The organism is Sphingobacterium phlebotomi, assembly GCF_008180195.1.
GTDB classification, from domain to species: domain Bacteria; phylum Bacteroidota; class Bacteroidia; order Sphingobacteriales; family Sphingobacteriaceae; genus Sphingobacterium; species Sphingobacterium phlebotomi.
Genome location: NZ_VTAV01000010.1, coordinates 14,971 through 70,171 on the forward strand (window position 1 = coordinate 14,971; position 55,201 = coordinate 70,171).

The window sequence follows — 55,201 nt, forward strand, 5'->3', positions numbered from 1 at the left end:
CTGGTAGTTCAGCTGGTTAGAATACATGCCTGTCACGCATGGGGTCGCGGGTTCGAGTCCCGTCCAGACCGCTAAAAGGTGTCTTTGTGTTACAGAGACACCTTTTTTATTTTTATAAATAGTAAAAATTACTGCTTTCCGCGAATTCTGCTTAGTGTAACTTGTGATATACCGAGGTATGAAGCGATAAATCCCAATTTAATTTTATTAACGAGTTCGGGTGAACGATCCAACAGGTCTTGATAGCTTTCCCTTGCTGTCTTAAACAGTTTTGACATAAGCCGGTACTCAATTTTTAATGTTTCTGCTTCAGCCAGCTTTCTGCCCCAATTAGCTATACCTAGGGTATTGGAAAAGAGAGACTGCAATTGAGCTGCGTTAATTCGATACGCCGTGACAGGCTCGAGGGATTGTATAGTTTCATAACCAGGTTTGCCATGTACGTAGCTATTTAAAGATATAAGAGCATCCCCAGGAAAAGCAAAATCTAAAATGACCTCCCGATCCTCTTTATAATAAAATATACGGCAAGATCCTGTTTTTAAAAAATAGAGATAATGGGAATTTTTGCCTGTCTCTATAAGGTTATGGTGTTTGTTAAAAGAAACTTCTTCGAAAAGGATCAACAGGGCTTGTTGATCCTGCATACTTAGTGGTGTAACACGTTGAATGATCGTTAAGGCGTCCATTTCTTCAATTCTAATTGCTCGCCATCCCATACGGCATAGGTGCAAGCATGCATCCATTCGCCGAGATTAATGATGCGGGTGTTTTCGTGGAGTTTAATGTCGTAGGCGAGGTGACGATGCCCAAAGATGAAATAATCGAAATGCTCCTTTTGCAGGAGGTCTCTGGCATATTGAATGAGCCATTCACGGTCTTCTCCTAAGAAACGCTCTTCGTCCAAATTTGCCGCGCGGCTGTGGCGGGACCATCGTTGTGCGATGCCAATCCCGAGGTTAGGATGTAGTTTTGCAAAAAGCCACTGACAGACTTTGCTACGGAAAAAGGCTTTTAAGAATTTGTATTTTGCATCGCCGGGACCAAGCCCGTCACCATGATGTATATAAAATAGTTTACCGTTTAATTGGAGGATTAATTCATTGTCGACAATATGGGCATTTAGTTGCTCTTTTAAATAGCCGAACATCCACATATCGTGATTACCCTTAAAGAGCGTGATTTCCACACCGAGGTCCGCTAATTCTGCTAATTTCCCTAGAAAGCGGATAAAGCCTTTAGGGACTACGGTGCTATATTCAAACCAGAAATCAAAAATGTCGCCTACCAAAAAAAGTGCTTTTGCGTCGTACTTGATATGGTCTAACCAAGAGACGAGCTGTCGCTCCCGATCAAGAGAAGTTGCTTTGGGCGCAACACCCAAATGAAAATCTGAAGCAAAGTATATTTTATCTCTCATTGACATCGAGTCAAAACTAATCAATTTTTGTATAAAGTTATCGCTTTTAGATGTGCAGATAGGTCAATCTGTAGTTTAAAAGCACTATTTGCCCTGTTAACAGCAAGTACCACATATAAAATTTTGAAAATGTAGAAATATTATTGATACATTACCCCGTCATTCGAAACTATTCTCGATGCGGGAGAAATGCGGGGCAGAGGGACGCATCAAATTTTAAAGTGGTGAGGTTTTGCTTCTTTTTACGGGAAAAAGAAGATAAAAATCCTAACTTGCAATTACTTAAACAACAAAAAGGATTATGAATAAAAATTTAGGAATTATGCTGTTGGCAATGGGTTTTATGGCCTGTAACCAAGAGAATGTTATTGAATCAAAAGACGACACCGTGCTAAAACCTTATCCAAAAACAGAAAAGATAGATCAAAAAGACGATTATTTCGGAACAGCTGTCGAAGACCCGTATCGTTGGTTAGAAGATGACCTATCTGCTGAAACTAAACAATGGGTAACCGCTCAAAACGAAGTTACACAAGATTATCTAGGGCAGATTCCATTTCGTGAAGCTATCCATAAACGTTTGGAAAATTTATGGAACTATGAGAAAGAGGGAGCTCCGATTAAGGAGGGGGATTATATTTATTTCTATAAAAATGACGGGCTTCAGAACCAATATGTGCTTTGGCGTAAAAAAGGCGATGATGGAAAAGAGGAGATTTTCCTGGATCCTAATAAGTTTTCGGAGGATGGTACAAGCTCATTGGCTGCAATATCCTTTTCTAAGGACGGTTCGCTGGTCGCTTATCAGATTTCGGAAGGCGGGTCTGACTGGACGAAGGTTGTGGTTTTGAAAACAGAGGATAAATCTGTTGTGGGAGACACGCTGGTGGATGTTAAGTTCTCGGGATTAGCTTGGAGAGGTAACGAAGGTATCTACTATAGCAGTTATGATAAGCCCAAAGACGGTTCCGTATTGTCAGCCATGACAGATCAGCACAAGCTCTATTTCCATACACTCCATACACCGCAGACAGATGACGAACTGATCTTTGGCGGACCAACTACGCCGCGTCGTTATATTGGTGCCGGATTAACGGAAGACGAACGTTATTTAATCGTGTCGGCAGCGAATGCAACTTCAGGAAATGAGCTATATATTAAGGATCTTTCCTCTCCAGAGGCTGGATTCATAACCGTAGTCGGAGATATGGATAAAAACCATGAAATTATAGATAATGATGGCTCGAAATTGTTTATATATACGGAACTGGATGCTCCAAATGGGCGCGTCGCAACGGTTGATGTCGCCAATCCACAACCGGCAAACTGGCAAACGTTGATTGCTGAAACCGAACAGGCACTATCGCCTACAGTAGGCGGAGGTAAAATATTTGCCAATTATTTGAAAGATGCTTCGTCGCTTGTAAAACAATACGACCGAAACGGGAAGCTCGAACGGGAAATCGAACTGCCCGGTATTGGTTCTGCAGGAGGCTTCAGTGCCAAAATGGAAGATAAAGATTTATATTATTCTTTTACAAACTATGTGAATCCAGTCACCATCTATAGGTACGATATGGCATCCGGAAAATCAGAAATTTATAAAAAATCGACCATCAATTTCGATCCGTCAAAATATGAGTCAAAACAGGTGTTTTATCCCTCTAAAGATGGAACGAAGATACCGATGATTATCACCTATAAAAAGGGTATCCAGTTAGACGGTACAAATCCTACGATGCTGTATGGTTACGGCGGATTCAATATAAGCTTAACACCTTCTTTTTCTACCAGCAATATTATCTTGTTGGAACAAGGGGGCGTATATGCCGTAGCGAACCTCCGTGGAGGAGGAGAGTATGGTGAGCGGTGGCATCTTGCCGGTGTACAGATGAATAAGCAAAATGTGTTTGACGATTTTATCGCAGCGGCAGAATATCTGATCGATCAGAAATATACTGCTTCAGATAAATTGGCTATTGCAGGTGGTTCCAATGGTGGTCTATTGGTTGGGGCGAGTATGACACAGCGCCCGGAACTCTTCAAAGTAGCTTTTCCGGCGGTTGGTGTGTTGGATATGTTGCGCTATCATAAATTTACCGCGGGTGCGGGTTGGGCATTCGACTACGGTACTTCTGAAGATAACAGGGAAATGTTTGAATATCTGCATAGATATTCGCCTTATCATGCTTTGAAACCTGAAACGGCTTACCCAGCAACCATGGTGACAACGGCAGACCATGACGACCGTGTGGTTCCGGCTCATTCCTTTAAATTTGCTGCGCGCTTGCAGGAATACCATAAAGGTGATAACCCCGTTTTAATCCGTATCGATACAAAAGCTGGTCACGGCGCTGGAAAATCGACGGCGATGGTTATTGATGAGCAAACTGATAAATGGGCATTTATGTTCCAGAATATGGGAATTGGGTATAAAGAGATAAAATAAAAAAACGGGGGCGTTATCTAAACGCCCCCGTTTTTTATATCCCTAATTGGGTTTGCATATTTTTGGTCAAAGCCTTTTTATGCAATAGAATGGAAATTGTTTTGTATCGGACATATTCTTTAGTCGCATACATATATCCTTTGTAGTCGTTAGACTCTCCCCATGAGTTTTTTACGATATAGTATTCTTTGCCATTTTGGTCTTTGACTGTCCCCACGATGTGCATCCCGTGGTCGTCGGTAGTCGTGTAATTATCGAAAGCCTCCTGGCGTTCTGCTGGGGTAATTTTAGCTTCGGGTTTGGGACCGTTGAACATGGTTTCTATTTCTTCTGTATTCATCTGCTCTATTGGTTTTTCCGGAACATACGCCACGCCATTTTTCCAGCTGAAACTTTTTTCGGATACATCCGTCGCCCAGGCTACCGTATATCCATTTTGAAGCGCGTTGTCGATGATATCCGTTAGATCGTTTATCTGCACATTATAGAAGCTTTCGAAAGACCAATTGTCGGGAATCAGCAAAACAAATGGTTTATAATATGCATGTTCTTCAAACGAAGAAATACCGATATAATCGTCTGGATTGATGCCGATTACCTCATCTGCAAATGTCCGAGAGGTGTAAGTCTTTCCATTATATTGGAAAGATTCAGGCACTTTACCTAAATAGGCATCCATCGCTGCGGTAAAAGCAGTTACCCAAGTTTTACTTGGCTTTTTACTTTTTGCCACCGTTTCCGTGATGCCTTGGAGTATGGGGCTCATCTCTCCGAAATTATTGCGTTTTTGCCCTTCTTGTAGTCCGGTGTAGACTTCTTGTGGAACGGCACCGTATTTACGGAAGATCGTTAATACATCATGTAGCTGGCCACCATCTCCTTGTGCCTGATCCCCATGTAAACGGACGAAGTTTTTGGCTTTTTCGATATATGTATTCCGGGCTGTATAGATAGAAGAAATCTCTATCGGTTGTTTACCCATTCGGATCATTTCCGATTCCAGAAAAGAGTTGCCGGAATAGGACCAGCAGGTACCGGAAGAACCTTGATCTTTAATAGAAGTGTTTCCTAGATTGATTACTTCTGTGAATCGGAAGCCTTCTTTACTGTTGTCGCTGACATTGTTTTTTAACGCATGGATGAGATTATCCTGTGCGTTAACATGTACAGAAGCCGAAATTGTGAATAAGGCTGCTGCTAATAATAGTGATTTATTCCAGTTCATTGTTGTTAAGTAAAATTTTACGAAATTAAAATTTTATAATGAGCATGGAATAGTTTCACTGTAAAAATGATAATATACTCGTTTCAGCACGATTAAAGTAAGAAAAAAGAGAGACGTCTGTCTGGACGTCTCTCTTAGGGAATCTTAAACTTGTATTAAACTATGCTTATTATTTGAAAGCGAATACTTTTCCTAGTGTTTCGTTATTTGTAAAGGTGTTGTCTAAATCAATAAGTTTTCCGGTACCGATATCAATGACCATACCATGCACCGCTAGATTTTGACCATTTTTCCAAGCATTTTGTACAATGGAAGTTGTGCACAAATTAAAAACCTGTTCGCTTACATTGAGTTCGATAAGGCGGTTTACTTTTTCGTCATGATCTTGAATGCTGTCTATCTCGGCAGCATGCAGGCGATAAACATCTTTGATATGGCATAGCCAGTTGTCAATGACACCGAACTGCTTGCGGCTTAATGATGCGGCAACACCACCGCAACCATAATGTCCTGCGACGATAATATGTTTTACCTTCAAGACGTTTACAGCGTAATCGAGTACAGATAACATGCTCATATCAGAGTGCACACACATGTTTGCGATGTTACGGTGCACGAACACTTCGCCTGGTCTGGAACCTACTATTTCATTGGCAGGAACGCGGCTATCCGCACAACCAATCCACAGAATTTCCGGACTCTGTCCTTTTGCTAATTGCTCAAACCGTCCGGATGTGTCATTTTTAACAAACTCTACCCAAGATTTGTTACCTTCTAATATTTTCTGAAAACCTAATTCTAGTTCTTTATTTCCCATAATTGTTATTTCTTTCGATGATGTTAGTGGCTGAATTAAAATGATTAACAAATTATTTTAATGAAAATCCAACCAATTTAGTACATTATTATGAATATTGTTATAAATCTTTATTTTTTTATACTTCTACTTGCTTTTCTTTTTGTGGTATGGTTGGCACCCGATTTTTTTTGTATGTGATGGCGTCTAATTCGATATCGATACCTTTACTTATAGCATTCAATTGAAAATCTTTTAGAACTTCAATAACGTCTTTATCAATGAATTTGCTATATCTGCCATCAATTCGAATCGCTTGTACGCCTTTCGGTAAGCTGTAAAGTTTTTGTTGAATAGGTACCTTATTAAGAAACGATACCTCTTCCGCAAGCGTCATAGTAACCTTTTTTTCTCCATTCTCCTCATCAATTTCCATTTTAAAGGCATTTTGCATGTTTGCGCGAATGATGTAGAAAAGAGCAACTACGATTCCGATTCCTACACCCATCAACAGATCTGTAAACACAACGGCAGCTATAGTCGCAAAGAAAGGGATAAATTGATCTAATCCTTTGCGTAACATTTTTTTAAATAAACTGGGGTTGGCCAGTTTATAACCCGTGTGGAGGAGGATGGCAGCTAAACACGATAACGGAATCAAGTTGATGAGAGAAGGTATAGCCAAAAGTGCTACTAAAAGCCAGAGACCATGTAACATGGCAGATTGCCGTGTGCGGCCGCCGGCTTGCGCGTTTGCGGAAGAACGCACAATAACAGATGTTAAGGGGAGCCCGCCTAGAAACCCACTCGTCATATTACCAATACCCTGTGCGACCAACTCTCTATTGGTTGGTGTAACGCGTTTGAAAGGATCTATCTTGTCAACGGCCTCAATACTGAGTAACGTTTCCAGACTGGCAATGATAGCAATCGTGAAAGCAACTATCCAGACATCTTTATTCACGATTTGCGTGAAATCTGGAAAAATGAAGAGTTGTGTAAATTCTTGAAAAGAACCCACGATAGGGATCATAACGAAATGGTTTCCGTTGAGCTGCATACCGGAGCCTTGGAAAGCTGCTGCTAAACCAATGCCCAGAACAACAACCACCAGTGGTGCGGGTACTTTGTTAATGCCTTTGATTTTTGGCCAATAGATGAGAATGGCAAGGGATAGCAAGCAGATGATGGTTGCGCCCCAATTGATACCGGATAAGACCGTGTCTTTAAAAGCGGCGATACCACCACCACCATCAAGTTCAAAAGCATGTTCTTCTGTAAGGCCGAAAGCTAAGGGTAATTGTTTGAGTATAATGGTGATACCGATAGCAGCCAGCATGCCTAAGATGACAGCCGACGGAAAGTAATTCCCGATCATGCCAGCCTTAATGATACCCAGAATGAGCTGTACTACACCAGCGATGACGACCGCAAGTAGAAACGTTTCATACGCGCCTAATTGTTCAATAGCACCTAGGACGATAACCGTTAGACCAGCAGCGGGACCACTCACACTGAGTGGAGACTTGCTAATGGATGCCACGACTAATCCCCCAATAATGCCTGTTAATAATCCTGCAAACAATGGCGCACCAGATGCCATTGCGATACCCAAGCATAGTGGTAGTGCTACAAGAAACACCACAATACTAGCAGGGAAATCATATTTTAAGTCCCTTTTCGATAATTTGAGAAAAGCGGACAAACGAGTTCCTAACATAAAATTTAATTTTAATCCGTTATCTATCTAATAAATTTGAACCATTAAAACCTACACGAGCTGCTGCTCATGTTTTGATGAAAATCCTATTGAAGTTGTAATGACTTCAAAAAGAAAGGATGTAAGTGTAAGATAAGGGATTAACTGTTAGGAGGGGGAGTCGGAACGGATGGATGGAACGCCGTTATGAGTTTTTCGTCTTTTAGATAACGCGCCTGTTTACTCAAATTCTCAACAATCGGACAGAACGACAAATAATCACAGGTTGATGTGAAAAGCTTTCCGCTGACCTCATGTAAATCTTCCGAAGCGTTATTTCCTTTTGCTGTGTTTTCTATTTCCAATTGAAGAACAATCTGTAAAATAGAATCTTTGCATAAGACATTTACAAAGATAGGTGTAGCCGAAATCAGCATCTTTGTCATAAAGATGGCAAAACATAATTTCGCTGCAATTATCCGTGTTGTCTTCGTTATCACGCTCTTTTATTTTGTGCTTTTCAAAAATACGATTTTTTCTTTGGAAAATATGGGTAATGCAATCAATTAGTGTTAATTTTTTATTAATTATCCCTATCTTTCCCTATTTAATTGAAATTGTTACAAATATGTGGCATTTTTGTTTGTCTTTAATACGCAACTAATCGGTATGGCATCCAGTACAGAAGAATTTATTGAAAAAATCACGACTTCCTACAATCCTGAGGGAGAATATATCCAATTAGGCTCAGGCATATTAGGTAATGAGGTTGTTACAAATGCTAAGGTAAACTTGGCGCTTAAAATCATGAATCGTCATGGGCTCATTGCCGGTGCTACTGGTACAGGGAAAACCCGTACCTTACAATTGATTGCAGAGCAACTGTCTGATAAAGGGGTGCCTGTTTTTATGCTCGATGTTAAAGGTGATCTGTCTGGATTGGCGGAACCGGGAAAAACAAACGATGCATTGATAGAGCGTGGAGAGCTTGTTGGAATTCCGTTCGAACCGGCACATTTTCCATTAGAAATATTTTCTCTGAGTGGTAAGCTAGGAGCACCTATGCGTATTACCGCACAAGATTTTGGGCCCATCCTCTTAGCTAGGATATTAGATTTGAACGATACACAAACAGGTGTATTGTCCGCCATATTTAAGTATGCAGAAGACCAGCAATGGGAACTGATTGACTTAAATGATGTAAAGAAACTGCTTACTTACTTGACAGATGGCCCGGGAGCGGGAGAGATAAAGGAAGATTACGGCAAAATAAGCACGGCAACTTCCGGAACTATTTTACGAAAAATGGTAGCCGTAGAGCAACAGGGCATAGCCCATATCTTCGGAGAGAAAGAATTTGATATCCAGGATTTGTTCAATAGAGTAGATGGGCGTGGCGTGATTACATTATTGAATATTTCGGATATTCAAGACCAACCGTTGGTATTTTCTACTTTTCTGTTAAGTCTTTTAGCACAATTGTTCAAGAAATTACCTGAAGTAGGCGATTTGGATAAACCCAAGTTGGTTTTTTTCTTTGATGAAGCACATTTATTATTTAATGGTGCTTCAAAAGCTTTTCTCACACAAGTTGAACAGATTATACGTTTGATCCGTTCGAAAGGAATTGGTGTATTCTTCTGTACACAAGCGGCAACTGATATTCCAGCATCTGTCTTAGGGCAATTGGGTAATCGTGTGCAGCACGCACTGCGGGCTTTTACACCCAATGATGCGGATAATCTTCGTAAAACAGTAAAGACATATCCGTATTCTCCATTTTATGAAATCGACAAGGTGTTGACTTCGTTAGGCACGGGACAAGCGTTGATCACGGTACTCAATGAAAAAGGTATCCCTACAGAAGTAGTGGCTACGCATTTAGTTCCTGCAAGAGCGGTTATGGGGCCAAGCCAGTCCGAGACCTATACTCGGATTACAACAGATTCAGAATTTTATGGCAAATATCAAGAGCGGATAGAGCGGAGAAGTGCAGCGGAAATTGTAGACGAAAAGATGGCAGTCTTTGAGGCTAAACAGGAACAGGAGAAAGTAGAGAAAGAGACTGCGAAATCGACAGGCCGTAGTACGAGTAGACGAAGCTCCAGACAGACGCCGATGGAGGCTGCTAAAACACAGGCTTCACGTACATTAGCCCGGGAGGGGGCGAAGCTTTTAGGGAAATTGGCAAACGGTATTCTAAATGCCATGTTCAAAAAGAAATAGAATAAATAATATTTTTATCTTTGTCGCACTTGGATTTTTGTAATTGATTAATAATAAAATAGATAATGAGTAAACCAACATTGTTAATTCTAGCCGCAGGAATGGCGAGTAGATACGGATCGTTAAAACAGATTGATGGATTTGGTCCGAATGAAGAAACCATCATTGACTATTCTATATACGATGCTATTCGTGCCGGTTTTGGGAAAGTAGTATTTATTATTCGAGAAGAGTTTTTAGAGAAGATGCGTGAAGTTTTTGATGAAAAGCTGAAAGGTAAGATTGAGGTGGATTACGCTTTTCAAAGTTTTGACTTGACGAAATTTGGTGTGGACAGGGTAATCGAGCGTACAAAGCCTTGGGGAACTGCGCATGCTGTTATGAGTGCGAAAGAGCATATCAATGAACCTTTTTGTGTGATTAACGCGGATGATTTCTACGGCAAGGATGCCTTTGAGAAAATGGCTGCCTTTTTACGTGACGAGGTTACGGATGACAAGATGGCTTTAATGGGATTTAAGGTTGGTAATACGATGTCAGATTATGGGTATGTTTCTAGAGGTGTGTGTGATGTAGATGGAGAGGGGAATATGGCTTCGGTAACGGAGCGTACAAATATTTACTATGTAACAGATGATGCCGGTAATAAGAAGATTGTTTATGAAGAAGAAGGTGAACAGCATGATTTAGCCCCGGATACTAGAGTTTCGATGAATTTCTGGGGTTTTACTCCTCGGGTTTTTGAGGTGGCTCAAAGCATGTTTGCTAAATTTGTGGAAGAGAACGGTGATAATCCGAAATCGGAGTTTTTTATTCCATCTGTTCCAGATTATATGGTAAAAAATAACATGGCCAGCTTTCGGGTCATTCCAACATCTTCTAAATGGTTTGGTGTGACATACAAAGAAGATAAACCTATTGTACAGGAATCTATCTCGAATCTTGTTAAAGAAGGAGTCTATCCAGAAAAGTTGTTTTAGCATCTTGAGAAAGTTATTTTTGAAAAGGTTGATTGAAAAATCGACCTTTTTGTTTTGATATATGATATTTGTTAAGTGTATTGTAAAAGTTTTAGGTAAGGCAATTTTAGGTTTCATAGCCTTTGTGGTGCTTTATTTTCTTGTTGAAGCGATTTTATCCAGAATTCCTGGGTATAAAATCGCGAAACAAGACCAACCTAAAGACATCGCTATATATGTAATGTCCAATGGTGTACATACGGATATTGTTTTGCCCGTGGAGCATGGCGTTATAAAGTGGTTTTCCATTTTTCCTTTTGAAAACACACGGGGACAGAACCCCAATCAACATTATGTAGGAATAGGCTGGGGGGATAAAGGTTTTTATTTAAATACGCCCGAATGGAAGGATTTAAAATTATCCACTGCGCTGGTAGCTGCGCTAGGAATGGGAGAGACGGCTTTGCATGTTACCTATTATCATAGTGTACAAGAAAGCGATATGTGTTATAAAGTGATGATTGATAAGAATCAATACAATATCATTAAAGATTATATATTGGAAAGTCTGGACACGGATTCATCCGGTAACCCGATATATATTGAAACAACAGCGCAATACGGTGAGCACGATGCCTTTTATGAAGCAAAGGAAGCCTATAATCTGTTTTTCTCATGTAATACGTGGACAAACAAAATGCTCAAAAAAGCGAATCTACCCGCTGGTCTGTGGACGGTATTTGATAAAGGAATTCTGAGGCACTATGAAAATCTAAGGTAACAGCTGCATCATAAAAAAGCCCCGGCGGAATTTCCGTCGGGGCTTTTTACATATATTATTGATTAACAAAACAAAACTATTTCACTTCTTCAAACTCTACATCTTGCACGTCATCACCGCCTTGTTTATTGTTATCTTGTGCTTGACTAGCGTCACCTTGTGGTTGTTCTGCTCCACCTTGTTGTGAGGCAGCATACATTTCTTCCGAAGCTGCGTTCCAAGCATTTTGAAGTTCAGCAGAAGCTGTATCGATGTCGGCAAAGTTTTTCGCAGCATAAGCTGTCTTCAATTTTTCTAAACCGGTTTCAATAACACCTTTTTTATCTGCGGATAATTTGTCACCATATTCTTTCAACTGTTTCTCGGTTGAGAAGATTAAGGCATCAGCCGCATTTATTTTTTCTGCTTCTTCTTTAACTTTTTTATCTGCTTCCGCATTCGCTTCCGCTTCTTGCTTCATTTTTTGGATTTCCTCTTCAGATAATCCAGAGGAAGCTTCGATACGGATATTTTGCTCTTTACCTGTAGCCTTGTCTTTTGCCGATACTTTAATAATACCATTGGCATCAATATCAAATGTTACTTCGATTTGAGGCACACCACGAGGCGCTGGCGGAATATCCGTTAACTGGAAACGTCCAATCGTACGGTTTTGTGATGCCATCGGGCGCTCTCCTTGTAGAATGTGGATTTCTACAGATGGCTGATTATCCGATGCAGTAGAGAATACTTCTGATTTTTTTGTCGGGATAGTCGTATTTGCTTCAATTAACTTGGTCATCACGCCACCCATGGTTTCGATACCTAATGAAAGCGGTGTAACGTCTAGTAACAATACATCTTTTACTTCTCCCGTTAATACACCACCTTGGATAGCAGCTCCAAGCGCTACCACTTCGTCGGGGTTTACACCTTTTGACGGCTCTTTGCCAAAGAAGTTTTTGACGGCTTCTACGATAGCCGGAATACGAGTAGAACCTCCCACTAAAATGATTTCATCAATATCGGAAGTAGAATAGCCTGCATTTTTCAATGCCGATTTACAAGGATCTATTGTACGTTTAATCAAATCTGCGGCTAAAGATTCAAATTTAGCACGAGAAAGTGTGCGTACTAAGTGTTTAGGACCTGTTGCATCGGCAGTGATGTAAGGTAAGTTGATTTCTGTTGAGGTGGTGCTGGACAATTCGATTTTAGCTTTCTCAGCAGCTTCTTTTAAGCGTTGTAGCGCCATCGCATCCTTTTTAAGGTCGAAGCCATTGTTTTCATTTGCAAATTCTTCTGCCAACCAGTTGATGATAACATTATCAAAGTCATCACCACCTAAATGGGTATCACCATCTGTTGATTTTACTTCGAATACACCGTCTCCAAGTTCCAGTACAGAAACGTCATGTGTACCACCACCACAGTCAAACACGACAATTTTCATGTCTTTGTGGGCTTTGTCCAAACCGTATGCTAATGCTGCTGCGGTTGGCTCGTTGATGATACGTTTCACATTCAGCCCGGCGATTTCACCAGCTTCTTTTGTCGCTTGGCGCTGCGCATCGTTAAAATAAGCAGGCACCGTAATAACGGCTTCGGTTACTTCCTGTCCTAAAAAATCTTCTGCTGTTTTCTTCATTTTTTGAAGAATCATAGCCGAGATTTCCTGTGGTGTATATTTGCGGTCGCCGATTTCAACGCGCGGTGTATTGTTATCACCTTTCACGACCTTGTAAGGTACTTGCCCAGCTTCTTGGATAGATTCATCGTAGGACAAACCCATAAAGCGTTTGATAGAATAAACTGTTTTTTCAGGGTTGGTGATTGCTTGACGTTTTGCAGGGTCACCTACTTTGCGTTCGCCCCCATCAACAAAAGCAACAATAGAAGGGGTAGTACGTTTTCCTTCGTTGTTTGCAATAACTACCGGCTCGTTACCCTCCATCACGGCAACACATGAGTTTGTAGTACCTAAGTCGATTCCAATAATTTTTGACATATCTTGTTTTTTAATATTTACGAATTAGTAATTAACTTTTAATTTTAATGATATGCTATCTCTTTATCAACACCTGTGCCAAGGTTAAATTCGTCATAAAAATGTCTTTTATGTCGTTTTTCTCTCAAACTGTCCTGTCAAACTGTCATAATTTAGTGTTGAAAAATAGGCTTTAAGTGATAAACAATCGCCATAAGCCGATGGCTTACGGCTTATGGCATATACCTAAAATATTTTTTTACCCAGAATAAATTAGTAAATTCGTCTGGTAGACAAACATAGACATGACCTTTCAGGAATACTTAGATTATTTTGAACAGATTTTAGCTTCTCCCGAGGATTACGATCCCTACGGGGATGAGGAATATTTAAATTACACGAAATTAAACTGGTCAAGGATGAACCGGTGGCTGAAACGGTTTGAACCGAATGACATCACAAAAACCTTGATAGCGAGCATGACCGAACCTCAACACTGGATTGTAATTACGGAACCCTGGTGTGGTGACGCGGCCCATTCTCTGGCACAGCTTTATCAGATGGTAAAAAACAATCCCAACATCGATTTCGAAATACAGCTCCGTGATAAGGAACCGTTGCTTATTGAGGATTATCTTACTAACGGGAGCAAATCCATTCCTAAACTTATCATCCGGAACGACGTGGGGCATGATAAGGTTATATGGGGGCCTCGTCCACAGCCATTGCAGGATTTGTATACGCAGATGAAGAAGGAGGGGAAACCTTTTGCAGAAATTAATGAGGCTATGCAGAAATGGTATAATGAGGATAAGGGAGAGGAGTTGCAAAAAGAACTGCTTACCCAATTAAGCTGATTGTTTAGCAAAATGAACATAGAAGACATTCGAGAATACTGTATTGCTAAGCCCGCAGTAACAGAAGAATTGCCTTTCGGGCCGGATACTTTAGTTTTTAAAGTTGGAGGAAAGGTGTTCCTGTTAGTGGGCTTGGATCAAGTGGAATCTTTGAGCTTCAACGTGAAGTGCGATCCCGATATAGCTGTTGAATTACGTCTGAATTATCCTGAAACAGTTATACCTGGCTATCACATGAACAAAAAGCATTGGAATACCGTATATTGTAATCGGCAACTTCCGGACGAACGTTTGAGAATGTTTATCGATGACAGTTATGCATTGGTCTACAATTCTCTATCTAAAGCAGTAAGGGAAAGTATAGCATACTATTAATAAATCAAATTTTCCAATAGATTCCGCCGTTGTTGCTGTGGGTTGGAACCACCTCCGAAAAACCGATTATTGCCTAACGCATTAAAAAAATCATTCATTGTCATAGGCTTAGTTTTTTTATCTCGCCATTGACTGGGTACATTGTCTACCACAAAATCTACGTTACGTGCCCAGTAATTGATATGCATTTCCGGTATGGCGAGACCCAATATCATACCGGGAAGACCGTGTACCAGCGCGGGGCCTCCAGATATGGGGATTTGATCGGTATAAAAAGCGACTATATAAAGTGAATCGGGCGTAGCGCCGTTGACACGCCGACAATCATAGCCTGCTATATTTCGATATTCATCGGTAAAACGCCAGGTAATTTGCCGTAATGAGTCCTGCAGCAGGTATTTTTCATCTAACTCCAGTTCCAATTCAGTGGTGCCGTTATGAAGATTCTGATAATACACTTTATGTTCGCCCGGTCTTGTGGATTGTCGAACATTCGGCGCACCGCTTCTACGATTCGTATTTCTGGCGGCTCCTCTACCAGCGCCACTACGACGGGGGGATGCTGTCTTTTCAATCTGCTCTTCCGCTTCAGCCGGAACCATGAGTGTTTCGTCTTCATCAAACCGCAGCGTAAACATAGAGGAGGTTTTCTCAGGGACATCATCGATGTTGCCACCAAACCGCATCATCATGCCTCGGTTTCTTCCATCAGTACGGTTGGTCATTTCACGCATCCTTGCCCTTACATATACTTCTTTTTCAAAGCTGATAATGCCCCTGTGTGGGAAATAGGCGTGTTGTGCCGTTGATTCGGAGAAGTAAACGCTACATAGTATTATATAAACGAAAATCAGTTTTTTCATTTGAATAAGTTGTTTTTTTTAATCTCCACTTTTCTTTCCTAAATTTTTGTTAAAATCCCATTTCACACCAACCATAAAATATTGTGTAAGCATCTCCTGTTGTGACTCGGAGAAGCTGTTGTTATTGAAAGAACGGTTGGTATTGTTAAAGCTATTGAATACGTCAAAAGCTTTCACGCTGAGCAAAAGGGATTCGTCTTTCAGTAGTTTGCGTGTAAGTTCCAAATTCATATAGAATTGTTGGATAGGATCTGGGAAAACCTTTGATTTTCCGGTATAGCTATAAAACAGTACCTGCGTTAAGCTAAACTTAAACGGAAGGAAATATTTTAAATCGGCATTTGCCGAAGATCTAAACGCGGTATTATTGAGCTGTCGCTGAATAGTATTCACCTCATTGTTAATCCCAAAGCTTAGGTTGAGGTTGAAATCTACATTCTTTGACGTTTGCTTATTTGCATTGATCCCGGCACTGGCATTGGTGTTGTTGCTACGATTGAGGTCGCCGTTGATGTATCCATAGTTATTGCTGAACTGTGCGGACGTGAACGGCCCAAACTGAACGCCGCCGTTTAAAATGGGGCGGGTGTAATTAGCGTGAATACGCCCGTTCCAGTTGATATGATCTTGGATGTTAACAAATGTGGTGGTGGTTCTCCCTTCATCGTCGATAATGGACCGGTTGACAATGGCATTTTTGGTGAAACCACTATTCGCGTTGATGTTAAAAGAGGATGCTTTCAACAGACTAAACTTATTAAAATTGAAGTTTATATTATTATTTGTTTCTCGTTTCAAATCGGGGTTTCCAAGTTGCCGGTACAGTTCGTTAGTAGGGGGCTGTATAGGTTGTAGTTGTGAAAAGCTGGGTACATTCGTGTTGTTATGGTAACCTATTGTAAGATTCTTGTTGTTCGTGATTCTGTAGGACACATTTGCATTCAAGTTATTCTGCCAGAAGTTTCTGGAAAGTCCGATGTTCCGGTAACTGTCGGCTAACGCTTGATGTCTATGCGTTGTCCGATTAGATAGATTCACGTTAAGCTTATCACTATGGAAGTTTAAGTTAACGTCCATACCATTCGTACGCGCATTATTGGTTTCGTTTTTTGAATAGAGACTATCCAAGATACGGGTAGCGTCGGTATCATTATTATATGCATTGACGAGGGCATCTCGAGCAGAGGTGTTGAAGTTGTAACCCAATGTAAGGTTTAATTGTTTTGTTAACGGCTCACTGATATTTATAGATGCGCCCAGGTTATTGCTTTTGTTCTCCGATAAACGTGTTTGGTCAACAATCACCGTATCTTGAACAACACCGAACGTATCATATAAATTTGTTTGTTCATCTACTTGATTGGTGGATGTAGAATTGTCTACTTTTGTATTCAGATGGAGATTTAAACTCCGACCTTTTTTATTCAACCGCCGTCGATAATCTACCCGTAAATTAAGGTTTTCACTATCGCTTTCACTATTGTTCCGACCTTCAAACTCGTTTGCTTTTAAGTTTTCGTTTCGCAAGGTGCTATTGGACGAGCTGGAAGCAGCGGTTTGTTTTCCCTTACCGCCGTTTAGTTGTATATTTAAGTTGCTAAGGGAATCGATGCGGTAACGGATTTGCGAACGCAGGACATGGTTTCTACTGTCGTTTTCCGAGCTTCCTTCTCGGGTAGTTTCCTGTGTTTGATTGTCGTTCAGTACACGTTTGTTATAGCTGTTGGATTCGTTTGCCGTGCCGTTGTTGGTGAAATTATAGCTAGAGGTAAGATGCAGTTTTTTTTCAAAAAAATTATTTTCGTAGTTCACTCCGGCACTTTTATGCATCGGATGCCCGATGATTTGGTTGTTCATGCGGATCCGGCTGGCGTCACCACTATTTCCCATGTTATTCCAGTTCCCTGTGATAGCAAGGCGTTCCGACCGATTGAATTTTGCGGCGAATGCATTAAAGTCAAAAAGCTCTTTTGTGCCTGCACTGGCATTGGCATTTCCGAAGATGCCACGTCTCGCCTCTTCTTTTAATACAACGTTGACCGTTTGGTGTCGTACACCATCGTCTATACCCGTCAATTCAGCCTCTTCCGATTTTCGTTCATACACTTGAACCTTGTCCACAGCATCAGCTCTGACATTGCGAATGGCGATCTTTGGGTCGTAACCAAAAAATTCTTCGCCATCAATCAAAACTTTAGATACACTTTTCCCTTGTGCGGTGATGTCGCCAGAAGCCGATACGGTTAATCCGGGTAATCTGCGTAGGAGATCTTCGAGCTTGGCATTTTTTTCCGTTTCAAAGCTGCCTGCGTCATATTCTATCGTGTCACCTTTGATTTTAATGGGGATTTTCTGATTGATGACAACCTCTTCGAGTAGGTTAGATTGTGAGTTGATCCCGATGGTTTTCAGATCAATATTGTCGTTCTTTATTTCTAATGGCTGGCTATAAATTTCGAATTTTGGGTAAGTAACTAATAACAGGTATTCTCCTTTTTCTATTTTTTCCAAGCTGAATTTTCCACTCGCGTTAGCTCGTGTAAAATATCGCATAATGGAATCTGTATCCAAAAGGACTATAGAAGCATTTTCCAATGCTTTTTGGTCTGCCTCGTCGACAACTACGCCTTGTATGGATTGTGCAAACAGGTAATGACTGACAATACACAGAAAAATAAGTATACACCTTTTCATTAATTAAAGCTAGTAGACCAAAGAAAAGAAGAAAATAGGTAAAATCATGTTAAATTGATACTTGTAATAGCTTTGATACAAAAAGGATAAAAAAAAGCGTGGACTTTAAATCCACGCTTTTTTTATTAGTTGATATCATCTTAACTCAGCTGGGATACCCGAATGGTATTCGTTTTTCCTTTTTGGTGCAAAGGAGTTGAAGCGGTGTTAATGACAATCTGACCTGGAGATACTAGATTAAGTTCTTTAAGCAAGCCGTTCACATCTTGAATAGTGCCATCGGTGCTCTCAAATTTACTATATACGAAAACACGTACTCCCCATACTAAACTCAGCAAGTTTATCAATTTTTTATTACCTGTAAATACATAGATATCGGTATTCGGACGGTAGCTTGAAATTTCAAATGCGGTATATCCCGACGATGTCATAACCGCGATAGCCGATGCATTTGTGTTTTTAGCGAGATGTATAGAGGAGCTGCAAATGGCATCTGGTATTTTCGTTGTATTCGCGTGAATGCTGTCTTTATGGCTGTAATATGGATAAGACGTACGTTCCACCTGTGTAATTACTTTTGCCATTGTTTCGATAACAATTTCAGGAAACTCTCCGACAGATGTTTCGCCGCTCAACATCACCGCATCAGCACCATCTAATACCGAATTGGCAACATCATTTACCTCTGCACGTGTAGGGCGAGGTGTCGTGATCATACTTTCCAACATCTGCGTGGCAATGATAACCGGTTTCGAAAGATCACGACATTTTTGAACGATCATCTTTTGTAAACCAGGAACAACTTCCATAGGCATTTCCACACCGAGGTCACCGCGGGCAACCATAATCGCGTCTGTAGCTTCGATAATCGCATCAATATTATCAATAGCTTCCGGTTTCTCAATTTTAGCAATGACTAACGCATGGCTTCCTTTAGCTTTGATGATTTCCTTACATTGGTGGATATCTTCTGCCGAACGTACAAAAGACATAGCAATCCAGTCCGCTCCGTTGTCCAAAGCAAAGTGGAGGTTGTCCAAATCTTCTTCCGTAAGGGATGGGATGGAAACTTTTGTGTTGGGGAGATTGACACCTTTGCGGGAAGTCAATACACCACCATGTACCACTTGACACTTCACCGTATCTTTGTGGTTTGTGCTGATGACCCTCAATTGTAGCTTTCCATCGTCCAATAGGATAATTTCATTCTCTTTAACATCATTAGGAAAATTGTCGTAGGTGATATATATACGCTTTTCGTCGCCTATGAGTTCTTCGGTGGTAATCTCGACTTCTGCACCATTGACTAAGATGGCGCCACCTTCTTTCACTTTTCCGATACGGATTTTAGGGCCTTGAAGGTCCGCCAAAATTCCGACGTTAAAAGGGTATTCATTATTAATTTCTTGGATGGTTTTAATCACTTTGAGGTGGTCGTCTTGGCTGCCGTGGGAAAAATTAAGACGGCAAACATCCACGCCTTTTGCAATCATGTTGGTCAATATTGTCTTATCCGACGATGCCGGACCTAGTGTGGCAACAATTTTTGTCCTTTTTTGAATCTTGTTCATTTACAGTGTTTTATTTATGTATATTTTATCTTCTTAAGAAGTTAAACAGAATTGTGCAAAAATAGCAATCTGTTTAATAAGTTAGGTTTAAGAAAGTGTAAATTTTACACTTTGCATTATTTTAAAGTGCTAAAATATAAGATTTTCTTTGGATTTCAATGAAGCTGGGTCTAACTTTTTGGCTAGAATAACCTCGTTAATATCCTTTATTTCTTCTAGTAATGTATGAATGTCTTCTCGGTCTATATAGTGTTTGATGATTAAAAAGTAGTCAAAATTTGGAAGTTCCGGTAGAAGAAAAGTACCTTCTAAGCTACGGTTATTAATGATGTAGAATTCGAATTCGAAATTGTCATCGCAATAGCGGTATATTGTAAAATAATGTTTGAGGAGCTTCTTTTGTTTGTTTTTCTCGTACACAATATGGTAATCCATTTCGTCCAGCTCCTTTTCTTTTACATAACCTTTATGATCTATATAATCTTCTTTTCCGCGAACAAATGCCAGGCCAGCATGCTTGTACAGAAAATGACAGAGTCTGTAGTCGCGTAGAGGTGAACTGATACCAATCAATACAAAATCGAGTTCGATATCGAAATCGAGATCAAGTGTCAGATGTTTTTTTGTAATGCTCACAGTTTTCGAAATTAGGAAAAAATAGACTGGAAAGCATATTTTAACTGATTTTTATGGTTAAAATGCATGTTGGTTTTAAAGTTCTTGGTATAAACAAAAAAAAATAGTAATATTGGATACGCTCTTTATAGGAGCGGTTTTTGAACTGGATAAATAGCCGGGATATTGTTGTTTCCTATCATCAAGTCAAAAAAGGGTTTGATATTTGGGGAAATTTATTTTTCTTTGCACAGATTTATTAAACAATTAAATTATAAAATCATGTCAGATATCGCATCAAGAGTAAAAGCAATTATCGTTGAAAAGTTAGGTGTAGACGAAGCAGAAGTAACACCAGAGGCTTCCTTCACGAATGATTTAGGTGCAGACTCACTTGACACAGTTGAGTTGATCATGGAGTTCGAAAAAGAATTTAACGTGGCTATTCCAGATGATCAAGCTGAAAACATCAGTACAGTAGGTCAGGCTATCTCTTATTTAGAAAAGAACGTTAATAACTAATTTATTAGGCCAAACATACTTAATGGAGCTTAAAAGAGTAGTTGTAACAGGGTTAGGCGCCCTTACACCTTTAGGAAATGACGTTTCAAGTTATTGGGACGGATTGGTTAATGGTGTGAGCGGTGCTGCTCCTATTACGCATTTCGATGCATCAAAATTTAAGACCCAATTCGCTTGTGAAGTGAAGGGATTTGATCCACATAACTATATGGATCGCAAAGAGGCTCGCAAGGTCGATCCTTTCGTTCAGTATGCTATCGCCTCTACAGATGAGGCAGTAAAGGATGCTGGATTAGAATTCGATAAACTAGACAGAAACCGAATCGGTGTTATTTGGGGAGCTGGCATTGGTGGGCTGACGACTTTTACGGAAGAAGTGGCAAACTTTGTCAGAGGAGACGGAACACCTCGTTTCAATCCTTTCTTTATCCCGAAGATGCTTATTGATATAGCTCCTGGTCATATTTCTATGCGCTATGGTTTGCACGGGCCAAATTTTTCGGCAGTTTCTGCCTGCGCCTCTGCCACGAACGCGATGATTGATGCCTTTAACTATATTCGGTTGGGTAAGGCTGATATCATTATCACTGGTGGATCGGAAGCGACGGTAAACGAAGCCGGGATAGGTGGATTTAATGCAATGCATGCGCTGTCTACCCGCAATAACGACCCTAAAACGGCATCTCGTCCATTTGACAAAGATCGCGATGGTTTTGTCTCAGGTGAAGGTTCCGGGGCTATTATCTTGGAAAGTCTGGAACATGCTCTAGCACGTGGAGCTAAAATTTATGCTGAAGTTGCAGGTGGTGGTATGAGTGCCGATGCACACCACATTACCGCATCTCATCCCGAGGGGCTGGGGGCTAAATTAGCGATGAATATGGCTGTTGCGGATGCAGAGCTCGAGTATTCGGATATTGATTATATCAATCTTCACGGTACATCTACGCCGGTTGGTGATCTCAGTGAACCAAAAGCTATTATCGGCTTATTTGGTGAACATGCCTATAAAATGAACCTCAGTTCGACAAAATCCATGACAGGACATCTTCTGGGTGCGGCGGGAGCTGTAGAAGCTATTGCTTCTATTTTGACAGTAAAAAATGATATTGTACCACCTACTATTAATCATTTTACAGATGACCCGGAGATTGATCCTAATCTAAACTTTACATTTAATAAGGCTCAGAAGCGGGAAGTAAATGCTGCATTAAGTAACACTTTCGGTTTCGGTGGTCATAATGCATCCATTATTGTAAAGAAATACCACTCTTAATATTGTAATGATATTAAGAAGAGGGGATTATTGAGATACAAATAATAGGTGGTTTCGAAGAGAAACTGCCTATTACTTATTTATATCAGATACTTAATGCCTTTCTTGAGGATATACTATTTATACTTTTCTCCGCATAAAGCTTACGTTCGTAAACTGAAGAATATTCTTGGGTTTGTCCCCGGAAATATCAAGTTGTACCAGATGGCTTTTCGCCATAAATCTGTTGCAACGACAATCAAGGACGGCGTTAAGAATAGTAATGAACGGCTCGAGTTTTTGGGAGATGCGGTTTTAGGTTCTGTCGTTGCGGAGTTGCTATTTAAGTTATATCCTTACAAAGATGAAGGTTTTTTGACAGAACTTCGTTCAAAAATCGTTAGTCGCGCCAATTTGAACCAACTATCTCGTAAGTTAGGTTTTAATGAGTTGATAGAATACGATGCTCGTATGATTAGTTACCCGAACAAGCAAGGGTCTTTGCTTGGAGATGCTTTTGAGGCGGTCGTCGGAGCAGTATATATGGATAAAGGGTATTCATTCACTCGGGAATTTCTGTTAATGAGGATTATCAAGCCCCATGTTGATATCCATCTGTTGGAAATCACCGAAACTAATTTTAAAAGCCGGCTCATCGAGTGGTGTCAGCATTTTGGCAAGGAAATTCAGTTTGTGCCGGTCGAAAGTCCGCCAGGCGAATCGCCCAAGTTGTTTACGGTGAAAGTAGTTATAGACGGCGAGGTACAGGGGCAAGGCAAGGACTTTAATAAAAAGAGTGCTGAAAAACTAGCAGCGGAAAAGGCCTGCGAAGAATTGAAAGTGTTTGAGGTCATCTGAAGCGACGAGCTTTTGTTTCTTTTTCGCGAAGAAAAAGAAAGAAGAAAAAGTTACCTTTGCCGTATGGCAAATATCAAACCTTCATTAGCAAAAGGCACGCGTGATTTCTCTCCTCGAGAGATGGAAAAACGAAATTACATATTCAATATCCTAAGAACAGTTTTTAAGAAATTTGGTTACAACGAGATTCAAACCCCCTCGTTCGAAAACTTATCTACCTTAACCGGGAAATATGGTGAAGAAGGAGATAAGTTAATTTTTAAAATACTCAACTCGGGCGATTATCTGGCGAAAGCTCCGGAGGAGTTTTTGAATACAAGGGCTTCCAATAAAATAATTTCCCATATTTCGGAAAAAGCACTCCGTTATGATTTAACCGTGCCTTTCGCTCGATACGTTGTTATGCACCAACACGAAATTGTGCTGCCTTTCAAACGCTTCCAGATACAGCCTGTGTGGCGGGCGGATAGACCGCAGCGTGGGCGGTATAGAGAGTTTTATCAATGTGATGTCGATGTAGTGGGGTCTCCGTCATTGCTGAATGAAGCAGAATTTGTATTGATTTATCAAGAGGCTTTGGTGGCTTTAGGGCTGAAAGATTTTACCATCAAGATCAATAATCGTAAGATTTTATCAGGTATTGCGGAGGTGATCGGAAAACCGGAGCTGATTGTGGATATGACTGTGGCCATCGACAAGCTAGATAAAATTGGATTGGATGGAGTGAACAAAGAGCTGTTAGACCGGAGCTTTACGGAGGCGGATCTGGATATTTTGAAGCCTATCATTCTACTTAGTGGTTCCAACAATGAAAAGCTAGCGTCACTAAAACAGGTGTTGTCTGCTTCCTCTATTGGTTTGCGAGGTATTGCGGAGATAGAGGAAGTTTTCCATTATCTAGGAAGTTTTGGGGTAGAGAAATTATTGGATGCTGTCGTGGAGATAGATATTACGCTTGCACGTGGATTAAATTATTATACGGGTTGTATTTTTGAAGTAAAGACAAATGAAGTCTCGATGGGGAGTATTGGAGGCGGAGGTCGATATGATGACTTAACCGGGATGTTTGGGCTAAAAGATCTTACCGGAGTAGGTATTTCATTTGGTGCCGATCGTATCTATGATGTTTTGGAAGAACTGGAACTTTTTCCTGTTTCCTCTTCTGTTTCGACCCAAGTACTTATTGTGAATTTCGGTGAGGAAACATATGGACATACACTTCCGTTGTTATACAATCTCAGAGAAGCTGGCGTCGCTGCTGAGCTTTATCCTGCTCCAGCAAAGTTGAAGAAACAAATGGGGTATGCGGATGGCAAACAAATTCCTTATGTATTGTTGATGGGAGAGGAGGAGATAGCATCCGGTGCGTATTCATTGAAAGATATGGTATCGGGTGAGCAGCAAAAATTTTCATTGGAACAGCTGGTTGCTTTTTTGACAAAAAACACCATTTCCTGCTGAAATATTGTCCGATATATCGTTATAAATGATTAGATTTGTGGTCGGATTAGTTAAGAAATTCAATACTTCAAAATGAGTTCAACACCTATAACAAAAGAAACATACTTAGAATGGTATAAGTCCATGTTACTTATGCGTAAATTCGAGGAGAAAGCAGGCCAATTATATGGTCAGCAAAAAATCCGCGGATTTTGTCACCTTTACATTGGTCAGGAAGCTGTCATGGCAGGCACTATTTCTGCTACCAGACCAGATGATTCTGTCATAACATCTTACCGTGATCATGCGCATGCTTTGGCAAAAGGTATGTCTGCCAACGAATGTATGGCGGAGCTTTTTGGAAAAGTAACAGGTTGCTCGAAAGGTAAAGGTGGTTCGATGCACTTTTTCTCTAAAGAACATAAAATGATGGGAGGACATGGTATCGTTGGCGGACAGATTCCTTTGGGCGCTGGTATTGCTTTTGCCGAACAGTATTTGGGCAATGATAATGTCAACGTATGTTTCATGGGGGATGGTGCTGTTCGTCAGGGGGCTTTAAATGAGGCATTTAACATGGCGATGTTGTGGAAATTACCTGTTATTTTTGTGTGTGAGAACAACGGATATGCTATGGGTACCTCGGTAAAGCGTACCACAAACATGATGGATATCTACAAGATGGGACATGCTTTTGATATGCCGAGCGCTCCAGTAGATGGAATGGACCCGGTGGCTGTACACAATGCTATGGATGAGGCTGTTCAACGTGCTCGTGCAGGTGAAGGACCAACTTTCTTAGAAATTCGTACTTACCGTTATAAGGGGCACTCTATGTCAGATCCAGCTAAATACCGTACAAAAGAAGAGTTGGAAGAGTATAAAGGAAAAGATCCATTAATTACCACCAAAGCTGCGATTATGGATAATAAATATGCAGACGAGGCATGGTTTAAAGAAGTAGAAGCTGAAGTGAAAAAAGTGGTAGAAGAGGCTGTGAAGTTCGCAGAAGAATCTCCTTATCCAGATCCTTCGGCTATCTATGAAGATGTGTATGTACAAGAGGATTATCCTTTTATAAAGGAATGATTTAGCGAATTACTTTAACTTAACGATATAATCTACTATACAATATGGCTGAAGTAGTAAGAATGCCGAAAATGAGCGACACCATGACCGAAGGTGTAATTGCTAAATGGCACAAAAAAGTCGGTGATAAGGTAAACTCCGGTGATTTAGTTGCCGAAGTTGAAACAGATAAAGCAACAATGGATTTTGAATCTTATCAAGAAGGAACATTGTTGTACATAGGCCCAAAGGAAGGTGAGGCGGTAGCAGTCGATGCTGTAATTGCCGTTTTAGGAGAAGAAGGAGAAGATTACAAAGCCTTATTAGAGGGAGACGGTTCATCTTCTAAAGAGGAAGTTAAGAAAGAAGACGCTCCAAAAAAGGAAGAAGAAGCTGCTTCAGATGAGGCAGACGACGATTCATCGACCGTTTCCGCGGAAGACTTAGATTGTACAGTTATCACGATGCCACTGTTGAGCGATACAATGACAGAGGGGGTAATCGCACAGTGGAACTTCAAGGTAGGAGATGCCATCAAGTCTGATGACGCTATTGCGGATGTAGAAACAGACAAGGCAACGATGGAAGTAACTGCGTACGCAGAAGGCACATTGTTGTACGTCGGTGTAGAAGCCGGACAAGCGGCGAAAGTGAATGATATTATTGCTATCGTTGGTCCAGAGGGTACAGATGTAACACCTTTACTAAAACAGAAATCAAGTGCTCCGGCAAAAGCGTCGAAATCGGAAGAGCCTAAGCAGGAAAAGGCGGAAACGAAAGAAGAAGTAACAACTTCAACCTCTCCAGCTAGTACATCAGATGATTCGCGCATCAAAGCGTCTCCTTTGGCACGTAAAATTGCGAAAGATAAAGGTATCAATTTAAATGATGTAAAAGGCTCTGCTGATGGCGGACGGGTCGTCAAGAAGGACGTGGAGAACTTTGTTCCGAAAGCAAAAGAAGCAACTTCTGCGCCGGCATCTGCTTCTGCAGGTACAGAAGCCAAAACCATAGCCTTACCGCAATATATTGGTGAAGAAAAACATACCGAGCAAAAAGTTTCGCAAATGCGTAAAACGATTGCTCGCCGATTATCAGAATCCCTATTCACAGCACCGCATTTCTATTTGACTATCTCCGTAGATATGGACAATGCTATCGAAGCGCGTGGTCAAATTAATACAGTAGCACCAGTGAAGGTGTCTTTCAACGATATCGTTATTAAAGCGGTTGCCGTAGCATTGAAACAACATCCTGCCGTAAATTCTTCATGGCAAGGTGATACTATTCGTTTTAATGAGCACGTGAATGTAGGTGTAGCGATGGCTGTAGAAGACGGCTTATTGGTGCCGGTTGTACGTTTTGCTGATGGTAAATCATTGTCTCATATTTCTGCGGAAGTGAAAGAGTATGGTCAGAAAGCGAAAGCGAAGAAATTGCAACCATCAGATTGGGAAGGTTCAACATTTACCGTGTCCAATTTAGGTATGTTTGGAATAGACGAGTTCACGTCTATTATCAATTCGCCTGATGGTGCTATTCTGTCTGTAGGAGCTATCCAGCAGGTTCCGGTAGTGAAAAATGGTGTTGTCGTTCCGGGTAATATCATGAAGCTGACACTAGGTTGTGACCACCGCGTGGTTGACGGCGCTACTGGAGCAGCATTCTTGCAAACATTAAAAGGATTATTAGAAGCGCCAATCAGGCTTTTAGCATAACGTAAGTGTTTTAATAATTACAATACAGGAAAGGACATCTACATAGCGATGTCCTTTTTTATGTAAACGATAAAGAATAATTCTTGATTTTTCCTTTAATAAATATTAATTTGGATCGGTAACATTTATTTAATTAAACCGTAACATATCGGAGAGGTAGTTCAGTGAGTACACATTTTTTGAAGATCTTAATTATCAGTTTAATTGCCGGTTTGGTATCTTGTTCTTCGCCGGCGGCGAAACAAAAGAAAATAGAGCAGAAACAGCAAAAGCAACAAGAGAAGGACAGTATTGCGTTGGTCTATAATCCAGCAGATGCAGATCCTGAAATAGATGCTTTTATGCAGAATTTACATCGGAAATCGGCTTTTAATGGAAACGTATTGATCGCTAAAAAGGGTAAAATAATTTACCAAAATACATTTGGATGGGCAGATTATCTGCATAAGGATAGCTTGAAGATTACGTCGAAATTTGAGTTGGCTTCGGTTTCCAAACCGTTGACGGCATTAGGGGTACTGAAATTGGTGGAGGAGGAGAAATTGAGGTTGGATCAGACGGTGAACAATTTTTTTTCGGATTTTCCATATCCGGACATTACCATACAAATGTTGTTGAGCCATCGTAGTGGTCTTCCGAATTATATTTATTTTTCGGAGGACGCTTGGAAGGACAGGACGAAAGCGATGAGCAACATGGATGCGATGGATTTATTGATTGAGCACAAGCCTATGCGGTACGGAGCTCCTGATGGACGTTTTCATTACAATAATTCCAACTTTATGGTGCTGGCGTCTATTATAGAAAAAGTAACCGGGCAGGATTTTGCAGTGTATATGAAAGAATCGATTTTTGATCCAGCAGGTATGAAAAATACAGCCGTATTGTCCAAAGCAGTTTACGATAAAATTCCGACGGATGTTGTTGGTCACGATAGAGTGTGGCGGAGATCGGTCGTACAAAACTATTTGGATGGACCTGTTGGAGATAAAGGCATTTACAGTACTGTGCAGGATTTATTCTTGCTCGACATCGCGTTAAAAGAGGGAAGAGTGATCGGAGAGGCCATGCTAGATTCTGCTTATGTGCCTCGTAGTGACGCAAGACGCAGTCTTTTTAGCTATGGGTATGGTTGGCGAACATTTTCGCCCCAAGAAGCTCAAATAGTTTATCATACAGGATGGTGGCACGGATTTCGCAATCTATATGTGCGGGATTTGACAAACGATATTACGATTGTCCTATTGTCCAATATGGTGAATGGTAGTTTGGTAAAACTGGACGGCTTGTATAAAATTTTGAAGATGCCTGTTTTAAGGCAAAACGCTTATAATGCAAATGGTGATTTTATTGTCAACTAACTTATGTTCAATTTATGAAGAAGACACTTATTGTTGGTGCGAGTAATAATCCAGCTCGGTACGCTTATTTGGTAGCAAATAAATTGGTTCGTAAAGGATACCCTATTGTGAATGTAGGAAGGAAAAAGGGTAAAGTGGCGGGCGTTGATATAGAGAATATGGACGATATCCATACCGATATTGATACGATTACGCTGTATGTTGGTCCACAGAATCAATCCATTTATTATGATTATATTTTGCAAACAAAACCTAAGCGCGTGATTTTTAATCCTGGTACCGAAAATGACGAGCTTAAACAGAAGCTTGAAGCAGCTGGGATTGAAACGGTCGAAGCCTGTACACTCGTGATGCTGAATACAGAACAGTATTAAGTATTACCACTATTCGGAACTCATTTTTCACGAACAACAAATGTGATACGTTATTTGCGGGAGTAAATAGTAACGAGATGTTGTAAGGGGTAAAAAAGTTTAGGTAATAAAAAAATAATCCGCTAACTATTTGATACTTATAAAAAACTTTCTACCTTTGCAATCCCTTTATGGGGGAAGTGTGTCTTGAGCGAAGCCCTACTGCTTCGATGGACGATTAATTAATTTATTTATAAGATGTCAGGAATTATTGGTAAAAAAGTAGGAATGACCAGCCTGTTCGATGCGGAAGGGAAGAATATCCCTTGTACAGTAATTGAGGCTGGGCCGTGCGTGGTTACGCATATACGTACGGTAGAAAAGGATGGCTACTCGGCTGTTCAGCTTGGCTATGATGATGCCAAAGAAAAGAACACGACCGCTCCTTTAAAAGGACACTTTGCAAAAGCAGGGGTTAGTCCTAAGCGTAAGCTAGTTGAATTCAAACATTTTGAAGATGAGAAGCAACTAGGTGAAACAGTGGATGTCACTATCTTTGAAGAAGGCGAGTATGTTGATGTAGTTGGTACTTCAAAAGGTAAAGGCTTCCAAGGTGTAATGAAGCGTCACGGATTTGGTGGTGTAGGTGGTGCGACTCACGGTCAGCACAACAGGCTACGCGCTCCAGGTTCATTAGGAGCAGCTTCATGGCCTTCCCGTGTATTCAAAGGAAAACGCATGGCAGGCCGCACAGGTGGTGACAGAGTAAAGATTCAAAATCTACAAGTTTTGAAAATTTATCCTGAGCAAAACCTTATTGTTGTTAATGGTTCCGTTCCCGGAGCTAAAGGTTCTTATGTAATCGTAGACAAATAGTAGAGAGATGGAAGTTAATGTATTAAATTTATCAGGTAAAGAAACAGGTGCCAAGGTGCAGCTTCCTGAGTCAGTATTCGGCGTAGAGCCAAACGACCATGCGATCTATTTGGATGTGAAACAATACCTAGCGAACCAACGCCAAGGAACACACAAATCTAAACAACGTAACGAAATCGCGGGTTCTACTCGTAAATTACACAAACAAAAAGGTACTGGTGGTGCCCGTGCGGGTTCTATCAAATCTCCATTGTTTAATGGTGGTGGTCGTGTATTTGGTCCACAACCTCGTGACTATTCGTTCAAATTGAACAAAAAGTTGAAGCAGGTGGCCCGCAAGTCTGCATTGAGCTACAAAGCAAAAGAGAACAACATTTTAGTATTGGACGAAGTAAACTTCGATGCAATCAAAACCAAAAGCTATGTGTCGTTGATCAATGCATTAAACTGTGCCGATGAGAAAACACTTCTCGTATTGCCAGCAGAAAACAAGAACGTTTATTTATCAAGCAGAAACTTGAAGAAAACAAAAGTTATTATTGCAGCAGAATTAAATACGTACGACGTATTGAACGCTACCAAACTTTTGTTGACGGCAGATTCTGTTAAAACTTTGGAGGAAGCATTCGCTAAGTAATATGGAAATTATCAAAAAACCTATTTTAACTGAGAAAGCTTCGTTATTGACGGAGAAACTAAACCGTTATGCTTTCAAGGTTGACCACAGAGCTAATAAAATCCAGATTAAACAAGCTGTTGAAGAAATGTTCGGTGTGACTGTTTTGGCAGTCAACACAGCGGTTGTTGCAGGTAAAGCAAAAAGCCGTTATACAAAAGCAGGCTTTGTATCCGGAAGAGCTCCTAAATATAAAAAAGCCATCATCACAGTGAAAGATGGTGAAACTATTGACTTTTACAGTACACTATAATAAGAAATGGCAGTTAAAAGATTCAAACCGGTTACCCCTGGTACTCGCTTTAGAGTAGGTGCTGACTACTCGGACGTTACAACTAACGTTCCGGAGAAATCATTAGTAGTTGGTATCGTTAAAAAATCAGGCGGTCGTAATAAGTCCGGTAAAATGACTATGCGTTATCTCGGTGGGGGACATAAAAAAGTATACCGATTAATTGATTTCAAACGCGATAAAAAAGATATCCCTGCAAAAGTTGCTACCATTGAGTACGATCCAAACCGTACAGCACGTATTGCCTTGTTGCACTACGCTGACGGTGAAAAACGTTACATCATTGCTCCAGCTGGATTAACAGTTGGTCAAACGATTGTAGCAGGTGATAAAGTAGCCCCAGAAATAGGCAACACGTTGCCACTAGCAAATATCCCACTAGGTTCAATCATCCATAATATTGAATTGAATCCTGGTCAAGGAGGTTCAATTGCTCGTTCGGCTGGTACGTACGCACAATTGTCGGCTCGTGACGGCAAGTATGCCATCATTAAATTGCCTTCAGGCGAGACACGTATGATCTTGTCAACATGTGTTGCGACTATCGGTTCCGTATCGAACGCAGAGAAAGCAAACCAAGTAATGGGTAAAGCAGGTCGTAAACGTCATTTAGGACGTCGTCCTCGCGTTCGTGGTGTCGCTATGAACCCGGTTGATCACCCAATGGGTGGTGGTGAAGGCCGTTCATCAGGAGGTCACCCTCGCTCCCGTACAGGTGTGTTGGCTAAAGGCTTCAAAACACGTTCTAAGAAGAAAATATCGAATCGTTACATCATTGAGAGAAGGAAAAAATAATGGCTCGTTCAATTAAAAAAGGTCCTTATATCGATCACAACTTAGAAAGAAAAGTTCTTTCTATGAATGAAACAAACAAAAAATCAGTAATCAAAACATGGTCTCGTAGATCAATGATTTCACCTGATTTTGTTGGTCATACCTTCGCAGTGCACAACGGGAACAAATTCATTCCTGTTTATGTAACAGAAAATATGGTTGGTCACAAGCTTGGTGAATTCGCGCCTACGCGTACATTCAAAGGCCACGCAGAAAAGAAAAAATAATTAGGTAATGGAAGCAACAAAAAAACTCAAAAAATCTGTCTTAATCAGACAGCGCAAAGAGCAGGAAAAAGCTCAAGTAGGAGGAGCTTCTACTGCCAAGTTATTGAACTGCCCTACTTCACCGCGTAAAATGCGTTTAGTGGTAGATCTTATTCGTGGCGAAAAAGTGGAATCGGCTCTTTACATCTTGAAACACTCTGGAAAAGAAGCTGCTGCTCGTGTTGAGAAATTATTATTATCAGCTATCAAAAACTGGGAAACAAAGAATGAAGGTGTTTCTTTGGAAGACAGCGCTTTGTATGTAAAAGAAATCCAAGTAGGAGGAGGTCGTCAATTGAAAAGATTGCGTCCAGCTCCACAGGGTCGTGGCTATAGAATTCGTAAACGTTCAAACCATGTAACTTTGGTAGTAGATAGTTTAAATAACGTAAACAACTAATTTATTATAAGAATGGGACAAAAAGCAAATCCAATAGGTAGCAGATTAGGGATCATCAAAGGATGGGACTCTAATTGGTTCGGAGGCAACAACTATTCTGATAAGTTGGTTGAGGACGAAAAAATCAGAAAATATCTTTCTGTACGTATCGCAAAAGGAGGGGTAGCAAAGGTTGTTATTGAAAGAACTTTGAAACGCATCACGGTTACTATCCATACGGCTCGTCCGGGAATCGTGATCGGTAAAGGTGGTCAAGAAGTTGACAAGATTAAAGAAGAGTTGAAAAAACTGACAAAAAAAGACGTTCAAATCAACATCTTCGAAATCAAACGCCCAGAGCTTGATGCGAAATTGGTAGCAGAAGGTATTGCTAAACAATTAGAAGCACGTATTTCATTCCGTCGTGCAATGAAAACGGCGATAGCTTCAACCATGCGTATGGGTGCTGAAGGTATCAAGGTAATGTGTTCAGGTCGTTTGGGCGGTGCTGAAATGGCGCGTACCGAACAATATAAAGAAGGAAGAACTCCTTTGCACACATTCCGTGCCGACATCGACTATGCATTAGCAGAAGCGTTGACTACTTACGGTAAAATCGGTGTGAAAGTTTGGATCTGTAAAGGCGAAGTTTACGGTAAACGTGATCTATCTCCTAATATCGGACAAACGTCAAACACGAAAACCCGTGGCGGAAACGAAGGCGGTGGTGATCGTCGTGATAACCGTAAAGGCGGTGGACGTGGTGGAAACCGTGGTGGAAACAACCGTGGCGGAAACCGGGGTGGTTCAAACAGAGGATAATTAGTTTAATAGATTAAAACAGATATCCGCCAGGTGGCGGATTAAATAAAATACGAACATGTTACAGCCAAAAAGAACGAAGTTCAGAAAGATGCAGAAAGGCCGCATGAAAGGTAACGCTTCTCGTGGAGCGGAGTTAGCTTTCGGTTCTTTCGGTATCAAGTCAATGGAGCCAGCATGGATCACCAGCCGCCAGATTGAGGCTGCACGTATCGCCGTAACACGTTATATGAAACGTGAAGGTCAAGTGTGGATCCGTATTTTCCCTGACAAACCTGTTACCAAGAAGCCTGCAGAGGTACGTATGGGTAAAGGTAAGGGTGCTCCTGAATACTGGGTAGCCGTAGTGCGTCCAGGCCGTATGTTATTTGAAGCAGAAGGGGTGCCTTTGGAAATTGCCAAAGAAGCATTGCGTTTAGCTGCTCAAAAATTACCGGTTCAAACAAAATTTGTTATACGTAGAGACTACGTAGAAGCATAAACGTTGGTAATGTCAATTGGTTTGGGTTTTGTGGCCGTTACCCATAAGATCTTGCATAAACCCTATTGATAACCCGACACAACACTGAAAGAAAATGAAGAATTCAGAAATTATCGAATTATCACAAGAGGAACTTACAGCTCGTCTCGTACAAGAGAAAGCTGCTCTTAACAAGTTGAAATTTGCACATGCTGTTTCCGCGATAGAGAACCCTAATGCGATCAAAGCAGCGCGCAAGACTATCGCTCGTATCTCTACAGAGATTTCAAGACGTAGAATTGCTGCGGAATCCGAAACAGCCTCTGAGGCATAAATGTAAAGTCGAAAAATGGAAAGAAATTTAAGAAAAACAAGAATCGGCTTGGTAGTTAGCAACAAGATGGACAAATCTATCGTAGTAGCTGTTGAACGTAAAGTGAAACACCCTATCTATGGTAAGTTCGTGAAAAAAACTACCAAATTTAAAGCTCATGACGAAACTAATACCTGCGGTATCGGCGATACGGTATTAATCATGGAAACACGTCCGCTGAGTAAGACAAAGAACTGGAGATTGGTTGAAATATTAGAAAGGGCTAAATAATGGTACAACAGGAATCAAGATTAAATGTAGCCGACAACTCCGGAGCTAAAGAGGTTTTAGTAATCCGTGTATTAGGCGGCACGCGTAAGCGTTATGCATCTATCGGTGATAAAGTTGTTGTTACCGTGAAAAGCGCTTTACCTTCAGGAAACGTGAAGAAAGGAACCGTTTCTAAAGCAGTAGTCGTACGTACGAAAAAAGAAATCCGTCGTAAAGATGGTTCTTACATCCGTTTCGATGACAATGCTGCTGTATTGTTAAATAATAACGATGAACCACGCGGAACACGTATCTTCGGCCCAGTAGCTCGGGAATTACGTGAGAAGCAGTTCATGAAAATTGTATCACTAGCACCGGAGGTTCTATAATTATGGCACAAAAGAAAAAAACAACTACGCACAAAATCAAGATCAAGACAGGTGATTTAGTGAAAGTTATCGCCGGTAACGCTAAAGGTGTTCAGGGTAAAGTTCTGCAGGTTATAAAAGAAACTAACAGAGCAGTTGTAGAAGGCGCTAATATTGTTAAAAAACATACAAAGCCGAGTGCAGCTAACCCTAATGGTGGTATCATAGAGAAAGAAGCAGCTATCCAGATCTCTAATCTAGCACTGATCGATCCGAAAACAGGTGAGCCTACTCGTATTGGTCGTCGCGTGAATGCAGATGGCAAAATTGTTCGTTACGCAAAAAAATCAGGGGAGGAAATTAAATAATGACTTACGTACCAAGATTAAAAGCGAAATATGCGGATGATATCCGTACAGCGCTAAAGGAAAAATTCCAGTATAAAAGCGTTATGCAAGTTCCGAAGCTGGAGAAGATTGTTGTATCCCAAGGCATCGGTGCTGCTACGGCTGATAAAAAACTGATTGACAACGCTGTGGCTGAGTTGACGTTGATTACAGGTCAGCAAGCTGTTCCTACGAAATCAAAGAAGGATATCTCTAACTTTAAATTGCGTAAAGGAATGCCTATTGGCGCACGTGTAACATTACGCGACAACAATATGTACGAATTCCTTGATCGCTTGGTCTCTGTATCCTTACCTCGTATTCGCGATTTCCGCGGTATCAACGAGAAAGGTTTTGACGGAAGAGGTAACTATAATTTAGGTATCACCGAGCAGATTATCTTCCCTGAGATTAACATTGACAGAATCAATAAAATCCAAGGTATGGATATCACTTTTGTAACTTCAGCCGACAATGATGTGGAGGCTTTGGAGTTGTTGAAACAATTCGGTTTACCATTCAAAAATCAAAATACAAACAACAATGGCTAAAGAAGGACTAAAAGCACGCGAAATTAAGCGTCAGAAACTGGTAGCTAAATATGCAGAGAAACGTGCAGCTTTAAAAGCGGCGGGTGACTATGTAGCTTTAGATAAATTGCCAAAGAATGCTTCGCCAGTACGTTTGCACAACCGTTGTAAATTGACTGGTCGCCCTAAAGGATACATGCGTCAATTCGGCATCTCCCGCGTAACTTTCCGTGAGATGGCATTGGACGGCAAAATTCCGGGAGTGAAAAAAGCGTCTTGGTAATCAGCAAAAAATCATTTACTTTTGCCCGGGCAAATCTGATAAGGATTTGCCGGGTTTTTCATTTTGAAAATATTTATTAACGGACAATAGGTCTTTGACTTCGGTTAGTCATAGAAACCATTGTCATAATTTTAATTATATAATGAATACAGATCCAATAGCGGATTACCTTACACGAGTAAGGAATGCCATTAAGGCCAACCACAGGGTTGTTGAAATTCCTGCATCGAACCTTAAAAAAGAGATCACCAAAGTTCTTTTTGACAAAGGTTACATTGCTAATTACAAATTCGAGGAAAACGGTCCTCAAGGTAGTATCAAAATAGCTTTGAAGTACCATCCGATTAGCAAAATTCCGGCTATTCGCACATTGACACGTGTGAGTAAACCTGGTTTGAGAAAGTATGCAAATGTTGACAGCATGCCTCGTGTTTTGAATGGTTTGGGTATCGCAATTCTGTCTACTTCCAAAGGAGTGATGACAGATAAAGAAGCCCGTCTGCAAAACGTAGGTGGTGAAGTTTTATGTTACGTTTATTAATCTAGGTAAAAAACACAGAAGAAATGTCAAGAATTGGAAAAGCGCCTATCGCTATTCCCTCGGGAGTATCGATCACGGTATCAGATAAGAATCTGGTAACGGTAAAAGGACCAAAAGGCGAATTAACACAACAGGTAGATAGCGACATTGCCGTTAAACAAGAAGACGGTCAAATTGTGGTTACGCGTCCTACCGAACAAAAAAGACACAAATCATTACATGGTTTGTACCGTGCCTTAATCAATAACATGGTTGTAGGTGTTACTGAAGGATACAAAACTACACAAGAACTAGTTGGTGTAGGTTACCGTGCAACAAGTACAGGTAATACACTAGAGTTAGCCTTAGGTTTCTCTCACCCGATTGTTTTTATATTGCCAAAGGATGTTACAGTAACTACTACTTCAGAAAAAGGTAAAAACCCGACCATTACTTTGGAAAGCGCTGACAAGCAGTTGATCGGTCAGATTGCTGCAAAAATCCGTAGCTTCCGTAAACCAGAACCTTACAAAGGAAAAGGTGTTAAGTTTGTGGGTGAAGTATTAAGAAGAAAAGCAGGTAAATCAGCTAAAAAATAATAACCATGGCAGGAAATAAAACATCTCGCAGAGAGCGAATCAAAAAAGGAATAAGAAAAAGCCTGACTGGAACGGCTGAGCGTCCACGTTTATCCGTTTTTAGAAGCAATAAAGGTATCTATGCGCAGGTCATCGATGATGAGGCTGGAAAAACGTTAGCTTCAGCGTCTTCAAGCTCGAAAGATTTTGCCGCAAACGGTACTAAAATAGAGCAATCGAAAGCTGTAGGGAAGCTAGTGGCAGAGAAAGCTGTAGCAGCAGGTATTAGCAAAGTAGTTTTTGACCGTAATGGGTACTTATACCATGGCCGTGTGAAATCATTGGCTGAAGGTGCTCGCGAAGGCGGTTTAGACTTTTAATCAACTAAGAACATGGCATTAAGCAATATAAAAAGAGTAAAATCGAGCGAAATTGAATTAAAAGATCGCTTAGTGAGCATCCAACGCGTGGCAAAGGTGACTAAAGGTGGTCGTACCTTCAGTTTCTCTGCTATTGTTGTTGTTGGTGATGAAAACGGTATCGTGGGTTACGGACTTGGTAAAGCAAAAGAGGTTACCGAGGCTATTACGAAGGGTATCGATGATGCGAAGAAAAACTTGATTAAAGTCCCGATCATCAACGGTACAGTTCCTCACGAACAACATGGCAAATTCTCCGGAGGTCGCGTTTTAGTTAAGCCAGCTGTTGGCGGTACGGGAGTACTAGCAGGTGGTGCAATGCGCGCTGTATTGGAGAGTGCGGGTATTAAGGACGTATTAGCGAAATCATTGGGTTCATCCAATCCGCACAACGTTGTGAAAGCAACCGTTGATGCTTTGGTAAAGCTTCGTGATGCATACACAGTTGCCCAAAACCGCGGCGTCGATTTAAATAAAGTATTTAACGGTTAATTATCATGGCAAAAATTAAAATCACCCAGATAAAGAGCGTTATCGACAGAAGCGAGCGCCAAAAAAGAACTATTCAGGCCCTTGGCTTGAAACGTATCAACCATTCCGTAGAGGTTGAAGCTACACCGTCCGTTATCGGTATGGTGAGAAAGGTCAACCACTTAGTAGCGGTAGAGGCCGTTTAAGACTGAATGGGTAAATGGAAAGGATTTTCGGATTCTTTCCATTCCGTTTATTAATTAATTATTCATCGTTACGACCTGTTTAGTGAGAGCGAAGGCGTAACACAACATTTTAGATAAAATGAATTTAAGTAGTTTAAAACCAGCTAAAGGTTCTGTTAAAAACAGAAAGCGTATCGGTAGAGGTCAAGGATCTGGTCGTGGCGGTACATCGACCCGTGGTCACAAAGGTGCCGGTTCGCGCTCAGGACATTCTACAAAGATTGGTTTCGAAGGTGGTCAGATGCCTTTGCAACGTCGCGTACCTAAGTTCGGTTTCAAAAACATGAACCGCGTCGAGTACAAAGGCATTAACTTAGACGTATTGCAGGAGCTGGTAACCAAGCACAATTTAACAGCCATTGACTTCGATACATTAAAAGATCATGGACTGGTAGCTAAAAAAGACTTGGTGAAAATTTTAGGTCGTGGTGAGTTGACTACTAAAGTGGAAGTTAAAGCCCACGCTTTTTCTGCTTCGGCACAGAAAGCTATTGAAGCTGCAGGTGGTTCTATCGAAAAACTATAAAATTACATGAAGAAACTAATCACAACCTTAACCAATATATGGAAAATAGAGGATTTACGCAATCGTATCATTACGACATTGCTTCTTCTTCTTATCTACCGTATTGGTTGTCACGTGGTTTTACCGGGTGTCAACCCTGATGCATTAGTGGCTAGAAGTAGCGAAGGAAACAGCATATTGGACTTAATCAATATGTTTGCCGGCGGATCATTCTCTCGTTCGGCAATTTTCGCTTTGGGTGTAATGCCTTACATTTCTGCATCAATCGTTGTTCAGTTATTGGGGATAGCGGTTCCTGCATTCCAGAAAATGCAAAAAGAAGGCGAGTCGGGTCGTAAAAAAATGACGCAGATTACGCGTTATCTGACATTGGCGATTACGTTGGTTCAAGCAGTGGCTTATGTGAAAACACAAGTTCCTGCGGAGGCGAAAACATTAGCAGAGCCGATGTTCACTATTCTTTCTGCAATCGTGTTAACAGCAGGTACCTTGTTTGTGATGTGGCTTGGTGAAAAAATTACAGATAAAGGTATTGGTAATGGTATCTCCTTAATTATCATGGCGGGTATCATTGCACAGTTACCAGCAGGTATTGTGGCAGAGTGGGGATCTCGTATGAGCCCTAGCGGTGGTGGACCTATTCCTCTTTTATTGGAATTTGTTGCCCTTTTCTTTGTCGTGATTTTTGCCATCTTGGTCGTGCAGGGGATTCGTAAAGTTCCTGTACAATATGCTAAGAAAATTGTGGGTAATAAGCAGGTAGGTGGCGTGCGTCAGTATATTCCTTTAAAGGTGAATGCTGCGGGAGTTATGCCTATTATCTTTGCGCAGGCTATTATGTTCCTACCGATGGCATTGTCACAATTTTTTCCAGATTTACAGTCTGATTTTTTAGCGTCATTGAGTAACTATACATCTGTTGCTTACAATATAACATTTGCTGTTCTCATTATTGCATTTACGTTTTTCTATACGGCAATTATGGTGAACCCTCAGCAAATGTCTGAAGACATGAAGAAGAACGGGGGGTTTATTCCTGGAATTAAGCCGGGTTACGATACGAATATTTTTATTGATAACGTAATCTCGCGTATTACTTTCCCTGGAGCGATATTCATTGCGATTATTGCAGTGATGCCTGCTTTAGCAGCTAAACTAGGTGTGAATAACCAATTCGCGCATTTCTATGGAGGTACTTCTTTATTGATTTTAGTGGGTGTAGTGCTAGATACATTACAGCAGATTGAGAGCCATCTCTTGATGCGTCATTACGACGGGTTGATGAAGACAGGAAGGGTAAAAGGTCGTTCGACAGCGACAGTAGAGGGCATCGATCAATCAGCACTTTAATTTTAAATGTCTAAAGTTTATTATAAAACAGAAGAACAAATCGAGCAAATACGAGAGTCTGCAAAGGTACTCTCGTTATTGCTCGGTGAAATTGCAAAGGAAGTAAAACCCGGAATTACTACCTTGTCGCTGGATAAATTAGCCTATGATTTTATCCACGATCACGGTGGTACACCTGCTTTTCTGAATTATCAAGGGTTTCCATATTCGCTATGTATTTCGGTGAATGATCAAATTGTTCATGGATTTCCAAGTGATTATATACTGAAGGAAGGCGATATTATTTCAGTAGATGGCGGTGTTAATCTAAAAGGGTTCATTAGTGATTCGGCGTATACTTTTGGTGTAGGCGAGATTTCAATTGAAGCACAGCAATTGTTGGATGTCACCAAAGCGGCCTTGTATAAAGGTATAGAACAGGCAATAGCCGGCAAACGTGTAGGCGATATTTCTGCAGCGGTGCAAGAACATGTGGCGCCTTATCATTATGGAATAGTAAGAGAGCTGGTAGGCCACGGTGTGGGTTTACATTTACATGAGAAACCCGAGGTGCCGAATTACGGAAAGCGTGGTTCGGGTCCGAAACTGGAAGCCGGTTTGGTGGTCTGTATTGAGCCGATGATCAACGCGGGCAAAGCTGGTGTCAAGTTCTGGGACGATGGCTGGACGGTGAGCACCATTGATGGAAAACTATCGGCGCATTTTGAGCAAATGGTTGCCATCAGAAAAGGTGCTCCAGACGTATTGTTGACTTTTGAACACGTAGAAGAAGTTTTGGGTAAAAAGTAGTTGGTTTTCAATATTTTTTATTTATCTTTGCACTCCTGTTTGTACAGGCTAAAAAAAGTAAATTAAGTTAGGATATATGGCTAAACAGGCCTCAATAGAACAAGACGGTATAATTAAGGAAGCGCTTTCCAACGCGATGTTCCGTGTAGAATTGGAAAATGGGCACGAGATTATTGCCCATATTTCAGGTAAGATGCGCATGCACTATATTAAGATTCTACCTGGAGATAAAGTGAAGTTGGAAATGTCTCCTTATGATTTGACAAAGGGAAGAATTACATATCGCTATAAATAGCGGTTATTTTTCTTTTCGGTATAATTAGCTTTTAAAATACTACAACAATGAAAGTTAGAGCATCAATAAAAAAACGTAGCGCGGATTGTAAGGTTATCCGTCGCAAAGGAAAGGTTTTTGTAATCAACAAAAAGAACCCTAAGTTTAAGCAACGTCAAGGGTAGTTTATTAACATAATCGCTTAAAGTATTATATGGCAAGGATAGCAGGTATAGATTTACCTAAAAACAAAAGAGGCGTAATTGGCCTTACCTACATTTTCGGTATCGGTCGTTCTACTGCGGCTTATATCTTGAAAACAGCAGGTATCAGTGAGGATGTTAAAGTATCTGAATGGAACGATGATCAATTGACAGCCATCCGCAACATCATCAACGATGAAATTAAAGTTGAAGGTGCTTTGCGCTCTGAAGTTCAGTTGAACATTAAACGTTTAATGGATATTGGTTGTTACCGCGGTCTACGTCACCGTAAGCATTTACCTCTTCGTGGTCAGCGTACAAAAAACAACTCTCGTACCCGTAAAGGTAAACGTAAAACAGTTGCAAACAAGAAAAAAGCTACTAAATAATAATTAAGAAATGGCTAAAAGTAAAAAGGTTACAAAAAAGCGTATCGTGGTTATCGAGCCTATTGGTCAAGCTCATATTAACGCTACCTTTAACAACATTATCATTACTTTGACAAACAATCAAGGTCAGACTATTTCATGGTCATCAGCAGGGAAAATGGGCTTCAGAGGTTCTAAAAAGAATACGCCATATGCTGCTGGACAAGCTGCTCAAGATTGTGGTAAAGTAGCGCACGATTTAGGTTTGCGCAAAGTAGAAGTTTTTGTGAAAGGTCCAGGAGCAGGACGGGAGTCAGCTATCCGTACACTACAAACGATAGGTATCGATGTGACGACTATCAAAGATATCACTCCGCTTCCACATAACGGTTGTCGTCCTCCAAAACGCAGAAGAGTTTAATAATTTTTATTGTTTAAGATAAGATTCGTCAGCTATAGGTTGATAGATACTTCAAACAGAGAGAAAAAATGGCAAGATATACAGGACCTAAGTCCAAAATTGCACGTAAATTCAGAGAGCCTATCTTTGGCCCTGATAAGGCGTTAGAAAAAAAGAATTATCCTCCAGGACAACACGGTCCATCAAGAAGAAGAGGTAAACAATCTGAATACGCTATTCAATTGTTAGAAAAGCAAAAAGCAAAATACACTTACGGTGTTTTGGAACGTCAGTTCCGTACGTTGTTTGCAAAAGCATCAGCTAAGCAAGGTATTACCGGTGAGAACTTCCTAAGATTATTGGAAGCTCGTTTGGATAATGTTGTTTACCGTTTGGGTATTGCCCCAACACGTGCAGCAGCGCGTCAGTTGGTTTCACACAAGCACATTACTGTTAACGGCGATGTTGTTAACATTCCATCATATAGCTTACGCGCCGGCGATGTAATTGCTGTTCGCGAGCGCTCTAAATCTTTAGAGACTATTGTAGCTTCTGTAGAAGGAAGAAAGATCAACAAATTCAATTGGTTAGAGTGGAACGCTAATGAATTAACAGGAACGTTCGTTTCTTTCCCTGAAAGAGTTGATATTCCAGAAAACATTAAAGAAAACTTAATCGTAGAGTTATACTCTAAATAGTAATAAATAGGAGTAAGCATAGTCTAAAGAGATTCGGCTTACTCTTGTTATATTTTACGTTATTAATAAAAACTTTTAAAAGAAAATAAATGGCAATTTTAGCATTTCAAAGACCGGATAAAGTGATCATGCAAAAATCAACTGATTTTGATGGTACTTTCGAATTTCGTCCATTAGAGCCTGGTTTTGGTGTAACTATTGGTAATGCTTTGCGCCGTATTTTATTGTCCTCTCTAGAAGGATATGCAATTACGTCGGTAAGGTTTTCAGGCGTTTCGCACGAGTTTTCTACTATCAAAGGGGTTGTTGAAGATGTTACGGAAATCATTTTGAACTTGAAACAAGTTCGTTTCCAGAAAACTGGCGAGCAGGGTGATAACGAGAAGATTTTTGTCGTTATCAGTAGTCAAGATCAGTTCAAGGCAGGTGATATCACCAAATTCTCCAATAATTTCACCGTTTTAAACCCTGACTTGGTTATCTGTAACATGGATAATTCCGTTACCATAGAGGTGGAGCTTTCGGTAGCTAAAGGACGCGGTTATGTAAATGCTGAAGAAAATAAAGTTACAGACGGTCCTGTCGGTTTTATTGCTGTAGATTCTATTTACACGCCAATTAAGAACGTAAAATACACCATCGAGAACTATCGTGTAGAACAAAAAACTGACTACGAGAAATTGTTGTTGGATATTTCTACTGACGGTTCTATTCATCCTGAGGAGGCTTTGAAAGAAGCAGCCAAAATCTTGATTCAACATTTCATGTTATTCTCTGACGAAAATATGTTGTTAGAGTCTCAAACAAAAGAAGAAACCAAAGTGGTTGACGAGGAAATTTTACACATGCGTAAAGTCTTGAAAACGGAGTTGGTGGATCTAGATCTTTCTGTTCGTGCGTTGAACTGTTTGAAAGCAGCAGATATTCGTACATTGGCGGAATTGGTGACTTACGACGTAGCAGATATGTTGAAGTTCCGTAATTTCGGCAAGAAATCGTTGAGCGAAATTCAAGAACTGGTCAAATCGAAAGGTTTGTCATTCGGTATGAATCTATCCAAATATAAATTGGACGAAGAGTAATATTAAATTTAACAAATAAGCGACCTGTTGCGTAATTCCTCTTTTAAGAACGGTACGCACAAAAACACAAAAAAATGAGACACGGAAAAAAAGTAGACAAATTAGGGCGCACTGACAGTCACCGTAAGGCGATGTTGGCCAACATGGCGACTTCATTGATCAAACACAAGCGTATTACAACAACTTTAGCTAAAGCTAGAGCATTGCGTAAGTATGTAGAACCTTTGATTACAAAATCAAAGAATGATACAACGCATTCTCGTCGTACAGTATTCGCTTACTTAAAAGACAAAGAAGCTGTAACAATTTTATTCCGTGAAATTTCGGAAAAAGTTGCTTCTCGTCCGGGTGGATACACACGTATCATCAAGTTAGAAAACCGTCTTGGTGACAATGCAGAAATGGCATTCATCGAATTGGTTGACTACAACGAAATCTACGGCCAAACAGCGAAAGAAGAGAAGAAATCGACTCGCCGACGTGGTGGTAAGAAGAAAGCTACGGAAAAAACTGCTGAAGTTGAAGTAGCTGAAGAAGTAGAAGTGACGGAAGAAGTTAAAGAAGAAACACCTAAAGCAGAAGAAGCAGCGGCAGAGGAAACTCCTGCAACTGAAGATGCTCCTGCAACAGAAGAATCTTCGGATACAGAAGAGAAAAAAGATTAATATTTTTCTCGTTAATAAAAAGCCCGTCACCATCATGACGGGCTTTTTTATTTCATATTTACTTATTATTTTGAGCACGTTACGTTATATTTGCGTATACGTATTTTATCCATACCAGTTTATTTTTTTTCAAATGGATTTATTTAATGTTTATCCCATCAACCCTATTAACATTGTAAGAGCAAAGGGATCTAGCGTTTGGGACGCAGCCGGTACTGAATACCTCGATCTATACGGAGGACATGCGGTGATTTCCATTGGACACAGCCATCCGCATTATGTTGAAACACTTACGAAGCAACTGCATCAAATCGGTTTCTATTCGAACTCCGTAGAGATTCCTTTGCAAAAACAGTTGGCTCGACAACTGGGCGAATTGTCCGGTAAGGATAATTATGCATTATTTCTCTGCAACTCTGGGGCGGAAGCTAATGAAAATGCATTAAAATTGGCTTCGTTCCATAATGGACGGAAAAAGATTATCGCTTTCACCAAGTCGTTTCACGGACGTACTTCATTGGCTGTAGCTGCAACAGATAATCCCGCTATTGTAGCTCCTGTAAACCAGACGGAAAATGTGGCGTTTCTGCCATTTAATGATGAAGAAGCACTAACGCTTGCTTTTCAAAATTTTGGAGAAGAAATTTCCGCGGTGATTATCGAAGGTATACAAGGCGTGGGTGGAATTCGGGAAGCTTCCGTTTCTTTCCTTCGGTTAATCCGTTCACTTTGTGATCAGTATGGTGCGGTATTTATCGCGGATGCCGTACAATGTGGTTACGGTCGTACAGGTGATTTTTATTCACAGGATTATGCCGGTGTAGAAGCTGATATTTACGCGATGGCGAAGGGAATGGGAAACGGATTCCCTATCGGTGCCATCAGCATATCACCTAAATTCAAGGCGTCTTTTGGCATGTTAGGAACTACTTTTGGTGGTAACCACTTGGCATGTGCAGCGGCGATTGCTGTGCTGGACGTGATGAAACAGGAAAACTTGTTAACAAATGTCCAGAATGTAGGGGACTATCTCCTTACGGAATTAAAGAAGTTTGATAAAGTAGAAGAGGTACGAGGCAGAGGATTGATGGTCGGTATTGTATTACCAAAGGAATTGACGACTATAAAAAAAGATTTATTGGTAAAAGATCGAATTTTTACAGGTGAAGCAAAACCTAATATTATTCGGATTTTACCCGCGTTGAATATAACGAAAGCTATTGTAGATAGATTTTTGACTGCGCTTGACGAGCGATTGAAGGCAGTCTAGTCTATTGATCCCGGAATTTCTTCCTGGGGCTAAACAAGTTTAGCAAAATTTTAACCGTCATTTCGATCAGGGAGAGAAATGACCTTATTTTTTACTTTTTACTTTGAAAGATGGACAAATTTTTTTCAGTTGCTGATATTGATGATTTGGATACGGTAGTGCAAGAGGCCTTATCGCTCAAAGCGAATCCGTATAATTGGCGAGAATTGGGTAAGAATAGAACATTGGGTCTGGTATTTCTAAACCCGAGTCTGCGTACACGTTTGAGCACGCAAAAGGCGGCGATGAGTCTGGGTATGGACGTTATGGTAATCAATATGGATAAAGAAGGTTGGGCGTTGGAAACTCAAGATGGTGTTATCATGAATGGAACAACGGTGGAACATATCCGGGAAGCCGCCGCCGTCATGGGTGAATATTGTGATATCTTAGGTTTACGTTCTTTCCCCAGTTTGAAAGACAAAGTGGCTGATTATACAGAAGAACTGTTTAATAAATTTGTGAAGTTTTGTCGGGTTCCGGTGGTTTCTTTGGAAAGTGCCACACGCCACCCTTTACAAAGTTTGACTGATTTAATTACCATTACAGAGCATAAAAAAGTGGCTAAACCCAAAGTAGTATTGGCTTGGGCTCCTCATGTCAAAGCATTGCCGCAAGCAGTTCCGAATTCTTTTTCGGAATGGATGTGTAAGGCGCAGGAACAGGGCTTGGTTGATTATACCATTGCTCATCCTGCAGGATATGAACTGAGTGAAGAATTTACGACTGGGGCCGACATTGTTAATGATTTAGATGAAGCCTTGGAAAAAGCTGATTTTGTATATATAAAAAACTGGTCTTCCTATAAAGAATATGGACAAGTTTATCCAGTGCAGGGAGATTGGCTAATGACCAATCAAAAATTAGGTTTGACGAATGATGCTAAAGTCATGCATTGCTTGCCTGTACGGCGTGATTTAGAGTTGTCATCGGAAATTCTTGATGGACCTAATTCTTTAGTTATTAAGGAAGCTGGTAACCGCGTGTGGGCAGCCCAAGTAGTATTAAAACGTATGTTGGAAAATCTTAAAAAATAAAAATATTCAGTTATCTATGAGTAGCGGGTTGCATATCATTAAAATCGGGGGAAATGTCATTGATGACGATGTTCAGCTGCAAAGTTTTCTGGAAAAATTTGCAGCATTACAAGGAAAAAAAATATTGGTCCATGGTGGAGGAAAGGTAGCTACGCGAATTGCTGCAGATTTAGGTGTTGAGGCAAAATTGGTGGATGGTAGACGTATTACAGACAAGCCTATGTTGGATGTGACGACAATGGTATACGCAGGCCTAACAAATAAACATGTTGTTTCTTCTCTGCAAAAATATGGTTGCGATGCGCTGGGGCTGTGCGGAGCCGATGGGAACACCATCAAGGCGATTAAGCGTCCTGTGAGGGAAATTGATTACGGATATGTCGGGGATATTTTAGTGGATTCAGTGAATACGCTTAATATAAAAAAGTTTTTAGAAGCGGGGTTTACGCCAGTGTTTTCAGCGATTACCCATAATGGTTTGGGGCAATTATTAAACACCAACGCAGATACCATTGCTTCAGCTTTAGCTGTTTCGTTGGCGAAGATATATGAAACAAAGTTAATTTACTGCTTTGAAAAAGATGGGGTGTTACGAAATGTGGACGATCCGGAATCTGTCATTAAATCTATAAAAGCAGCTGAATTTGAAAAGTTAAAAGCAGATAAAGTGATTTACGAAGGGATGATTCCGAAACTGGAAAATGCCTTTGATGCACTTGGGAAAGGAGTGAAAAATGTATATATTGGTAATGCCTTAAACCTACATAAATATCAGCAGGGAGAATTTGGCACTTGTTTGTTATCGAAATAAATCCATATGAGCAAAATAACAATAATCGGTAGTGGAAATATCGGACTTTCCCTAGCCAAAGGCCTTGTGAAATCCGAACAATATTTAGCCGCTGATATAACGCTGACACGCAGAAACCTTGTTAATCTTCAAGAAGAGGCAATACTTGGCTTTCAAGTAAGCGATAATAATGCTGAGGCAGTTTTGGGTGCTGAAATAGTCGTATTGGCTATTTTACCTCAACAACTTCGTAAAGTGTTGGAAGAAGTGAAAGACACTGTGCATGTGGGGCAGATTGTTGTCTCTGTAGTGTCAGGTGTAAGTTGTTCTGACATCAAGAAAGTATTAGGAGCAGACAAATTGGTCGTACGTGCGATGCCAAATACGGCCATTGCTATCGGGCAATCCATGACTTGTATCGCAACGGATAATGCTGCGGATGGAGAAATAAAAAAGGTGGAACAGCTATTCGAATCGGTAGGCGCTGTAGTCGTGATCCAAGAAGATCTGATGACTTCCGCGACTGCACTTTGCGCCTGTGGTATCGCTTTTTTCTTGCGTGCCATTCGAGCAGCCTCGCAAGGCGGTGTGGAAATAGGTTTTCATGCGCATGACGCCTTAAAAATGGCAGTACAAACAGCTAAAGGCGCGGCGGATTTGCTATTACAAACACAAAATCACCCCGAAGGGGAGATTGATAAGGTTACTTCGCCTAAAGGGTGTACTATCGCAGGGCTGAACGAAATGGAGCATAACGGATTCAGTTCGGCATTTATAAAAGGAATAAAGCTGTCCGCAGAAAAGGCCGGAGGATTATATAATGAGTAAAAATGCCTATTTGATAAAAGAAGCGATTTCGTTGTTGAAGCAATTGATTGCGTTGCCATCTTTTAGCAAAGAAGAAAACGACACAGCAGATTTGTTGTGTCGTTTTTTTCATGAAAGGGGAGTGGTGTATGAACGTATAGGGAACAATGTGTGGGCTTATAATAAAAATAAAGACGATTCGAAACCTTGCATCCTATTGAATTCGCACCATGATACCGTAAAACCGAATAGTGGTTATACAAAAGATCCCTTTAGCCCGTTGGTGGCAGAAGGTAAGCTTTATGGTTTGGGGAGTAACGATGCTGGAGGATGTCTGGTATCGTTGATAGCCGCATTCTTGTATTATTATGAACAAGAAGATTTACGCTATAATCTTTGCTTATTAGCATCTGCAGAAGAAGAGATTTCGGGAAAAAATGGTGTAGAGGAAGCAATAAAACATATCGGGCCGATAGATTTTGCTATTGTTGGAGAACCCACCCAGCTACAGATGGCTATCGCAGAGAAAGGACTGATGGTCTTGGATTGCGAAGCCGTTGGTATTTCCGGACATGCCGCACGGGAGGAGGGAGAAAATGCCATATATAAGGCGCTGGAAGCTATAGATTGGTTCCGTACATTTCAGTTTCCAAAAGTTTCAGCTTACTTAGGTCCAGTAAAGATGTCGGTTACCGTCGTAAATGGAGGTACACAACATAATGTTGTTCCAGCATCTTGTACATTCGTCGTCGACGTGCGTACAACCGATGTTTACAGCAATCAAGAAGTACTAGACATCATCAAGCAGCACGTTTCCGTAAACGTGAATCCCCGTTCTACCAGACTCAATCCTTCTACGATTGAGTTGGATCATCCGATTGTCCAATCGGGTGTGCGTCTGGGTGCGAAGACTTTCGGTAGCCCGACGATGAGCGATCAAGCTTTATTGCCCGTTCCTTCTGTGAAAGTAGGGCCAGGTGATTCGGCGAGATCACATTCCGCGGATGAGTATATATTTCTAACGGAAATTGAACAAGGAGTTTCTTTTTACAATGATTTATTGAAAAATGTCGTAAAAAAAGAGAAAAAGGGGTAGAATTCTACCCCTTTTCTCTTTTTTTACAAAGTTATTTGCCTTTTTATACTTTCTTCCAATGATATAATCGTTTCTGTACGTTGGATTCCTGTTAATGCCTGAATATCCTCGTTTAATACTTTACGTAAGTGTGCCGTATCTCGACATACAATCTTGGCGAACATACTGTACTGCCCCGTACAATAATGTAGCTCCACGACTTCTTTTATGTCTTGTAATTGTTTTACAGCATCAGAATATTGGGAGCCTTTCTCTAAATAAATCCCTAAGAAAGCTGTAATGTCAAAACCTACCTTTTGTGGGTTGATAATGAGCTGAGATCCATTTATTATTCCCAATTCCTCCATCTTTTTCATCCTTACATGGATGGTTCCTCCTGAAACTATAAGTTTTTTTGCTATTTCTGTGTATGGAATTGATGCGTTTTCCATTAAAATAGACAAAATTTGTATATCTAAATTGTCTAAATCGTAATTTGAATACTTTTTATCCATAAAAAATGACGTTTTCTATTAAAAAATGACCTATATTTTGAAATTTGTATAAAAATAAAATAAAATTTTAAAATAAATTGCTGTATTATTATATTTGTATTGACAAAAGGAGATAAAAAAGAACTTTTGTTACAGAATAGCATGTTACTTCCCTCAAAATAACATAGGTTTATAATTGGTTAGCGTAAGAAACTCCTCTCCCCGGGGAGTTTCTTCATTTATCTACTACCTCTTCCAACCTAGTATCTGAACGCTTTTTTATTTTTTTTGTAAAAATACTAAGTATTTTCGGATTGCAATTTTATTTTTTATAAAAAATCGTCCATTTATTGTAAATGTTTTATTTTTATTCTTTTATAGGAGAAAATAGGTGTAAAAATAAAATAAACTTCTTTGACCTAAATTTTGTATTTTTCAAAAAATACCAGTAATGGAAATTGATGATGTTAAAATATCACGTAAAAAGCCTATCTATCCGGTAGGCACAGGGCTTAACAAATATCTCCGAATGTATCAGCGGGATGCTAAACTGCCCCTGGCATACAGTGAACTGCTGAATTTTGTTGAAACAGTGCCTGTGATCGATAAATATGGACATGATACGCTTTGGGAAACACCCCTGTACCCACCTCATTTACAGGATCAACTATATGATGCGCTAAAGGTGGTGTATGCGAAACTCAAAGCATCAGGCAATACGCGCATTGTGGAGCATAAGATTATCGATAGGATAGAATATTGTGCATTTGGGAACACGAAACCCTTTCGAGTACGTATTATTAACCGATTGAACGATGTGTACGACTATTTCTATATCAAGCAGGCAGATGCCTCCAGGATATACGGGCTGGAATTGGAGGAGATTCTTTCGCCTAATCAGGTAAACTACCTTGTAGATCGTGAGACCTTAGTAGAAGAGCATATTGTTGGTATACCAGGTGATGTATTTAGCAAATTCGGTATACATAATCCGGAATATAACCAAACCCGTATCGCAAAAGAATTTGTGAAGTTTAATGAACGTTGTATTATTTCTCTGCTTGGGGATATGCGCGCATATAACTTTGTTATGCAGATTACACCCGATTTCGATGATTTCCAGTTCCGTATCCGCGGCATTGATTTTGATCAGCAGTTTTATGAAGGGAACCCAAAGGTATATATGCCTCAGTATTTCAAGGAGAATTTTCCGTATGTGAAGTTGGCTATGGAATATCTAAATGAAAAAACGGTGTTGCAATATCAACAGGAAGAGCGCTCCTCTATCGTGCATCGGGTACGTAGCGAACGCCACCGGATTAAAGATCTGCGAGATGCTTCGAAATTGCAGGAGTTATCTACACCGGAGAATATTAAAAGGTTAAGAGAGGGGTACGGCGCTTTTTATAACAATGCAACTTATTTGGATTGTACGTCCATGACCGATATCGTAGAACTTAATGTGAAGAATGTTATTCGACAGGTGAAACTCTGATTTAGCGTAGTCTGCGTTGATTGTCTTTTACAAAGGCTTCCCACCCCGAATAATTCTTTTTCTCCATACTGCTATTTTGTTGGAACGCATGGCATACAGCAACAGCTAAACCGTCTGTAGCATCTAGGAATTCGGGTGTTTCATTAAACTGCAAAATCGTTTTTAACATAGCAGCTACCTGCTCTTTGCTGGCGCTTCCATTTCCAGTGACTGATTGCTTTATCTTACGTGGCGAGTATTCAAAGATAGGAATGTCTACACTCAGTGCAGCTGCCATAGCCACACCTTGCGCTCTTCCGAGTTTCAGCATGACTTGAATGTTCTTTCCATAGAAAGGTGCTTCCAAAGCAACACAATCTGGCTGATATTCTTGTATGAGAGACATGGTTTTCTTAAAGATGCGCTGTAGTTTTAAGCCTTGGTCATCTAAATGCCCCATTTTGACAACACCTAGGCTTAAAAGTGATATTTTTTGTCCCATCTGTTTGACTAAGCCATAGCCCATAATAACAGTTCCGGGATCGATTCCCAAAATGATACGTTCTTTAGCCTTCTCTCTTTGCATGTTGCAATATTACGATTTTAAGTTTAACTGTGCTATCGAATTCTTACGCCGATAAATAATTATTCTAATGAAAAATTAGTAACATTGTGCTTTTATTTTAAATAATTGACGAAACAGCAAAAGAAATATCTGAATCTGGGAATTAAGTTTGCAATCGTAGGATTGGCAACATGGTTCATTGTTTCTAAGGTCAATAACCAACAGAACCTCCGCGAATTTAAATCTCTATTGCAAAGTATCGATCCATGGATAGTTCGTGGAACGCTAGCCATTGTTGTGGTTATGATGTTAATGAATTGGGCAATCGAGGTTGTTAAATGGAAATATCTCAGTCGACGAATTGAGATAATTAGTTGGTGGAAGGCTATAAAATCGGTCTTTTGTGGTCTTACCTGGGCGATATTTACACCGAATAGAATAGGCGAGTATGGAGGTCGTATTCTCCTTCTAAAACCGCGCAGTAGAGCGAGAGGCGCGATAGCGATGGGCGTTGGACTGTTTGCACAGCTCGTTCTTACCAGTGTGTTCGGTTCTTTAAGTATCGCTTGGTTTGTCTCCACTTATTTGCCTACACCGGATAGCGTCAAATTTGGGATTTGGTTACTGGCGATAATTTACGCGTTGGCATTTGTTGTGCTTTATTTCAATGTATATTGGGTAGACTATCTTGTTGGTAAATTCAGGTTTTTGCATAAAATAAAACCATTTTTCTCCGTGCTGGATGATTTTACTACACGAGAGCTTTTACACGTGCTTCTTCTTTCATTGTTACGTTTCGGTATCTTTACTTCGCAATATATCGTGCTGATGTTGGTCTTTTTGCCTGAACTGCCATTTATTTCGATGGTATTGATGATTTTTATACTGTTCTTCGTTCAATCTGCATTGCCATCACTTGATATTTTTGATTTCAGTGTGCGTAGTTTTGTTGCAAGCAATTTGTATAGTTATATTACGACGCAGGAAATAGCTGTTATGGCTATTGTTTCCTGCATTTGGTTTGTCAACCTTATCCTTCCCGCTATTATGGGCTCCGTATTCGTTTTAAATGTAAATTATGTGGGTGACAACAAGTCTTGATTTATTTCTGGTTACCATGACAGTTGTATATGTTGTTCTGGTGCTATATATGCTGCGCGGATGGTTTCAGATTCCTTATTTTAAATCGACGTATAAAACGGTCCGTACGCCTATTTCGGTGCTGATTGCTGCCCGGAATGAAGAAACCAATATAGCCCGCACGTTAGACTGTATTGTCAATCAAGACTTCCCAAAAGAGCTTTTGCAGATTATTGTTGTAGACGATCATTCTACCGATAATACGGCAGCTATCGTTGCATCCTATGCGGCACAAGGTGTCACCTTGCTGCAATTGAACGAAGGAGGTAAATTAAATTCTTATAAAAAGCTCGCGATTAGCCGCGCTATAGCACAAGCTTCTGGCGAAATCATCGTGACCACGGACGCAGACTGTCGTATGGGCACCAGGTGGCTACGTACAGTGGTGAGCTACTTTGAAGAAACAGGAGCTTATATGGTTTCATCACCTGTAGCTTACTCGGAAGAGAAAAGCTATTTTGAGCGGCTGCAGACATTAGAGTTTTTGTATCTTATCGGTTTGGGAGCAGTCGGTATCGGGAATAAGAATCCAACGACCTGCAACGGGGCAAATCTTGCTTATCGACGGGATTTATTTTACGAAATGGGTGGTTTTAACGGTATAGATAACCTTGCTTCCGGTGATGACGAGCTGTTTTTACATAAAGTAGCGGAAAAATACGCGGAAAAAATAGGGTTCTGCAAATCGAAAGATGCTATTGTATACACTGATGCGAAAGCTACACTTTCTGGATTTATTAGTCAACGGAGACGTTGGGCTTCCAAGAGCACGAAATATAGAGACAAGCGGGTTGTCTGGTTAGGTGTCAGTATATGGTTGTTCAATTTGTCATTAATTGCGGGCTTAATACAATTTATTATTGATTTACCCAACGTCAACGTGTTGTTTTTATTAGCGTTTGGAATGAAGATGTTGGCCGAATTAGTTTTTATTTATCCGCTTTGTGGTTTGGTAAATAGACGTTCTTTGTTGGCAAATTTATTTCCCTTGTCGTTTATACATGCCGTTTACCTTGTGTATATAGGACTAGCAGGAAATGTAGGGAAATACGATTGGAAAGGCAGAAAGGTAAATTAACTAAGCTTCTACTTTTTCTTTGATAATCTCTTCAGCTTTCTTTACGATTTCTTCCGCATTCAGTCCAGTTGTATCCAGCGGATGCAATACCTCCCAGCTCATGGAAGTGAACGGACGTAAAGGAAACATCCCGTATTTCACCATTAAATAGGAGCCTTTGATAGCGATGGGTACTACAAGTGCCTCGGGATTCTTCTTTAAGAGCGTGGCGATTCCACCTACCGAAAAAGCTTTCATTTTACCAGTTTTTGTGCGTGTTCCCTCCGGAAAAATAAAAGCTGACCAGTTTCTGGTTTTCATATTGTTTGCCAATTTTAATATTTCCATAATAGATTGCTTAGGATCTTTACGGTCTATATTAGCAGCACCGCCATGCACCAAATTGTATGATATACTTGGGATTCCTGCTTTAGCTAATTCAATTTTGGAAATGAATTTTCCGTGGAACCGCCGTAAAAAATAAATCATGGGTGGAATGTCAAACGTACTTTGGTGATTCGCGATAAAAATAATTGGTTTTCCCGTCGGAATGCTTTTGTTGTCTATGAACTGCGTGCGGTTAAATAAGGTATAGTTGCAGGCAACTAAAAAGCCATTCAGGAGGTCCACACTTCTTTTATGAGCAGCATAACCGCCAAGTTTGAAGCACAGCCATTGTATGGGATGAAAGATTAGCAGTGACAAAGCAAAACAGCTATAAAATATAGGTGTAAGTATATAACCAAGTACTTTTCGCATGTGTTTAAAATTTTGCGAATTTACGATTATTAACGGGAACTCGGGAATTAGAGCGTGGCAACGCTGAGATTATACTTGAGGTTTTATTACCTTAAAAGGAGAACGAAATTAAAGATTATACTTGATTTATAAATAATAATAAGTTTATGTTTAATTATATTTATATGTTTTTTAATATAATTTATTTTTATATTTGAAAAAAGAAGGTATATGATGAAATTACCGACAATTTGCCCAAGTTGCGAGAATCAACTAGTAGTATCAAAACTGGTTTGTATGA

Annotated in this window: 66 protein-coding genes and 1 tRNA gene (1 of these 67 cut by a window edge); 53 read left to right on the forward strand and 14 right to left on the reverse strand. The window is 40.4% G+C overall.

The annotated features are described in order from the left end of the window. Positions 1–68: transfer RNA gene (locus FXV77_RS13765), tRNA-Asp, on the forward strand. Positions 69–128: 60 nt separating this feature from the next. Here FXV77_RS13765 and FXV77_RS13770 read toward each other — a convergent pair. Beyond that, complete coding sequence (locus FXV77_RS13770; RefSeq protein WP_187444133.1) at positions 129–689, reverse strand: Crp/Fnr family transcriptional regulator; 561 nt, start codon at positions 687–689, stop codon at positions 129–131. Beyond that, positions 677–1,426, reverse strand: coding sequence for a UDP-2,3-diacylglucosamine diphosphatase (locus FXV77_RS13775; RefSeq protein ID WP_148919816.1), 750 nt, complete (start codon positions 1,424–1,426; stop codon positions 677–679). Before FXV77_RS13775 ends, FXV77_RS13770 begins: the two co-directional genes overlap by 13 nt. Positions 1,427–1,721: 295 nt before the next feature. Here FXV77_RS13775 and FXV77_RS13780 point away from each other — a divergent pair, with 295 nt between their 5' ends. Next, positions 1,722–3,869: a prolyl oligopeptidase family serine peptidase gene (locus FXV77_RS13780; protein ID WP_187444134.1), complete on the forward strand. Its 2,148-nt coding sequence runs from the start codon at positions 1,722–1,724 to the stop codon at positions 3,867–3,869. 34 nt (positions 3,870–3,903) lie between these two features. On the opposite strand, the gene FXV77_RS13785 is transcribed toward FXV77_RS13780, so the two are convergent. The 4 genes from FXV77_RS13785 to FXV77_RS13800 form a co-directional block, all read right to left on the reverse strand. Beyond that, positions 3,904–5,094 (reverse strand): C1 family peptidase, encoded by a 1,191-nt coding sequence (locus tag FXV77_RS13785; RefSeq protein ID WP_148919818.1) that lies wholly within the window; start codon positions 5,092–5,094, stop codon positions 3,904–3,906. A 169-nt stretch (positions 5,095–5,263) separates the two neighbouring features. After that, positions 5,264–5,911, reverse strand: a complete 648-nt coding sequence (locus FXV77_RS13790) for a carbonic anhydrase (RefSeq protein WP_148919819.1) — start codon at positions 5,909–5,911, stop codon at positions 5,264–5,266. 118 nt (positions 5,912–6,029) lie between these two features. Continuing rightward, entirely contained in the window at positions 6,030–7,610 is a 1,581-nt protein-coding gene (locus FXV77_RS13795) for a SulP family inorganic anion transporter (RefSeq protein ID WP_148919820.1), read from the reverse strand. Between the two features lie 140 nt (positions 7,611–7,750). Next, positions 7,751–8,089, reverse strand: a complete 339-nt coding sequence (locus tag FXV77_RS13800; protein WP_246162470.1) for a hypothetical protein — start codon at positions 8,087–8,089, stop codon at positions 7,751–7,753. A 169-nt stretch (positions 8,090–8,258) separates the two neighbouring features. On the opposite strand from FXV77_RS13800, the gene FXV77_RS13805 reads away from it, so the two are divergent. The 3 genes from FXV77_RS13805 to FXV77_RS13815 all read left to right on the forward strand — a co-directional run bounded on the left by FXV77_RS13805 (position 8,259) and on the right by FXV77_RS13815 (position 11,555). Beyond that, positions 8,259–9,815: a helicase HerA-like domain-containing protein gene (locus FXV77_RS13805; protein ID WP_148919821.1), complete on the forward strand. Its 1,557-nt coding sequence runs from the start codon at positions 8,259–8,261 to the stop codon at positions 9,813–9,815. A 65-nt stretch (positions 9,816–9,880) separates the two neighbouring features. Continuing rightward, a complete protein-coding gene (locus FXV77_RS13810) occupies positions 9,881–10,795 on the forward strand; it encodes a sugar phosphate nucleotidyltransferase (RefSeq protein WP_148919822.1) in 915 nt (304 codons plus the stop codon). Between the two features lie 61 nt (positions 10,796–10,856). Continuing rightward, entirely contained in the window at positions 10,857–11,555 is a 699-nt protein-coding gene (locus tag FXV77_RS13815) for a TIGR02117 family protein (RefSeq protein ID WP_148919823.1), read from the forward strand. 76 nt (positions 11,556–11,631) lie between these two features. On the opposite strand, the gene dnaK is transcribed toward FXV77_RS13815, so the two are convergent. Next, complete coding sequence (dnaK, locus tag FXV77_RS13820) at positions 11,632–13,542, reverse strand: molecular chaperone DnaK (RefSeq protein WP_148919824.1); 1,911 nt, start codon at positions 13,540–13,542, stop codon at positions 11,632–11,634. Between the two features lie 284 nt (positions 13,543–13,826). Here dnaK and FXV77_RS13825 point away from each other — a divergent pair, with 284 nt between their 5' ends. Next, positions 13,827–14,378: a thioredoxin family protein gene (locus FXV77_RS13825; RefSeq protein ID WP_148919825.1), complete on the forward strand. Its 552-nt coding sequence runs from the start codon at positions 13,827–13,829 to the stop codon at positions 14,376–14,378. A gap of 12 nt (positions 14,379–14,390) precedes the next feature. Continuing rightward, the gene (locus tag FXV77_RS13830) at positions 14,391–14,753 is read left to right on the forward strand and encodes an MmcQ/YjbR family DNA-binding protein (RefSeq protein WP_148919826.1); all 363 of its coding nucleotides are present in this window, start codon (positions 14,391–14,393) and stop codon (positions 14,751–14,753) included. On the opposite strand, the gene FXV77_RS13835 is transcribed toward FXV77_RS13830, so the two are convergent. The 4 genes from FXV77_RS13835 to FXV77_RS13850 all read right to left on the reverse strand — a co-directional run bounded on the left by FXV77_RS13835 (position 14,750) and on the right by FXV77_RS13850 (position 20,517). Continuing rightward, the gene (locus tag FXV77_RS13835) at positions 14,750–15,616 is read right to left on the reverse strand and encodes a GLPGLI family protein (protein ID WP_148919827.1); all 867 of its coding nucleotides are present in this window, start codon (positions 15,614–15,616) and stop codon (positions 14,750–14,752) included. The two genes, FXV77_RS13830 and FXV77_RS13835, sit on opposite strands and share 4 nt — an antisense overlap. A gap of 18 nt (positions 15,617–15,634) precedes the next feature. Further along, positions 15,635–18,310, reverse strand: coding sequence for a TonB-dependent receptor domain-containing protein (locus tag FXV77_RS13840; protein ID WP_148919828.1), 2,676 nt, complete (start codon positions 18,308–18,310; stop codon positions 15,635–15,637). Between the two features lie 140 nt (positions 18,311–18,450). After that, positions 18,451–19,881 (reverse strand): pyruvate kinase, encoded by a 1,431-nt coding sequence (gene pyk, locus FXV77_RS13845; protein ID WP_148919829.1) that lies wholly within the window; start codon positions 19,879–19,881, stop codon positions 18,451–18,453. A gap of 129 nt (positions 19,882–20,010) precedes the next feature. Continuing rightward, positions 20,011–20,517, reverse strand: a complete 507-nt coding sequence (locus FXV77_RS13850; protein WP_246162471.1) for an IPExxxVDY family protein — start codon at positions 20,515–20,517, stop codon at positions 20,011–20,013. A gap of 261 nt (positions 20,518–20,778) precedes the next feature. Here FXV77_RS13850 and FXV77_RS13855 point away from each other — a divergent pair, with 261 nt between their 5' ends. The 42 genes from FXV77_RS13855 to FXV77_RS14060 all read left to right on the forward strand — a co-directional run bounded on the left by FXV77_RS13855 (position 20,779) and on the right by FXV77_RS14060 (position 49,453). After that, the gene (locus FXV77_RS13855) at positions 20,779–21,018 is read left to right on the forward strand and encodes an acyl carrier protein (protein ID WP_105717695.1); all 240 of its coding nucleotides are present in this window, start codon (positions 20,779–20,781) and stop codon (positions 21,016–21,018) included. A gap of 22 nt (positions 21,019–21,040) precedes the next feature. After that, the gene (gene fabF, locus FXV77_RS13860) at positions 21,041–22,294 is read left to right on the forward strand and encodes a beta-ketoacyl-ACP synthase II (protein ID WP_148919830.1); all 1,254 of its coding nucleotides are present in this window, start codon (positions 21,041–21,043) and stop codon (positions 22,292–22,294) included. Positions 22,295–22,390: 96 nt separating this feature from the next. After that, the gene (rnc, locus tag FXV77_RS13865) at positions 22,391–23,131 is read left to right on the forward strand and encodes a ribonuclease III (RefSeq protein ID WP_148919831.1); all 741 of its coding nucleotides are present in this window, start codon (positions 22,391–22,393) and stop codon (positions 23,129–23,131) included. A gap of 63 nt (positions 23,132–23,194) precedes the next feature. Further along, positions 23,195–24,592 (forward strand): histidine--tRNA ligase, encoded by a 1,398-nt coding sequence (hisS, locus tag FXV77_RS13870; RefSeq protein ID WP_148919832.1) that lies wholly within the window; start codon positions 23,195–23,197, stop codon positions 24,590–24,592. Positions 24,593–24,664: 72 nt separating this feature from the next. After that, positions 24,665–25,660, forward strand: a complete 996-nt coding sequence (gene pdhA, locus FXV77_RS13875) for a pyruvate dehydrogenase (acetyl-transferring) E1 component subunit alpha (RefSeq protein WP_148919833.1) — start codon at positions 24,665–24,667, stop codon at positions 25,658–25,660. A 44-nt stretch (positions 25,661–25,704) separates the two neighbouring features. After that, positions 25,705–27,357, forward strand: a complete 1,653-nt coding sequence (locus FXV77_RS13880; protein WP_148919834.1) for a pyruvate dehydrogenase complex dihydrolipoamide acetyltransferase — start codon at positions 25,705–25,707, stop codon at positions 27,355–27,357. A gap of 179 nt (positions 27,358–27,536) precedes the next feature. After that, complete coding sequence (locus FXV77_RS13885) at positions 27,537–28,718, forward strand: serine hydrolase domain-containing protein (RefSeq protein ID WP_148919835.1); 1,182 nt, start codon at positions 27,537–27,539, stop codon at positions 28,716–28,718. A 14-nt stretch (positions 28,719–28,732) separates the two neighbouring features. Further along, positions 28,733–29,092 carry a CoA-binding protein gene (locus FXV77_RS13890; RefSeq protein ID WP_148919836.1) on the forward strand — a complete coding sequence of 120 codons (360 nt, stop codon included), beginning with the start codon at positions 28,733–28,735 and terminating at the stop codon, positions 29,090–29,092. Between the two features lie 237 nt (positions 29,093–29,329). Continuing rightward, a complete protein-coding gene (gene rplC / locus FXV77_RS13895) occupies positions 29,330–29,947 on the forward strand; it encodes a 50S ribosomal protein L3 (protein WP_148919837.1) in 618 nt (205 codons plus the stop codon). Positions 29,948–29,954: 7 nt separating this feature from the next. Then, entirely contained in the window at positions 29,955–30,584 is a 630-nt protein-coding gene (gene rplD / locus FXV77_RS13900; RefSeq protein ID WP_148919838.1) for a 50S ribosomal protein L4, read from the forward strand. 1 nt (position 30,585) lies between these two features. After that, positions 30,586–30,876, forward strand: a complete 291-nt coding sequence (rplW, locus tag FXV77_RS13905; protein WP_130143038.1) for a 50S ribosomal protein L23 — start codon at positions 30,586–30,588, stop codon at positions 30,874–30,876. Between the two features lie 6 nt (positions 30,877–30,882). Continuing rightward, positions 30,883–31,710, forward strand: coding sequence for a 50S ribosomal protein L2 (gene rplB, locus FXV77_RS13910; protein WP_148919839.1), 828 nt, complete (start codon positions 30,883–30,885; stop codon positions 31,708–31,710). After that, entirely contained in the window at positions 31,710–31,976 is a 267-nt protein-coding gene (rpsS, locus tag FXV77_RS13915; protein WP_037498931.1) for a 30S ribosomal protein S19, read from the forward strand. Before rplB ends, rpsS begins: the two co-directional genes overlap by 1 nt. Before the next feature lie 7 nt (positions 31,977–31,983). After that, positions 31,984–32,415, forward strand: a complete 432-nt coding sequence (gene rplV, locus FXV77_RS13920; RefSeq protein ID WP_148919840.1) for a 50S ribosomal protein L22 — start codon at positions 31,984–31,986, stop codon at positions 32,413–32,415. Positions 32,416–32,427: 12 nt separating this feature from the next. Then, a complete protein-coding gene (gene rpsC / locus FXV77_RS13925) occupies positions 32,428–33,216 on the forward strand; it encodes a 30S ribosomal protein S3 (protein WP_148919841.1) in 789 nt (262 codons plus the stop codon). Between the two features lie 58 nt (positions 33,217–33,274). Then, complete coding sequence (rplP, locus tag FXV77_RS13930; RefSeq protein WP_099365474.1) at positions 33,275–33,697, forward strand: 50S ribosomal protein L16; 423 nt, start codon at positions 33,275–33,277, stop codon at positions 33,695–33,697. Positions 33,698–33,791: 94 nt separating this feature from the next. Further along, positions 33,792–34,010: a 50S ribosomal protein L29 gene (gene rpmC / locus FXV77_RS13935; RefSeq protein ID WP_148919842.1), complete on the forward strand. Its 219-nt coding sequence runs from the start codon at positions 33,792–33,794 to the stop codon at positions 34,008–34,010. A gap of 15 nt (positions 34,011–34,025) precedes the next feature. Continuing rightward, the gene (rpsQ, locus tag FXV77_RS13940; protein ID WP_099370336.1) at positions 34,026–34,280 is read left to right on the forward strand and encodes a 30S ribosomal protein S17; all 255 of its coding nucleotides are present in this window, start codon (positions 34,026–34,028) and stop codon (positions 34,278–34,280) included. Next, positions 34,280–34,648: a 50S ribosomal protein L14 gene (gene rplN / locus FXV77_RS13945; protein WP_130143044.1), complete on the forward strand. Its 369-nt coding sequence runs from the start codon at positions 34,280–34,282 to the stop codon at positions 34,646–34,648. The genes rpsQ and rplN overlap by 1 nt, the downstream gene beginning before the upstream one ends. 2 nt (positions 34,649–34,650) lie before the next feature. Next, on the forward strand, positions 34,651–34,995 hold the full coding sequence (rplX, locus tag FXV77_RS13950; RefSeq protein WP_148919843.1) for a 50S ribosomal protein L24: 345 nt from the start codon (positions 34,651–34,653) through the stop codon (positions 34,993–34,995). Further along, entirely contained in the window at positions 34,995–35,564 is a 570-nt protein-coding gene (rplE, locus tag FXV77_RS13955; protein WP_148919844.1) for a 50S ribosomal protein L5, read from the forward strand. Before rplX ends, rplE begins: the two co-directional genes overlap by 1 nt. Then, complete coding sequence (gene rpsN / locus FXV77_RS13960) at positions 35,557–35,826, forward strand: 30S ribosomal protein S14 (protein WP_148919845.1); 270 nt, start codon at positions 35,557–35,559, stop codon at positions 35,824–35,826. Before rplE ends, rpsN begins: the two co-directional genes overlap by 8 nt. Before the next feature lie 142 nt (positions 35,827–35,968). After that, on the forward strand, positions 35,969–36,367 hold the full coding sequence (gene rpsH / locus FXV77_RS13965) for a 30S ribosomal protein S8 (protein ID WP_148919846.1): 399 nt from the start codon (positions 35,969–35,971) through the stop codon (positions 36,365–36,367). Positions 36,368–36,390: 23 nt separating this feature from the next. Beyond that, positions 36,391–36,945 (forward strand): 50S ribosomal protein L6, encoded by a 555-nt coding sequence (gene rplF / locus FXV77_RS13970; RefSeq protein ID WP_148919847.1) that lies wholly within the window; start codon positions 36,391–36,393, stop codon positions 36,943–36,945. Between the two features lie 5 nt (positions 36,946–36,950). Next, positions 36,951–37,304 (forward strand): 50S ribosomal protein L18, encoded by a 354-nt coding sequence (rplR, locus tag FXV77_RS13975; protein WP_148919848.1) that lies wholly within the window; start codon positions 36,951–36,953, stop codon positions 37,302–37,304. Between the two features lie 12 nt (positions 37,305–37,316). Next, complete coding sequence (gene rpsE, locus FXV77_RS13980; RefSeq protein WP_148919849.1) at positions 37,317–37,835, forward strand: 30S ribosomal protein S5; 519 nt, start codon at positions 37,317–37,319, stop codon at positions 37,833–37,835. Between the two features lie 5 nt (positions 37,836–37,840). Continuing rightward, entirely contained in the window at positions 37,841–38,020 is a 180-nt protein-coding gene (gene rpmD, locus FXV77_RS13985; RefSeq protein WP_148919850.1) for a 50S ribosomal protein L30, read from the forward strand. Between the two features lie 118 nt (positions 38,021–38,138). After that, positions 38,139–38,585, forward strand: coding sequence for a 50S ribosomal protein L15 (rplO, locus tag FXV77_RS13990; RefSeq protein ID WP_148919851.1), 447 nt, complete (start codon positions 38,139–38,141; stop codon positions 38,583–38,585). A gap of 6 nt (positions 38,586–38,591) precedes the next feature. Next, positions 38,592–39,935: a preprotein translocase subunit SecY gene (gene secY, locus FXV77_RS13995; protein ID WP_148919852.1), complete on the forward strand. Its 1,344-nt coding sequence runs from the start codon at positions 38,592–38,594 to the stop codon at positions 39,933–39,935. A gap of 6 nt (positions 39,936–39,941) precedes the next feature. After that, complete coding sequence (gene map, locus FXV77_RS14000) at positions 39,942–40,724, forward strand: type I methionyl aminopeptidase (protein ID WP_148919853.1); 783 nt, start codon at positions 39,942–39,944, stop codon at positions 40,722–40,724. Positions 40,725–40,800: 76 nt separating this feature from the next. Beyond that, the gene (gene infA, locus FXV77_RS14005) at positions 40,801–41,019 is read left to right on the forward strand and encodes a translation initiation factor IF-1 (RefSeq protein ID WP_021071231.1); all 219 of its coding nucleotides are present in this window, start codon (positions 40,801–40,803) and stop codon (positions 41,017–41,019) included. Between the two features lie 47 nt (positions 41,020–41,066). Beyond that, positions 41,067–41,183, forward strand: coding sequence for a type B 50S ribosomal protein L36 (ykgO, locus tag FXV77_RS14010; protein ID WP_130143056.1), 117 nt, complete (start codon positions 41,067–41,069; stop codon positions 41,181–41,183). Positions 41,184–41,212: 29 nt separating this feature from the next. Next, positions 41,213–41,590: a 30S ribosomal protein S13 gene (gene rpsM, locus FXV77_RS14015; protein WP_148919854.1), complete on the forward strand. Its 378-nt coding sequence runs from the start codon at positions 41,213–41,215 to the stop codon at positions 41,588–41,590. A 10-nt stretch (positions 41,591–41,600) separates the two neighbouring features. Next, a complete protein-coding gene (gene rpsK / locus FXV77_RS14020) occupies positions 41,601–41,990 on the forward strand; it encodes a 30S ribosomal protein S11 (RefSeq protein WP_148919855.1) in 390 nt (129 codons plus the stop codon). Between the two features lie 68 nt (positions 41,991–42,058). Continuing rightward, positions 42,059–42,667: a 30S ribosomal protein S4 gene (gene rpsD, locus FXV77_RS14025; protein WP_148919856.1), complete on the forward strand. Its 609-nt coding sequence runs from the start codon at positions 42,059–42,061 to the stop codon at positions 42,665–42,667. Between the two features lie 89 nt (positions 42,668–42,756). Beyond that, positions 42,757–43,749 carry a DNA-directed RNA polymerase subunit alpha gene (locus FXV77_RS14030; protein WP_148919857.1) on the forward strand — a complete coding sequence of 331 codons (993 nt, stop codon included), beginning with the start codon at positions 42,757–42,759 and terminating at the stop codon, positions 43,747–43,749. 74 nt (positions 43,750–43,823) lie between these two features. Continuing rightward, positions 43,824–44,414, forward strand: coding sequence for a 50S ribosomal protein L17 (gene rplQ, locus FXV77_RS14035; RefSeq protein ID WP_148919858.1), 591 nt, complete (start codon positions 43,824–43,826; stop codon positions 44,412–44,414). A 133-nt stretch (positions 44,415–44,547) separates the two neighbouring features. After that, the gene (locus FXV77_RS14040) at positions 44,548–45,684 is read left to right on the forward strand and encodes an aspartate aminotransferase family protein (RefSeq protein ID WP_148919859.1); all 1,137 of its coding nucleotides are present in this window, start codon (positions 44,548–44,550) and stop codon (positions 45,682–45,684) included. Positions 45,685–45,794: 110 nt separating this feature from the next. Continuing rightward, positions 45,795–46,760, forward strand: a complete 966-nt coding sequence (locus FXV77_RS14045; RefSeq protein WP_148919860.1) for a Rossmann-fold NAD(P)-binding domain-containing protein — start codon at positions 45,795–45,797, stop codon at positions 46,758–46,760. Positions 46,761–46,776: 16 nt separating this feature from the next. Then, positions 46,777–47,571 (forward strand): acetylglutamate kinase, encoded by a 795-nt coding sequence (gene argB / locus FXV77_RS14050; RefSeq protein WP_148919861.1) that lies wholly within the window; start codon positions 46,777–46,779, stop codon positions 47,569–47,571. Positions 47,572–47,577: 6 nt separating this feature from the next. Beyond that, the gene (gene proC, locus FXV77_RS14055) at positions 47,578–48,378 is read left to right on the forward strand and encodes a pyrroline-5-carboxylate reductase (RefSeq protein ID WP_148919862.1); all 801 of its coding nucleotides are present in this window, start codon (positions 47,578–47,580) and stop codon (positions 48,376–48,378) included. Further along, complete coding sequence (locus FXV77_RS14060; RefSeq protein WP_148919863.1) at positions 48,371–49,453, forward strand: M20 family metallo-hydrolase; 1,083 nt, start codon at positions 48,371–48,373, stop codon at positions 49,451–49,453. Before proC ends, FXV77_RS14060 begins: the two co-directional genes overlap by 8 nt. Positions 49,454–49,476: 23 nt before the next feature. On the opposite strand, the gene FXV77_RS14065 is transcribed toward FXV77_RS14060, so the two are convergent. After that, positions 49,477–49,947 carry an Lrp/AsnC ligand binding domain-containing protein gene (locus FXV77_RS14065; RefSeq protein ID WP_148919864.1) on the reverse strand — a complete coding sequence of 157 codons (471 nt, stop codon included), beginning with the start codon at positions 49,945–49,947 and terminating at the stop codon, positions 49,477–49,479. Positions 49,948–50,377: 430 nt separating this feature from the next. Here FXV77_RS14065 and FXV77_RS14070 point away from each other — a divergent pair, with 430 nt between their 5' ends. Continuing rightward, on the forward strand, positions 50,378–51,421 hold the full coding sequence (locus tag FXV77_RS14070) for a hypothetical protein (RefSeq protein ID WP_148919865.1): 1,044 nt from the start codon (positions 50,378–50,380) through the stop codon (positions 51,419–51,421). Between the two features lies 1 nt (position 51,422). On the opposite strand, the gene ruvC is transcribed toward FXV77_RS14070, so the two are convergent. Then, a complete protein-coding gene (gene ruvC / locus FXV77_RS14075; RefSeq protein ID WP_148919866.1) occupies positions 51,423–51,986 on the reverse strand; it encodes a crossover junction endodeoxyribonuclease RuvC in 564 nt (187 codons plus the stop codon). 105 nt (positions 51,987–52,091) lie between these two features. Between ruvC and FXV77_RS14080 the strand changes: the two genes are divergently transcribed. Next, positions 52,092–53,066, forward strand: coding sequence for a lysylphosphatidylglycerol synthase domain-containing protein (locus FXV77_RS14080; protein WP_148919867.1), 975 nt, complete (start codon positions 52,092–52,094; stop codon positions 53,064–53,066). Then, a complete protein-coding gene (locus FXV77_RS14085; RefSeq protein ID WP_246162472.1) occupies positions 53,044–54,183 on the forward strand; it encodes a glycosyltransferase family 2 protein in 1,140 nt (379 codons plus the stop codon). Before FXV77_RS14080 ends, FXV77_RS14085 begins: the two co-directional genes overlap by 23 nt. Here the strand turns inward: FXV77_RS14085 and FXV77_RS14090 are convergent, their stop codons facing one another. Continuing rightward, positions 54,184–54,921, reverse strand: a complete 738-nt coding sequence (locus tag FXV77_RS14090) for a lysophospholipid acyltransferase family protein (RefSeq protein ID WP_148919868.1) — start codon at positions 54,919–54,921, stop codon at positions 54,184–54,186. It lies immediately after the preceding gene. Positions 54,922–55,134: 213 nt separating this feature from the next. Here FXV77_RS14090 and FXV77_RS14095 point away from each other — a divergent pair, with 213 nt between their 5' ends. After that, positions 55,135–55,201: the start of a DUF2089 family protein gene (locus tag FXV77_RS14095; RefSeq protein WP_394344149.1), read on the forward strand. 206 nt of this gene lie beyond the right edge of the window; the window shows 67 of its 273 coding nt (coding positions 1–67); its start codon is at positions 55,135–55,137; its stop codon lies off the right edge, out of view.

Excerpts from the sequence above, each read along its gene's own strand:
- rplR (WP_148919848.1), top strand. The coding sequence starts at position 36,951 with ATGGCAGGAAATAAAACATCTCGCAGAGAGCGAATCAAAAAAGGAATA.
- infA (WP_021071231.1), top strand. The coding sequence starts at position 40,801 with ATGGCTAAACAGGCCTCAATAGAACAAGACGGTATAATTAAGGAAGCG.
- FXV77_RS13825 (WP_148919825.1), top strand. The coding sequence starts at position 13,827 with ATGACCTTTCAGGAATACTTAGATTATTTTGAACAGATTTTAGCTTCT.
- rpsQ (WP_099370336.1), top strand. The coding sequence starts at position 34,026 with ATGGAAAGAAATTTAAGAAAAACAAGAATCGGCTTGGTAGTTAGCAAC.
- proC (WP_148919862.1), top strand. The coding sequence starts at position 47,578 with ATGAGCAAAATAACAATAATCGGTAGTGGAAATATCGGACTTTCCCTA.
- rpmC (WP_148919842.1), top strand. The coding sequence starts at position 33,792 with ATGAAGAATTCAGAAATTATCGAATTATCACAAGAGGAACTTACAGCT.
- FXV77_RS13775 (WP_148919816.1), bottom strand. The coding sequence starts at position 1,426 with ATGTCAATGAGAGATAAAATATACTTTGCTTCAGATTTTCATTTGGGT.
- rplB (WP_148919839.1), top strand. The coding sequence starts at position 30,883 with ATGGCAGTTAAAAGATTCAAACCGGTTACCCCTGGTACTCGCTTTAGA.
- rpsE (WP_148919849.1), top strand. The coding sequence starts at position 37,317 with ATGGCATTAAGCAATATAAAAAGAGTAAAATCGAGCGAAATTGAATTA.
- rplN (WP_130143044.1), top strand. The coding sequence starts at position 34,280 with ATGGTACAACAGGAATCAAGATTAAATGTAGCCGACAACTCCGGAGCT.
- FXV77_RS14040 (WP_148919859.1), top strand. The coding sequence starts at position 44,548 with ATGGATTTATTTAATGTTTATCCCATCAACCCTATTAACATTGTAAGA.
- fabF (WP_148919830.1), top strand. The coding sequence starts at position 21,041 with ATGGAGCTTAAAAGAGTAGTTGTAACAGGGTTAGGCGCCCTTACACCT.
- FXV77_RS13810 (WP_148919822.1), top strand. The coding sequence starts at position 9,881 with ATGAGTAAACCAACATTGTTAATTCTAGCCGCAGGAATGGCGAGTAGA.
- FXV77_RS14090 (WP_148919868.1), bottom strand. The coding sequence starts at position 54,921 with ATGCGAAAAGTACTTGGTTATATACTTACACCTATATTTTATAGCTGT.
- FXV77_RS14085 (WP_246162472.1), top strand. The coding sequence starts at position 53,044 with ATGTGGGTGACAACAAGTCTTGATTTATTTCTGGTTACCATGACAGTT.
- map (WP_148919853.1), top strand. The coding sequence starts at position 39,942 with ATGTCTAAAGTTTATTATAAAACAGAAGAACAAATCGAGCAAATACGA.
- FXV77_RS13780 (WP_187444134.1), top strand. The coding sequence starts at position 1,722 with ATGAATAAAAATTTAGGAATTATGCTGTTGGCAATGGGTTTTATGGCC.
- pdhA (WP_148919833.1), top strand. The coding sequence starts at position 24,665 with ATGAGTTCAACACCTATAACAAAAGAAACATACTTAGAATGGTATAAG.
- rplX (WP_148919843.1), top strand. The coding sequence starts at position 34,651 with ATGGCACAAAAGAAAAAAACAACTACGCACAAAATCAAGATCAAGACA.
- ruvC (WP_148919866.1), bottom strand. The coding sequence starts at position 51,986 with ATGCAAAGAGAGAAGGCTAAAGAACGTATCATTTTGGGAATCGATCCC.
- FXV77_RS13835 (WP_148919827.1), bottom strand. The coding sequence starts at position 15,616 with ATGAAAAAACTGATTTTCGTTTATATAATACTATGTAGCGTTTACTTC.
- rpsS (WP_037498931.1), top strand. The coding sequence starts at position 31,710 with ATGGCTCGTTCAATTAAAAAAGGTCCTTATATCGATCACAACTTAGAA.
- rplP (WP_099365474.1), top strand. The coding sequence starts at position 33,275 with ATGTTACAGCCAAAAAGAACGAAGTTCAGAAAGATGCAGAAAGGCCGC.
- FXV77_RS14045 (WP_148919860.1), top strand. The coding sequence starts at position 45,795 with ATGGACAAATTTTTTTCAGTTGCTGATATTGATGATTTGGATACGGTA.
- rpsC (WP_148919841.1), top strand. The coding sequence starts at position 32,428 with ATGGGACAAAAAGCAAATCCAATAGGTAGCAGATTAGGGATCATCAAA.
- FXV77_RS14065 (WP_148919864.1), bottom strand. The coding sequence starts at position 49,947 with ATGGATAAAAAGTATTCAAATTACGATTTAGACAATTTAGATATACAA.
- secY (WP_148919852.1), top strand. The coding sequence starts at position 38,592 with ATGAAGAAACTAATCACAACCTTAACCAATATATGGAAAATAGAGGAT.
- FXV77_RS13840 (WP_148919828.1), bottom strand. The coding sequence starts at position 18,310 with ATGAAAAGGTGTATACTTATTTTTCTGTGTATTGTCAGTCATTACCTG.
- rplO (WP_148919851.1), top strand. The coding sequence starts at position 38,139 with ATGAATTTAAGTAGTTTAAAACCAGCTAAAGGTTCTGTTAAAAACAGA.
- FXV77_RS13890 (WP_148919836.1), top strand. The coding sequence starts at position 28,733 with ATGAAGAAGACACTTATTGTTGGTGCGAGTAATAATCCAGCTCGGTAC.
- ykgO (WP_130143056.1), top strand. The coding sequence starts at position 41,067 with ATGAAAGTTAGAGCATCAATAAAAAAACGTAGCGCGGATTGTAAGGTT.
- argB (WP_148919861.1), top strand. The coding sequence starts at position 46,777 with ATGAGTAGCGGGTTGCATATCATTAAAATCGGGGGAAATGTCATTGAT.
- rpsD (WP_148919856.1), top strand. The coding sequence starts at position 42,059 with ATGGCAAGATATACAGGACCTAAGTCCAAAATTGCACGTAAATTCAGA.
- FXV77_RS14060 (WP_148919863.1), top strand. The coding sequence starts at position 48,371 with ATGAGTAAAAATGCCTATTTGATAAAAGAAGCGATTTCGTTGTTGAAG.
- pyk (WP_148919829.1), bottom strand. The coding sequence starts at position 19,881 with ATGAACAAGATTCAAAAAAGGACAAAAATTGTTGCCACACTAGGTCCG.
- rnc (WP_148919831.1), top strand. The coding sequence starts at position 22,391 with ATGCCTTTCTTGAGGATATACTATTTATACTTTTCTCCGCATAAAGCT.
- dnaK (WP_148919824.1), bottom strand. The coding sequence starts at position 13,542 with ATGTCAAAAATTATTGGAATCGACTTAGGTACTACAAACTCATGTGTT.
- rplD (WP_148919838.1), top strand. The coding sequence starts at position 29,955 with ATGGAAGTTAATGTATTAAATTTATCAGGTAAAGAAACAGGTGCCAAG.
- FXV77_RS13880 (WP_148919834.1), top strand. The coding sequence starts at position 25,705 with ATGGCTGAAGTAGTAAGAATGCCGAAAATGAGCGACACCATGACCGAA.
- rpsH (WP_148919846.1), top strand. The coding sequence starts at position 35,969 with ATGAATACAGATCCAATAGCGGATTACCTTACACGAGTAAGGAATGCC.
- FXV77_RS13830 (WP_148919826.1), top strand. The coding sequence starts at position 14,391 with ATGAACATAGAAGACATTCGAGAATACTGTATTGCTAAGCCCGCAGTA.
- FXV77_RS13815 (WP_148919823.1), top strand. The coding sequence starts at position 10,857 with ATGATATTTGTTAAGTGTATTGTAAAAGTTTTAGGTAAGGCAATTTTA.
- rplW (WP_130143038.1), top strand. The coding sequence starts at position 30,586 with ATGGAAATTATCAAAAAACCTATTTTAACTGAGAAAGCTTCGTTATTG.
- FXV77_RS13770 (WP_187444133.1), bottom strand. The coding sequence starts at position 689 with ATGGACGCCTTAACGATCATTCAACGTGTTACACCACTAAGTATGCAG.
- rplF (WP_148919847.1), top strand. The coding sequence starts at position 36,391 with ATGTCAAGAATTGGAAAAGCGCCTATCGCTATTCCCTCGGGAGTATCG.
- rpmD (WP_148919850.1), top strand. The coding sequence starts at position 37,841 with ATGGCAAAAATTAAAATCACCCAGATAAAGAGCGTTATCGACAGAAGC.
- FXV77_RS13790 (WP_148919819.1), bottom strand. The coding sequence starts at position 5,911 with ATGGGAAATAAAGAACTAGAATTAGGTTTTCAGAAAATATTAGAAGGT.
- FXV77_RS14070 (WP_148919865.1), top strand. The coding sequence starts at position 50,378 with ATGGAAATTGATGATGTTAAAATATCACGTAAAAAGCCTATCTATCCG.
- FXV77_RS13795 (WP_148919820.1), bottom strand. The coding sequence starts at position 7,610 with ATGTTAGGAACTCGTTTGTCCGCTTTTCTCAAATTATCGAAAAGGGAC.
- FXV77_RS14030 (WP_148919857.1), top strand. The coding sequence starts at position 42,757 with ATGGCAATTTTAGCATTTCAAAGACCGGATAAAGTGATCATGCAAAAA.
- FXV77_RS13855 (WP_105717695.1), top strand. The coding sequence starts at position 20,779 with ATGTCAGATATCGCATCAAGAGTAAAAGCAATTATCGTTGAAAAGTTA.
- rplQ (WP_148919858.1), top strand. The coding sequence starts at position 43,824 with ATGAGACACGGAAAAAAAGTAGACAAATTAGGGCGCACTGACAGTCAC.
- FXV77_RS13805 (WP_148919821.1), top strand. The coding sequence starts at position 8,259 with ATGGCATCCAGTACAGAAGAATTTATTGAAAAAATCACGACTTCCTAC.
- rplE (WP_148919844.1), top strand. The coding sequence starts at position 34,995 with ATGACTTACGTACCAAGATTAAAAGCGAAATATGCGGATGATATCCGT.
- rpsM (WP_148919854.1), top strand. The coding sequence starts at position 41,213 with ATGGCAAGGATAGCAGGTATAGATTTACCTAAAAACAAAAGAGGCGTA.
- rplC (WP_148919837.1), top strand. The coding sequence starts at position 29,330 with ATGTCAGGAATTATTGGTAAAAAAGTAGGAATGACCAGCCTGTTCGAT.
- FXV77_RS13785 (WP_148919818.1), bottom strand. The coding sequence starts at position 5,094 with ATGAACTGGAATAAATCACTATTATTAGCAGCAGCCTTATTCACAATT.
- hisS (WP_148919832.1), top strand. The coding sequence starts at position 23,195 with ATGGCAAATATCAAACCTTCATTAGCAAAAGGCACGCGTGATTTCTCT.
- rplV (WP_148919840.1), top strand. The coding sequence starts at position 31,984 with ATGGAAGCAACAAAAAAACTCAAAAAATCTGTCTTAATCAGACAGCGC.
- rpsN (WP_148919845.1), top strand. The coding sequence starts at position 35,557 with ATGGCTAAAGAAGGACTAAAAGCACGCGAAATTAAGCGTCAGAAACTG.
- rpsK (WP_148919855.1), top strand. The coding sequence starts at position 41,601 with ATGGCTAAAAGTAAAAAGGTTACAAAAAAGCGTATCGTGGTTATCGAG.